The sequence below is a fragment of the Kitasatospora sp. NPDC056731 genome, assembly GCF_040687675.1.
In the GTDB taxonomy this organism is placed as follows: Bacteria; Actinomycetota; Actinomycetes; order Streptomycetales; family Streptomycetaceae; genus Kitasatospora.
This window is the reverse complement of sequence record NZ_JBFBNR010000022.1, coordinates 1-57,671: the sequence shown is the minus strand read 5'-3', so window position 1 is coordinate 57,671 and position 57,671 is coordinate 1. Positions and strand designations below refer to the sequence as shown.

Below are 57,671 nucleotides of genomic sequence, written 5' to 3'. Positions count from 1 at the left end.
GAAGCACTCAGAACCAGACGGCGAAGACACGCTCAAGACGACACACCGCTCGGAAGATCACGATCCGTAGTCGGTGGGTAGGGGACCATGATCTGCTCGCTGGAGCCGGACCTGGGAGCCGGCTAGCGCCGTCGACGCAACGGCTGTCGGGATCGCACGGCGGTATTTGCTGAAGGTCCGACAGATCTCGATCACCGGCAGCAGCCGCGGCGGGGTGGTCAGCCCGGCTGAACGGAAAGGGTCTGCCGGTGTAGGCCGGTAGCAACTGGATGATGTTGCACAGTGATGAGGGTTTTGGCCCCTCGGAGTCGCCCCCGCGGAGGGAAACTCCAAACCGCCTCCTGCTGCGTTGGCTGAAGACCGTCGCGGTGAGGGTCGGAGGAAGAGGTGCTCTTGAAAGGGCGTAGCTGGCCTGGCTCCCGCCTCGGATACCGTGTTCCTCTACGGGGTGCCATAACGGATGTGACGCCCCCCACCGGAGGTAAGTCAGCGTATGAGTTCAAAGCGCAGCAAGAATCCAGCCCTGCCCGTACTCGACGACGCATTCCGACTCGCGTCGGTCAAGGACGCCGAGGAGTCCACCCGTGACTTGGCCGCGCGGCTGGCCACCACAGAGCTGCGCCGCGCTTCCCACCCGGGCCGGGTCACCTGGGAGCCCACCGATCAGGCCGAGCCCGTACCGGCCCCGCCGACTGTGGTCGACGGTGACGGGGACCTGTGGCTGCGGGACCGGAGCACTGGCACCTGGACCATGCCCGAGTTCGACCCGAAGGAGTTCCCGGCCCGCTGTGGCGAGGTTCTGACGTGGAACGAGCTTGCCTGCGAGTACGGTCCGCTCACCGCACTGGCCGACGACCGCCGCATCGGCGGCGGCCGGCGCTGACCGCGCAGCCCTCTGGGACGACCGTGCCCCTGAAGCGCCCGTTGCGGGTAGCCGGGAGCTCCAGCTCACCGCCGAGCCCGACGATGGCGGCGAGCAGGTGAGCGTGGTGGTGGCGTGCGACGGCCTCGAGCAACGCGGGGCGGCCCTGGCGCCACCCGACGTCCTCGGTCCGGCCGGCGTCGGTGGCCCAGCCGGGTAGCGGTCGGCCTTCGGTTGCCGTGGTGAGCGCGCGGCCCGGCTCGCCGAGCGACTGCTGCCAGTCGGCCAACTGCCCGAGCAGGCCGCGCAGCAGCTCGTTGACGGCGGCCGCCGGGCCGAGAGGTCGGCGATCAGTCCGCCGTGGCGATCAGCGGCTGGAGCAGGATGTCGGGTTGGGCGCGCTGGAAGGCGTTCAGCTGCCACTTGTCGGCGAACAAGGCCAGCAGCACGTCATCCGAGCGGCGGGTGAGCACCTCGCCGTTGATCAGGCGGGCTTTGGCCAGGGCAGCGGCGCCGTCGGCGTCAGTGATCCGGGCCAAGCGGTAGGAGAGCTGGTCGAGGGCGATTGGGGAAGAGAACTCGTGCTCCATCCGGTGCAGGATCACATCGAACTGCATCGGGCCGACCGCAGCCATGACCGGCGCCTGGTCGCCACGCCGGTCGGAGACCAGCACCTGGATCACGCCTTCCTCGTCGAGTTGGGCGACGCCCTTGCGGAACTGCTTGGACCGGCTGATGTCCTTGGGCCGTGCCACCGCGAAGTACTCGGGGGCGAAGGCGGGCAGCGGGGGAAACTCGGTCTTCTTGCCGGTGAAGAGGGTGTCGCCGACCCGCAGCGCGCTCGCGTTGATCAGGCCGACCACATCGCCGGGGTACGCGGTGTCGACCACGGTGCGCTCGGCTCCGAAGACGGTGTGCGCGTACTTGGTTGCGAACGAGCGGCCGCTGGCCGCCCGGGTGACGTGCATGCCGCGCTCGAAGACGCCGGAGCAGACTCGGACGAAGGCGATCCGGTCGCGATGGGCCGGGTCCATGTTCGCCTGGATCTTGAACACCAGGCCGGAGAACTCCTCGCCGACCTCGCGGCTGCCGCCCTTGGCCAGCTGGCGGGGCCCGGGAGCCGGAGCGAGGTCGACCACGGCGTCCAGCAGGAGCTTCACACCGATGTTGGTCAGCGCGGCGCCGAAGAAGACCGGGCTGATCTTGCCGGCCTCGAAGGCCTCCTGGTCGTAGCCGGGGCCGGACGAGAGCACCAGCTCCAGCTCCTCCAGCGCGGTCGTCCAGGCTTCGCCCTCCTGCTCGGCGGCCTTCTCGGAGGTGAGCTGCTCCTCGAGGGCGGCGTGCGTGCCGGCCGGCACCTTGGTGTAGCGCAGCATCTGCTCGGTGTTCCCCGCTTCGACCAGGCCGCGCAGGTTGCCCGCGCTGCCCACCGGCCAGACGACCGGGACGGGGGTGATCCCGAGGTGCGTCTCGATGTCCTCAAGCAGGGTGAGTGCATCCTGGCCGCGCCGGTCCCACTTGTTGATGAAGGTGATCACGGGGACGCCGCGATGGCGGCAGACCGCGAAAAGCTTGCGGGTCTGCTCCTCCAGGCCCTTGGCCGCGTCGACCAGCATGATCGCGCAGTCGACGGCGGCCAGCACCCGGTAGGTGTCCTCGGAGAAATCGGCGTGGCCGGGGGTGTCGACCAGGTTCATCACGTGGCCGCGATAGCCGAACTGCAATGCGGCCGAGGTCACCGAGATACCGCGCTCGCGTTCCAATTCCATCCAGTCGCTGGTCACGCCGCGTCGGTCACCCTTGGCGTGCACCGCACCGGCAGAAGTGATCGCCCGAGCGTGCAGCGCCAGCGCCTCGGTGAGCGTGGACTTGCCCGCGTCCGGATGGCTGATCACAGCGAAGGTCCGTCGGCGGCCGGCCTCATGAAGGACCTGCGGGACGGGGATCGACTGTACGGTGCTCACGTGTTTCCTCGGGTACGCATCGGCAGCAGGCCGGGTGACGCCTCTCCGTACCTGGTGAGCCGGGGATCAGGTCCGCAGGCCCAGGAAGCGATAATAGGCTGTCGGGCGGCGTGGCCCCGAAATTCCCGTTCTCTGGGGGAGAAGCTGATCCAGGCTCGGCTGGCCTCGGTCTTGGGCCGGCCGAAGGCCAGGCCGTTGTTGTTGACGGCGGCGAGCGTCCAGCGGACGAAGAGCGGGCGGTCCATGAGGTGGACGTCCAACCAGTGCAGGGCGAGGACCTCGCCGCGGCGCAAGCCAGTATCAAGGATGACCCCGAACAGGTCGGTGAGCTGGTCGGCGTACTGCTCGGCGTTGTGCCGCAGGAAGCTCGCGACCTCTTCCGGAGTCCAGCAGGTACGCACGGCGGCGCGGGGCTTTGGCGAGACGGAGTGCTTGGCCGGGTTGTAGCGCAGCCGCCAGGAGGAGACGGCGTCGTTCAGCGCGTTGCGCAGCGTGGACGCGGCCGCGCCCGGCCTCCAGCTGGGCGGCGATCCACTCGTCAACGTGATGGGGACGAAGGTCGAGCAGCCGGATGTGGCCGAACGCCGGGATCAGGTCGCGCTCGACCCACGCCACGTAGCCGGCGTAGGTGCTCGGCGACAGGTGCGCCCGCCTCGTGACCAGCCACTCGCGCGGGTAACTCGCCACCTTGGTTCGGCGGTTCTCGTACACCCCGCGCAGCTCACCGTCCAACACCGCCCGCATCTCCCGCAACGCCTCCGCATGGCTGGCGAAACCGCCCCGGCGGCGGACCCGACGCCGGCCCTCCTCCTTCGCCAGATCCATCGCATACGTCCACGTCCTGTGCCTCAAATCCCCGGCCAGCAGCGGGCACCACGGACCCAGCTGCTTCCGGTTACCGTCCGAACAACCACACCGCCGGTACGCCCGGCCACGCTGCGCACGCTGTCCCATGAGCTTCTCCTCCGACAGGTCTCGATCACGGGCAGTAGCCGTGGCGGGGCGGTCGGCCTGGGGACCACTTTGGGACCACACCTGATGAGCGCCTATGGGCGCCGATGGTCCGAAACGGACACTTCTGCACGAAGTAAACACTGAGCAACTGTCAGCTCTCTGCGCCGGCGCTTCCGTCGAGAAGTCCCAACTCACGCGTTCCCCAGGATGATTGAGCAGCAAAAAAGCCGAGGCCGCGAGGCCTCTGCTGCCGACGATAGTTGAACCCCTTGGCTGTGGGGGTCAAGGGGTCGCAGGTTCAAATCCTGTCGTCCCGACTGTGAAGTCGGTTGTGAGGGCCGGTACTTGGGAAACCGAGTGCCGGCTCTTTCTGTTTTTGCGTCAGCTGGTGGTCGCACGGTGGTCGCCGGGCCACATCGGCTAGGGCGCGGACGGTTCTTCTGTTCGCGCCTGCTGGTATGCGGGCAGTTGCCGCGCGGGCGCGGGCGCCAGGGGCCGCTGGGCGCGGCAGACGGGGTGTCCGAGGACGGTGTGGTCGGCGTAGATGTTCGCGGTCGTCGACAGAGTGCGGTGGCGCAGGGTCTTGGAGATCACGGGCAGGGGCACACCCGCGGCCAGGGCGAAACTGGCGGCGAGGTGGTGCAGGTCGTGCAGGTCGTGCAGGGCGAGTGCCTCGCCTTTGCGGATGCCGGTGCCGATCATGAGGTCGGCGAGGTCGGCGAGGTCGGCGTAGAGAGGGTCGGCGCCCCCGCTCCGACCGGCCTCGACCGGCCCCAGCGTCGACACCAGCAGTTCCACCGTGCGACGCTGCGGCCGCTCCCGGCGGCCCCGCTCCGGATGCCTGATGGACCTGGCGGCTAACCTGGCTGCCTCGGCCAGCTCAGTGCAGCGGCCTGGCGAAACCCAGTAGAAGCTCACCGAATGCCCTCACTCGACCACCCCCGCAGCGCACTACCCCCCCGCTATTTCTACTTGCGGGTAACCTGTCAGGGCCCTGCCGGAGAGATTCGGCCGGGTCCTGAGGACGGGGGCGGGCGTGCAGGTTCTGTCCGTACAGGATCGGTACCACCCGCAGATGGGAAGCTTGGGCATGACATGGTGTGCGTGAAGTCATCAACCGCCACCATCCCTTAAGGAAGAGGTTCTGCATGAGCAGCGACGTGGAGTCATCTGAGAACCCCAAGAACCCCAAGAGCGCCGAGAGCCCGGAGGCCACGGAGGCTGCCGAGGCTCCCGCGCCCGCCGCCCAGGACGACGTCAAGGCCCAGTTCCTCGCCGCTCTGGAGCGCAAGCGCGGCGCCAAGTCCGATAGCGCGGCCGGCGGCCCGAATGGCGACTCGAAGATCCACGGCGCCCACGGCGCGGTGGGCGGCAAGCGCAACTTCCGCCGCAAGAGTGGTGGTTGATCAGCCCGGTTGACGCCGGGGGCCGCCAGGCCTGGTCCTGACCGGGCGGCCGTAGCTGTACGCGACAGGCAAGGTCTTCGTTCGAGTGTGCCGGGTGCGGGGCCTTGCCTGCCGGGGATCGGCAGGGTGCCTGGAGAAGGCGGCGCCGGGTGCCGGCCCCGGAGCCCGTCCCGCCGAGCACTGCCGCCCGTGACAGTGGGGCCGACTGAGCGTGACTCTGTCGGGGATCTTGGTCGCCGCCGTGTCGGCTCTGTGCACATGATGCAACCAGTCGACGAGCAGACGCAGTCAAACGACCTGTCCGTTCACTCCGAGGGTTCGGTCACTGCTACACCACATCGCTGCGCTGCCGACCACCACGGCGCCCGTGAACCTCACCTCCCCACCTGGAGGGCGTCATGACTCCGGGGAAGAGACTGATCCAGGTGCGGCTGGCCTCGGTCTTGGGACCGCCGGGAGGGAGCCGCCCGTTGTTGACGGCGGCGAGGGTCCAGCGGACGTAGAGCCTGCGGTCCACTCCCCTTCTCTCGGACCGGGTGATCCGGGACCAGGGTTCGCCGTCCAGTCGGGCGTGGTGGCAGAGCGCACGGGACGGTGCGCGAGGCACGTCAGAACCAGCCGGAGAGGACACGCACAAGACGACACACCGCGCGGAAGATCACGATCCGCAGCCGGTGGTAAGCGACCGTGATCCGCCTGCAGGCGCCGATCCCGTGAGCCGGCCAGCGCCGTCTGCGCAGCGGCTGTCGGGCTTGCTCGACGACGCTTGCTGAAGGGGTGGCAGATCTTGGTTGCCGACGGTAGCTGCGGTGGGGCGGTCGGCCTGGGGACCGCTTTGGGACCACACGCGATGAGCGCTCATGGGCGCCGATGGGCCAAAACGGGCGCTTGTGTGCGAAGTGAACGCTGGCGGACCGTCCGCATGCCGACGCGTCGTCGGAGAAGCGGCGCGGCTACTCGGGTGGGAGCCGTTCGGCGCGCGGAGCCGCCGGTGTGGCGGGGCGGGTGTCGTTGCGGGCTCCGGGCAGCAGGCCGAGCCGTACGAGCTCGCCGTAGGGGTCGATGCTGAGGACGTCGGGGACGGGGCGGTCCTCGTCCGTGCGGCGGAGGGTTGCGGCGGTTCGTTCCTTCACGCTGATCGTTCCTTCACACTGATCGGCTCCTGGGCCGTCGGCGGGACTGGCGAACTGTGTTGTGCCGGGCGGCTGAGCGGATCTCGAACACGATCTGGTCGATGACGGTCCGGACGTCGCCGCGGAAGTAGAAGTGGCCCCCGGTCCGCACTCTGAGGCCGAGGAAGTGGTCGGTGTGCTCGGCCCAGCTGGCGGCCTGGGCCGGACGGGCGAGGCGGTCCGCGGAGCCGCAGAAGGCGGTCAGGGGGATGGGTAGCGGGGCGCCGAGCCGGTCCCGCGACCAGGAGGCCACCAGATCCAGGTCCTGGCGCAGGGGAGGCTCGACGAAGGACCAGAGGGTGTCATCGGCGAGGAGGCGGGGCTCCAGCCCGCCCCACTCGCTGACCAGCGCCCGCAGTTCCTCGCTGGGCAGGGCGGTCGGGTCGGCCCGGCCGCCGACGTGGTGGGCGGGGCCGGGGTGTGCGGAGACGCCGAGCCACAGTGGCGCAGGCAGGCCGTGGGCGATCAGGGTGCGGGCCAGGTCGTAGCAGACCAGCGCGCCCATGCTGTGGCCGAACAGGGCGAGTGGCCGGTCGGGCAGCGAGGAGAGTTCGGTGACGAGCCGGTCGCTCAGCTCCGCGATGGTGCGCACGACCGGTGCTCCGCGGGAGCCGCCCCGGCCGGGCAGCCCGACGGCCAAGACGTCCCAGTCGGGCGGGAAGTACCGGGCCCACCGCCGGTACTCCACGTCAGACCCGCCGGCGTGGTGTACCAGCACGACCCGGTGCGTCGCACCCCGCGGGCCCGGAGGGCGGGTGGGGCCGGGGTGGAGGAGGGTCATACCGGGGTCGGCCGACAGTTGTGGCGTGCGTCGGGCGGGGGCCAGCTCCCGGATCCGGCGGGCGATCCGGGGATCGTCGAACGGGCAGGCCAGCGCGATGATCCCGTCCGGACGGACCAGGATCACGCTCGGTTCGCGGGCTCCCAGCGCGGAGTGCGCCGCGCCGGTGGAGTCCGCGGGGTCGGTGGCGCCCGCCCGCCGGGACAGGACGACCTGACGGATCCCGACCGGGCTGGAGGCGGCATGGTCCCGTACCCGCGAGACCAGTCGCCGGGCCGACGCGAGCCGGCCGGGGTCGCGCCGGTCGGCGGGGAGGATCAGCAGCAGCAGGTCGTCCGGCGACAGCAGGTCCCGCAGCCACCCGCCTTCGAAGCGGACGTCGGGCAGGCGCATGCCGGCCCGCAGCGAGCCGATGCCGGGCCCGTCGCTCGGGTAGGAGTTGCTCAACTGGGCGAACCTGGCGGGCATGTAGCGGTTGAGAAGCCCGGTGCGCTGGGCCGCCGCGAGGGCGAGGTCGCGGACGGTGGCTCGCCGGCCGGTCAGCATCCACATCCGGGTCTGCCGGTCGGTGTCGGCGACCACGATACCGGCCATGTGGCGCCGCTCGGCGGCCCATTCCTCCAGCACCTCCTCGGAGTGAATGCCTCGTTGCACCTGGGTGAGCCGCCAGCCGAGCCCGTGGGCGTCCTCGATACCAGTGTTGAGCCCCTGGGCGCCGACCGGGCTGTTGACGTGGGCCGCGTCGCCAAGGATCAGGACCCTGCCGACCTTGAAGGCGCCGGCCAGTCGCCGCTGGACCCGGAAGTCCCCGGTCCGCTGCTTCCCGAGCAACTGGAGCGGCACCGGGCAGCGTTCGGCGGCGGCCGTCTGGACGAAGGCGACCGGGTCGTCGATCTTCATGTCCGCGGCGACACTGGCGACGACCCGGTAGCCGCCTCCGGGTAGGCCCAGGACGGTCAGGACGCCCGTGTCGGTCATGAAGTGGTGGGCTTCGTCGTGGGCCAGCGAGGTGGCGCAGGCTCCGTCGGCGAGTACGAACTTCTGTTCGTACGGCGCGCCCTCGAAGCTGACCTCGATGAGTTCACGGACCTTGCTGTGCGCCCCGTCGCAGCCCACCAGCCAATCAGTCTGGACGGTTTCGGCCCGGTCTGATCCCGCGGATACCAGCGTCGCCTCGACCTTCTCGCCGGTATCTTTCAGGTCGGCCAATTCGACGCCGAACTCGATTTGCCCGCCCATTTCCGCAAATCGTTCCCGCAGAGCCTTTTCGGTTTCCAGTTGTGGGATTGATACCGGAGAGGTGAAACGGGACCCGGCCAGCCGTTCGAAGTCGACCCTGGCCTTGCGGCTGCCGCCGGAGTAGTAGACCTGGCCGTGGATGGGCATCGACTGCCCGGCCAGAGCCGCTCCGGCCCCGAGCCGGTCGAGCACCTCGAGGGCGCGGGGCCAGAGTACGAGCGCGCGGGAGTGCGGGTGCGGGCGTTCGGCGCGGTCGACCACACGTACCGAGGTACCTCGGGAGAGCAGTTCGACGGCGAGGGTCAGACCGGTCGGGCCGGCGCCGACGACGAGAACGCCGGATGAATCAGACATCATGAATCCTTTCGGAAATCTTCCATGAATGCAGGGCGCATAGGATTTCAAACGCAGAGTTCTCGTGAACTTTCTTACACGGGGCCGTTCCGTGCCGGATGGCTAGTTTTCGACCGGCTGAGACGCGCCAGTCGAATGAGAGGCTGGAGGGTTGATCGGCGGGTTATGATGTGGGAAAGGCAGGCTTTGGGATTGGAAACATTCCCTACGGGAGGATTGTCTGTGATTTCAACGATGGAAAGCCCTATCCGCATCCTTGTCGCCGACGATCACACGCTGTTACGCGAGGTGCTGTGTGAGGTGCTCTCCGCGCAGTCCGACTTCGATGTGATCGCGCAGGCAGGGGACGGGTCCGATGCGGTCGCACTGAGCGCCAGGATCAAGCCGGACATCGCGCTGTTGGACATCGAGATGCCCGGCAGCAAACCGCTGCTCACCGTGCGCCGGCTGCGTGAGGCCTCGCCCCGGACGCAGGTGATCATCCTCAGCATGTACGCGGACCCGAGACTCATCCAGGAACTGCTCGAACTGGGCATCCGCGGCTACCTGCACAAGACCATCAGCCAGCACGATCTCGCCGCCGCCATCAGGGGCGTCTGGCAGGACCGCGACCGGGTGATCCTCTCCGTGACAAGGAACAGCATCCAGCTGGCCCCGGCCGTCGGCGACGCCGAACTGCTGTCGACCCGCGAGCAGGAGGTCCTGGCGCTGGTCGCGGGCGCCATGAGCAACCGTCAGATCGCGGCGCGGCTGTCGATCGCGGAGGGCACCGTAAAGCTCCACCTGCGCAACGTCTTCCGCAAGCTCGACGCGGTTTCCCGGATCGACGCGGTGAACAAGGCTGTCGAGGCCTCGCTGATCAGCCGACCGGAGCCGGTGCGCGCACCACGACACATCCAGCATTCCCGTCCGATCCGACCGCGGTGACGAGCCCGACCCGGCCGGCCGAGTCCGGCCTTTCCTGCCATTCGCCCAGCAGGGCGGCCAGTTGCAGGGCGCCGGCCGCGCTGTAGCACTCGCCGATCGCTTCCCCGGCGCGCAGGACCCGTTCGGGCACCCGCTCCAGCGCCGCGGTCACGGCGCGCTCCTCGATGCGCCGCAGTCCGCGGTGGCCGCAGGCGCCCATGGAGACGAGGTCGACCTCCTCGGGGCGAACGCCGCTCCGCCGCATCGCCCGCGCGATCACCCCGGCCAGGCCCTCGGCTAGGCGGCCCCGATGGACTTCGCCTCCCAGATAGGCGACCTCGCAGGCGAGCAGCCAGGCGAGTGGCGGGGCGGCCGGTCGACCGTCTCCGGCAGGGTCCGCGGTTCCGCCGTCCGGAGCCGCCTCCGGGGCGCCGGAAACGGAGAACACCGCGCACCCCTCGCCCAGCCCCGCCTCGGGCGCCAGACCGCCCGCGAGGTGCCAAGCCCAGGCCGATTGCGGTCCGAGCTCCTCCACGCCGCCGACCAGCAGGCGTGGGGACTGCCGCCCGACCAGGGCGTTGCGCGCGTACCGGAGGGCGAGCACGCTGGACAGCTGGCCGCCCGCGAGGGTCGCGTTCACGCCGTGCAGGCCGTAGCGGATAGCGATCTGGCCGGCGCAGCAGTTCATGACCGTGTTCGGGAACGAGCCGGCGTCCACCAGGTACGGACGGTCGTGGACCAGGGTGTCCCGGCAGAACTCCGCAGTGCTGCGGATGCTCCCGGTGCTGGTGCCCATGACCACGCCAGTGGCCGGATCCGAGGCCTGGTCGTCGGTGCTGTCCAAGGCCAACTTGCAGGCCAGTAGGCCGAGTTTGGTGGTCCGGTCCAGGTGGCGCAGCCCTTTTCTGCCGAGGTGCTCGGCGAAGTCCACCGGCGGCACGGGCCTCATCGGGCCAGCCGGGTAGTCGCCCGGCTGCGGGTCGGCCGGCGGCGAGTCGGCGAGCGGCTTCCCGGCGATCGCGTCACCGAGCGCCGCCAGGCCGAGCCCGGCTGCCGACACCACGCCGGCGCCGGTGATCGCGAGGGGCTCGACCGTCCCCCGAGGAAGGGTCTTCGGCATTACGTCAACCTCCCCAGAACAGTGATGGCGTTGTTCCCGCCGAAGGCGAAGCCGTGGTTCTGCACCACGTCGAGCCGGGCGGGCCGGGCCTGCCCGGGGACGCAGTCGAGCCCCGGTCCCAGCGCGGGGTCGACGGTCCGCACGTTGGCCGTCGGGGGGAGGAAGTCGCCCTCCAAGGCCTTGCAGCAGACCAGCGCACCGAAACCGCTGGCGGCCCCCATGGTGTGGCCGATCATCGACTTGATCGAACTGATCGGTGGCAGCCGGTCCCCGAACACCTCGTGGACCGCCCGTACCTCGGTGGCGTCGTTGGTGGGGGTGCCGGTGCCGTGCGCGCAGATGTAGTCGACCTGGTCGGGCTCGATCCCCGCGTTCCGGTGCGCCTGCCGGATGCAGTTCGCGATGCTGGTCGGGTCGGGGTGCACCATGTGCGCGGCGTCGCAGTTCACGGCGTATCCGAGGACCGACTTCGGGGGCGTGCTGACCCCGCCGATCGAGGTGACCATGGCGGCGTTCTGCCGTCCGATGGGACTGGAGCCGGAGCTGCTCCGGCGGGCCATGTACGAGGTGGCGGCGCGGTACGGCACCGATGTGATGGCCCCGCTGGACACGCCCCTGGTCTCGGAGTCGGAGTGGTCCCGGCAGGTGGAGGAGGTGCTGCGGACCGAACACGGCGCGGTGGTCGACCTCTCCGACTTCGCCGCCAAGTGGTTCACCGACCGCCAGGTCAACGAACCGTGGCTGGCGCGGCTTGCAGAGCTCCGCGACGCCGGGTACCGGATTGGCGTGCTGTCCAACATGGTGCCCGGCTGGGACGAGCACTGGCGGCGGATGGTCCCGGTCGAGCTGTTCGACGAGATCGTGCTCTCTTTCCAGGTCGGGCACCGCAAGCCGGAGCCCGGGATCTTCCGACTGGCCGCCGAGCGCCTCGGGTTGAGGCCCGAGGAGTGCCTCCTGGTCGACGACCTGGGCGCCAACTGCACGGGCGCCCGGGCAGCGGGCTGGCACGCCGTGCACTTCACCGGCACGGCCGAGGCCCTGGCCCGGCTGGCCGGTCTCACCGACGCCGGGGGCGAGGCTCCGGCGGACCTGTCGGTATCCGCCCAGGAGGGGAAGCGATGAGTCGTTCCGTACTGGTCACCGGTGGCAACCGCGGAATCGGGCTTGAGGTCGCCCGTACCTTCGCGGAGGCCGGTGAGAAGGTCGCGGTCACCTACCGGTCCGGGGAGCCGCCGGCCGGCCTGTTCGGCGTACGGTGTGACGTCACCGACCCGCAGTCGGTCGAGCGGGCCTTCGCCGAGGTGGAAGCCCAGCAGGGACCGGTGGAGGTGCTGGTGGCCAACGCCGGCGCGACCCGGGACATGCTGATGCTCGGGATGTCCGAGGAGGACTTCGCGGCCGTCATCGAGACCAACCTGATGGGGGCGTTCCGGGTGGCCCGTAGGGCGGCCGTCCGGATGGCCACGGCACGGTGGGGCAGGGTGCTCCTGGTGTCCTCCACGGTCGGGATGGCGGGCTCGCCCGGCCAGACCAACTACGCCGCCTCCAAGTCCGCCCTGATCGGCTTGGCCCGGTCGATGTGCTGGGAGCTCGGCCGGCGCAACATCACGGTCAACGTGGTGGCACCCGGGCTGATCGAGACCGACATGATCGCCCACCTCACACCGGAACGCCGCGCCGAGCTGGTCGCCAGGACGGCACTGCGCCGCCCGGGCACCGCGGCCGAGGTGGCCGCTGTGGTCCGCTTCCTGGCCAGCGAGGAGGCGAGCTTCGTCACCGGCGCGGTCGTCCCGGTCGGCGGCGGCCACGGGATGGGGCACTGATCCACTCTCCACGACCCGCGGCGAGGGGCACCCGTCGGGCCATCGGCCCGGCGGGTGCCCCTCGCGTTCCCCGGCCGGGGCGGCTACCGGCCTGCGGGCTCCGCGGCTGGCGCCTTCGCCGGCGCCTTCGCCGGCTCGTTCGGCTCGTTCGGCTCGTCCGCGCGGCGTTCGGCGAGCAGGAACCACACCGCGACCGTGGCGACGGCGCAGAGGCCGACCACCACCCAGAGGATGGTGTGCATCGCACCGGTGTAACCGTTGGCCAGCAGGTCCGTGAACGCGCCCCGGTCGGCGGCGGGCACCTGGGCGGCCGGCCCGGTGAGGTCGCCGCTTGCGACGCTGTCGGCCAGGCTGCCGACGCTGCTCGGGGTCTTCCCCGCGAAGGCATCGATGCCGTCCGCGAGCCGGCCCTTGATCAGCGAGACCAGCACCCCACCCATGGCGGCGATCGCCACCGCCTCGCCCGCCAGCCGCATGGTATTGAACATGCCCGCGGCCATGCCCGCCCGGGCCGGTTCCACGGCGGAGACGGCGGCGCCGTCCATCAGCCCGGAGGACAGGCCCTGGCCCACCCCGATGGTCAGCAGCGGCCCGGCCAGGGCGAGCGGCCCGATGCCAGGGTGGATGACCGACAGCCAGGCCACCCCCAGGGTGGTGACCAGCAGGCTGACTGTCAGCAGCACCCGGCTGGAGAGGCCGCGTTGGAGCATCCGGGAGGCCAGCAGCGGGACGATCAGGACGGGCCCGGTGAGCAGCAGCATGGTCAGGCCGGCGTCGCCGCTCGACAGGCCGTCGGCGCCGATCAGATACGAGGGCACCAGCACCACCAGGCCGACGAAGCCGAAGGAGAAGATCACCGGCAGCAGGCACAGGGCCACGAAGCGCGGCCTGGCGAGGAGGCCGAGGTCGAACATCGGCTGGGCCCGCCGGCGCTCGGCCAGCACGAAGGCCGTCATCAGGACCACGAAGAGGACCGCGAGCGCGATCGTCTCCGGCCCGGTCCAGCCGAGTTGCGATCCCTCGGCGGCCGCGATGGTCAGCACCGACAGGGCCGAGGTGAACAGCACCGTGCCGATCCAGTCGACCTTGCTGCCTTGCGGGTTGCGGGACTCCGGGATGATCCGGGCGAGCAGCAGCACCACGGCCGCGATGGCGAGCTGGGTCAGGAAGATGCCGCGCCAGCCCATGAGGGAGATCAGCCAGCCGGAGGTGGTCGGTCCGAGGGCGAGGCCGGCCCCGATGACCACACCGGTCACGGCGAACGCCTGGTTGCGCGCCGGGCCGTCGAAGGTGCTCGCCAGGACGGCGGTGCCGGCGGTGAGGATCGCGGCCGAACCGATGCCGGCCACCGCGCGCGCGACGTCGAGCAGGTAGATGTCGCCGGCTAGTGAGCAGGCGAGCGAACCGGCGGCGAACAGGGTGGTGCCGATCACGAACATCCTGCGCCGGCCGATGATGTCGGCCAGTGACCCGGCCGCCAGCATGAAGCTGGCCGCCGTCACGTTGTAGGCGTTGACCGCCCACTGCAGCGGGACGATGTCGGCGTCCAGCGACCGGCTGATCGCCGGGAGGGCCAGCGAGGTGCCGCTCAGCGACACTGGGACCATCAGGACGGCGAGACAGATCGTGAGCAGGACCAGTCGTTGCCGGGGCTGTGTGGTGCCGCCCGGCGGTGAAGAGCTCATGGTGGGTCGACTCCCTGGCGTGAGGGGCGTGTGGACGGAGCGGTCTGAGGAGGGGGCCTTCCGGGCCCGCCCCGGGGCGGGCCCGGAAGGTGTCACCGGGCGCAGGGGTCGCCCGGAGCTCGGTGGGCCGGTCAGCGACGCGGGAGCGTCCGCAGGAACTCGACCAGGGTGCGCAGGAGGCGGTTCTGCTCGGGGACGGCGTACAGCAGGTCCTGGTGCGTCAGCTCCAGGTCGGTGTATGTGGTGACCGCGGGGATCGCGGTGCTCGCCCCCAGCTGCTCCGCGGCGGCGGCCACCGTACCGTTGGTCAGGCTGCTCCCGAAGGCGTACAGCGGGATGTCGATGGCCTCAACGTGGTGCAGGCGCAGGCCGAGTTCCCGGGTGACGTCGTTGTCCGTGAAGGCGTTGCCGGCTACGTAGTCGAGCATCACGCGGTTCAGGGTGTACCAGATGAAGGCCCCGGACGGACCCTCCGCGTGGGCTTCGGCGACCCGGGCGAGCGGCGTCGGGCCGTCGTCGATCCAGTTCCCGTCCTGGCCGAGCCGTCCCGAGTGCACGGCGTACCCGGGGTGGCCGACGGCGGCGTCGACGAGCTTGCCGAAGAGGCCGGCGTTGGTCAGCGGACCGTCCGTCGCGTAGGCCGCCGGGAGCCCGCGGGTGAGCAGGGCGGGGCCGTGCGGGTCGGCGAGGGCGCAGCGGGCGGCCAGATGGTAGAGGATGGCGGCGTCCTGCGGACGGTCGCCCGCCCGGACGGCCAAGCTCGTCGCGTTCTCGAACACGGAGCCGTCGGCGATGACGCTCCGCCAGCCGATGGCGTCCTGGGCGGTCAGCGAGAACTCCATTCCCGCGCCCTTGAAGGCATCCCGGACGCCGCCGTCGATCTGCACCAGTCCGGACAGGTCGAGGTAGCCCGGGGTCCCGTCGAAGTCCCACGCGGCATAGTGGGCGACGGCGGCGCCGCCGACCGAGTGGCCACCGAGGACGACGTCGCGTCGCCCACCGTCGGCTGCCGCCTTGACCACCTGCCGGACGTCCCGAAGCAGTACGTCGAGCCCCCAGGAGCCGGCGAACGGTGCGCCGGAACCCTCCAGGCTGGTGTACTTCCCGCCGAGGTAGTAGTCGATGGCGGTGTTCAGGTCGGCCTGGTAGTCCCGGAGGTCGGCGAGGTTCTGCTCCCGCCGGTCCACCGCCCAGACCTGAAGCCCAGGTACGGTGCGGGCGAGTTCACGGGCCAGGACGCGGAATCCGCCGGCCGCGCCCTCCCGGCCGCCGAGCAGGACCAGCACCCTGGTCGCCTCGGCCGGGCCGACCTTCAGCACCTTGACGTGCTGCAGCTCGTCGGGCCCGGCCGCCGGTGCGCCGGCGATCGTCTCGACCGTCTCCAGCCAGCCGCCTTCGCCCGCCGGGCGGCCTGCCGAGTGTTGCGGTGCGTTGTGGGATGTGGACATGGAACTCCGAATCTCGCGCTGTCGGTCCCGGCCTGGCTGCTCCGGCCGGGCATCCACCAGCGTTCCGTCGGGCGCTCGCCACAACCAGTGCTCAACTCTGCCTAGGCATCGTGTTACCAGGCTGGTCCTCGTGGTCGCACTCGCACGGCGGCAGCGGGATCGAGAGGTCGATCACCGTTCCCACGTCAGGGACGCTGGCGAGCCGCATTCGGCCGCAGAGCAGCTCGGTCCGTTCGTGCATCGACGCCAGCCCGTGCGAACGGCCCTGCGCGAGGACGGTGGCGACGTCGAACCCCACGCCCTCGTCCTCGATCACCACCCGGGCACAGTGGGGCGTGACGTCCAGCCGGACGGTCGCCCTGGTGGCGTGGGAGTGGGCGAAGATGTTCCGCAGCGCCTCACGGATGATCACGAAGATCTGCTCGCGGTGCTCGACGGGCAGCCAGCACTCGTTCCCGGTGACCCGGATGTCGACCATGCCGCCGTTCTGGACCGAGGCCAGGAAGGTCTGGAGACCGCTCGCCACCGTGCCCGGAGGATTGAACATCCGCAGTTCGGCGATGGTGCTGTGCATGGCGGAGAGCGCTTCCAACAGCACCGCCCGGGCCTGGTCGAACCGATCGGCGGCGACCGTCGGCGCGTTGTCACGGTAGATCTCGTACAGTTCGAGGCCCCGCAGGGCGGCGCTCACGCTGTTGCTGATGTGGTCGTGGATCTCGCGGGCGAGCCGGCGCCGCTCGGCGAGGTGGCCGTCCTTGAACCGGCGGTAGAGGAAGGCGTCGTAGCCCGTCATCATGGCCTCGGCGCGCTGATTGACGCTCCGGTTCAGCACGTGGGCCATAGTTCCGAGCAGGTCCTCGGAGTTCGGGTGCCTGTCCAACGCCTTGGTGATCTCCGCCATGATCACGTCGAAGAGCAGCGAATTCGCCCGCAGGGCCTCGATGGGGTGCAGGTGGCGCACCGCCCGCCCCGCGTTGATCAGCTCCAGGGGGTCGGACGCCATCCGGTCCGGGACGGGCACTCCCCGGGCGAGCGTTGCCACGCAGACGCTGATCACCTGGCCGGCCTGACGCTCCAGCTCCTGCCAGGTATCCTCCTGGCTGTCCAGTACGCTGCCGATCTCCCGCAGACCGGCCCGGTACGTCCGCAGGATGTCGGCCCTACGGCTGTCCAGGTAATCGGCCGCCGACGTGACGGCGGCGCCAGTGCTCCTCGGCATCTCCATAACCCCCATGTGTCACATGCCGCTTCATGCCATGTGCGTGACGATCAGTCATCTGCTGGCAGGCGCAGTCCAGATCAGCATGCCCCAGGGCCCGGTTCCGCAGCCTGGTCAAAACTGGGCCAGGCTGGGAGCGGGGAGCCGGGCGATACTCGACCATATGAACCCGAGCGCCGAACTCAGCGAGTTCCTTCGGACCCGACGCGCGCGCCTGCGGCCCGAGGAGGTCGGCGTGGTGCCGGTCCCCGGAGTCCGCCGGGTCGCAGGACTGCGCCGGGAGGAGCTGGCCCAACTGGCCGGAATCAGCGTCGACTACTACACCCGGGTCGAGCAGGGCCGGATCCGCCGGGTCTCGGACAGCGTGATCGAGTCGCTGGCCGGCGCGCTGCGGTTGGACCAGCACGAGCAGGAGCACTTCCGGAATCTCGCTCAGCCCTCTCGTCAGGCGTCGCGGGAACCGGCGCAGCAGCGCGTCCGGCCGGGGCTGCGGATCATGCTCGACGCGCTGACCGACGTCCCCGCCTACATCGTCGGACGCCGGCTGGACGTCCTCGCGTGGAACGAGATGGCTCGGGCGCTGGTCGCGGACTTCCCGGCGCTGACCCCGAAGGAGCGCAACCTGGCCCGGCTGGTGTTCCTGGACGAGCGCGCCCGGGAGATCTATCCGGAGTGGGAGCACATCGCCAGGAACGTGGTGGGCAACCTCCGGCTGGAGGTCGGGCGCCACTTCGACGACCCCCGGCTGGCCGGACTGGTCGGCGACCTGTCGCTCCGGAGCCCGGAGTTCCGCAACTGGTGGGCGGGGCACGACGTCAAGTCCAGGACGTTCGGCACCAAGACCTTCCGGCACTCCGAAGTCGGGCCGGTCAAGCTCCACTTCAGCACGTTCCAGCTGGCGGAGGACCCGGAGCAGAAGCTCATCGCGTACGCCGCCGAGGCGGGCTCCGACGCGGCCACCGCGCTGCGGCTGCTGGCCAGTTGGAACGCCACCCTGGCACCCGGGCCGATCTCCGCCGCGGACCCTGCCGACGCCATCGACCGCTCGTGACACCCCCAAGGACGTAAATCGTGATCATCACTGTGTTCGGCGCGACCGGCCGGACCGGCTCCCGGGTCGTCTCCCTGCTGCTCGCCGCGGGTCACCAGGTCCGTGCGGTCTCGCGCGACCGCAAGCGCACCGGGACCGGCGGGCAACAGGGGTCGGCCCCGGTCCTCGGCGACCTGACCGCGGGGACCACCGCCCTGGCCGAGCTCCTGACCGGCAGCGATGCCGTGGTGAACTGTGCCGGGGTGTCCAGCCCCCGCTCGCGCGACCTCCTCAGGGTGGACCGCGACGGAGCGATCGCCGCTGTGGAGGCCGCCCAGGTTACCGGCGTCCGCCGTTACGTCCAGGTCTCCGCCATGCCGGCGGACCGCGCCGACCAGGCACCGCTGGGCTTCCGCTCCTACCTGCGCGCCAAGTACGAGGCCGACCTCGTGCTCGCTCGCTCCGGCCTGGAGTGGACAGTCCTGCGCCCGGGCGGCCTCACCGACCGCAGTGGCGGCGGGCGCATCGCCCTCGCCCCCGCGCTGCCCGACGGAAGCATCCCCCGCGACGACCTCGCTGCCGTCGTGGTGGCCGCCCTCTCCCACGAGGCCGCCCGGAACCGCGCCCTCGACGTCACCTCCGGTACCTTGCCGATCGAGCAGGCCCTGGCGGGCCTGGCCGCGGGCTGACAGCACGCGAACGGCCCCGGTGAGCCGTCGGACTGTGCTCATATTGCCAGGGGCCAACCGGGGGTCGCAGCCGTCGGTCGAAGGGCCGCCGCAACCTGCTGCTGCGGCCCCGCCTTCGCACCTACACGAGGTCGCCGGTCTGTCAGCCCGGGGGCCTTGGGCAGGCCGGTCAGGGCGTTGATGGTCAGGTGCTCGGCAGGCAGGGCTTGGAGGCGGTGGCGCCGAGCCGGCGGTGCGGGGGCTCCGGGGCGAACGTGAGTGGTGGGGCGTTCTGCGGGGCGATCGGTTCGGCGGGGGAGGTGCGGCGGGGGGAGGGAACGGAAGCGGATCCGGCTGTGGGCAAGCGGGCTGGTGCGCGCCCGTGGTGGGGTTCGGCAGGCTACCGTGGGGCCGGACGCGAGGGTGCGGCGGTGCTGGTCGGGTGCCGCGATGGACCAGGGGGTGTGGGGTGTTGGAGCCGGTGTCGCTGTCGGCGGTGGCCGCTGTTTTCGGCGCCGTGGGTGCGAGCGTGGCGAACGAGGCCGGTAAGTGGGCCTGGGAGTCGGCGGGTGCGTTCGTTCGTCGGGTGACGGGACGGGATGTGCCGGCGCCGACCGATGCCGCCGAACGGGCCACTGTGGCGCAGCTGTTGCTGGAGGTGGCCGAGTCGGATCCGGCGCAGGCCAGGGCGCTTCGCGTCTGGCTGAGCGGCCAGGGCGGGGGCTGGTCCGGGCCGTTGGCGACGCCCTCCCTGCTGCCGCCCTCCGACCGCTTCTTCACCGACCGGCGCAAGGTGTTGGCGCTGTTGGACAAGGAGGCCGGACGGAAGGCGGACGGCACGCCCCGCGTCAGCGTCCTGTACGGCCCCCAGGGGATGGGCGTGAGCACTGCGGCCGTCCACTGGGGTGCGCAGCAGCGGAAGCGGTTTCCGCACGGGCAGCTCTACGCGGACCTCTCCGGCGGGTCGCTGGCCACCGCACCCGATGCGGCCGCCGTGCTCCGGCAGTTCCTGATCCACCTCGGCATGCCGGCGGACCGGGTTCCGCCGGCCGCGCAGGACCGGGTCGAGCGGTTCCGGTCGCTGGTCGCCGAGCGGCAGCTGCTCGTCGTGCTGGACCACACCCGGTCGGCGGCCCAGGTCCGGCCGTTGATCACCGCGGCCCCGGGCGTCGTCACGGTCGTCGTGGCCCGGCGTCCGCTCACCGGTCTCGACGCCGTCCCGATCCCGGTGGGGCCGCTGTCCGACAAGGACGCCAGGCGGCTGCTCACGGACCTCGTGGGGAAGGAGACCGTCTCCGCCGCAGGCCCCGCCCTGTCGGGCGTTCTCGAGCGGTGCGAAGGATCGCCCTTCGCCCTGCGTGCTGCGGCTCCCCGGCTGGCGTTCATCCCCCAGCAGCGCCGGGGCCGGGGCGGTGGTGGTGACGGCGGCGGCGATGCCCATGTGGGTGATCCGGTGCGCGCCGCCGTGCAGGAGTCGTACGAGGCGCTGGAGCCGGAGGAGGCCCGGCTGTTCCGGCTCTGCGCCTTGCGGCCGTGGCCGGCCGTCGGTCCCGAGCTGGCCGTGGCGGTCGCGGGACCCCATGGAACTGGCGGGCTCACCGTCGAGCGCGCTGGTGTCCTGCTGGCCGGGCTCGCCGAGGCCGGCCTGGTGGAGGCCACGCCCGAGGGCCGCTACCGCTACCGGCCCGCCGTGCGCCGGTTCGCCGAGGAGCAGGCGGCGCGGGAGGACGGTCTGGCCGCGTGCGCGGGTGCGGTGACGCGTGCCGTGGAGCATCTGCTGCGCTTCGCCGTCCGGGCCGACTACGCGGCGTTGCGGGAGCGTTGGCATGTCGGGCCGCTCTACCGGGAGCTCGGGCCCGGCGACTACCCGGACGCCGGTGCGGCGTTGGCCGCGCTGGCCGCGGAGGTGGGCAACCTGGTCGAGGCGGTGCTCGCCGCCGAGGAGTTGGCCGCGCCGGCCACGGTGTGCGAGCTGGCGGAGGCGTCGTGGGCGGTGCAGCTCAAGGCCGGTCGGCACGAGACCTTGTTGCCGGCGCTGCGCACCGCCGTGCGGGTGGCGGTCGCGCACGACCCGGACTCGGCGATGGCCGGCCGGATGCACACCCAGCTGGCGTTCGCCCTGATGGAACTGGACCTGCTGGCCGAGGCCGAGAGCTGTCTGGTCGACGCCTCCTCGGCGTTCGAGCGGGCCGGCCACCTGCTGGGCCGGGCCACGGCCGTCGAGTCGCTCGGGCTGCTGAGGCTTCGGCAGTGGCGGTGGCAGCCCGCGTACGACTGCTTCGAGCAGGCCGACGGACTGCTCGGGTCGATCGGTCCGGACCACGAGGGGGCGGGGGACGTTCCGCGGGCCCGGGCGCTGCTGAAGCGGCACCGGGGGCGGGCGCTGCGGGGCCTGGCCGAGTACGAGCGGGCCCGGACCTGGCTGACGGAGGCGTTGTCCGAATTCCGGCGTCTGCGCGACAACTACAACGTGGCCCGCACCCTCACCAATCTCGCGGAGACCTGGGCGGACACCTCGGCGACGGAACAGGCGCTGGCCGCGATCGACGAGGCCGCCGCGATCCTGGACCGCGAGCAGGCGGAGCCCCATCTGCGCTACCTGGCGGGCCTGCGGCAGCAGTGCCTCACGGAACGGGACTGACCAGGACCGTGTGGGACGCGCCGCCGGTGCGCACCGTCAGCTCCATCCGCGGCAGCGGACGGGGGACGGCGGTGCCGTCCACCTGGGCGAACAGTGCCGAGGCGGCCGCCGCCGGGTCGAGCGAGGGGCTGGTGAGGCGGACGAATCCCCGGTCACGCAGCAGTACTTCACAGGTGTCCGGACCGGAGACGAAGGCCGCGAGGGAGCAGTTCGGGTAGCGGGCGAGCGTCGCCGCGGCCCACTCCCGGGGCGGGCCGATCCGGGGGTCGTCGGCCTCCCCGTACCGGAGGATCGCGTCGGCCAGATCGAGGAGGCCCTGGTCGAGGGTGTCCTCGTGCACCGCGAGGTGATCGGAGCCGGGCCCGGCAGGCCCGTACCGGCCTTCGGCGACCCGCTCGATGGTGACCTCGTGCGGGCGGGGCCCCGGGCGGGTACGGACCCGCAGCGGCACGGTTCGGGTCGGCGGCCGGTAGGCGGGGAGTGGGAGCAGGTCCAGGAGAGCCGGCTCTGTCGGCTCGGGCAGTCCCATGACCTCGTAGAAGAGCGAACGCAGCAGGCCGGCTGCCTCGCCGGGTGCTGAGGTCGTCAACTTGCCGGGACTGGTGATTGGTTGATGATGCGTCAGGAGAAAGTCCAGCTGTGGACGAAGGGGGGAGTTCAGGGTGAGCCGGGGGGCTTCGCGGACGAAGGCTGCCACCGGTGAGGTGGCGCCCAGAACTTCGTCGGAGGCCGTGCCGAGCAGAACGGGGGTGCCCAGTGCCGCGGCGTAGTAGCTGACCGAGCCGAAGTCCCCGATCACCGCGTCGGCGGCGACCAGCGCCTGCCGCCAGCTGTCCAGGGGGTCGATCAGGGTGAGGCCGGCCCGCTCGGCGCGGTCCAGCCAGAGGCGGACCTGGCCGGGGCCGTGGCCGTGCCAGATGTTCGGGTGGAGGACGGCCGCCACCCGGTAGTCGTCGACCGGGAGTTCGGCGGCGAGGCGGTCGAGCAGCCACGGCAGCGGGTCGTTCGCGCCGGCGTCACCGAAGAGCGACTGTGGGTTCCAGGTGGAGTTGAGCACGATGAACCGCTGCCCGGGTCGGACGCCGAACGCGCGGCGATGGCGTTCGCGGCGCGGAAGGGCGGCCAGGATGCGGTCGAAGCAGGGGTCGCCGCCGAGCACCGCCGTCGGAGCGGCCTCGGGGCAGGCTTCGCGCAGCCGGCCGAGCTGCTCGGGGTGGGAGAGCACCATCGCCCGGGCGAGCGGAACCCCGTCGGACAGCAGCCACTCGGGCGCCAGGCCGAAGACAGGGGCATGCGGCGCGTTCGGTGTTCGGTGTTCGGTGTTCGGTGTTCGGTGTTCGGTGTTCGGTGTTCGGTGTTCGGTGTTGCGAGCCTTTTATTGTATCCGGCTCCGTGTGAGAGGACGACCAACTTCCCTTGAAACTCGGAGAGTTCACCACCGAAGCTGGCCGACAGGGCGAGGTCGACGGGGGTCTGCTTGGCCTGCTCCCACGGAAGTACCGGAACCCCGAGGGAGCTCAGCAGCTCGGCGACTCCTGCGCTGAAGGGGGACGATCCCGTGCAGGAGGCCAGTAACTGGATCCTGAGGTCGTCGCGGAACAGCGGAACGACGTCCAGGAGCCGGGTCGCGGAGGTCACGTTGTGGACGACGAGGAGAACGCGGCGGCAGCCACCGCGGGTGGTCCACCTCGAAGCGTCCTCGCCCACCGGAACCCGGATCCAGTCGGTCACCAGCCCTGCCAACCCGCCGCTCCTTCGATGCTCGCCGCCTCCCCCCGCGCGAGGCCCGTCCATTGTTCCACGGCGTGGATGTTGGGGCTCGGTCTCGGTCGGGGTCCGGTCGGTTCGGCCGGACCCGACGCGCGGTCAGGGGCGCCGCTCGGCGGCGGGTTGGTGGGGTGGGGGGTGGGGGGTGGTTACGGCTGGTCGAGCCGGATGGCTGCGGCCGGGCAGACCGCGGCGGCGTCCTGGACGGCCTGGTGGAGGTCGGCGGGGGGTGCGGCGTCGAGGAGGACGACGATGCCGTCCTCCTCGCGCTGGTCGAAGACCTCGGGGGCGGCGAGTACGCAGTTGCCGGCGCCGCAGCACTTTTCCTGGTCGATGTGGATGAGCATGGCTTTCCCTTCGGAGGATCGGTTCGGACTCGGGGGGCCGTTACCAGGCGAGGGGGAGCTCGTGGACGCCGTAGATGAGCATGTCGCCCCGGAAGCGGATCTCCTCGAACGGTACGGCCAGGCGCAGTTCGGGCAGTCGCTGCAGGATGGTGTTCAGCGCGATCTGCAGTTCCAGCCGGGCCAGGGGCTGTCCGAGGCACTGGTGGACGCCGAAGCCGAAGGCCAGGTGGAGGCGCGCGTCGCGGGAGAGGTCGAGTTCGTCGCCGTCGGGGAACTTCTGCTCGTCCCGGTTCGCGGTGCTGATCATGCAGATCACGCCCTCGCCCGCCCGGATCCGGACGCCGCCGATGGTGACGTCCTCGGTGGCGACCCGGGTCAGGCCGGAGTGCACGATGGTGAGGTAGCGCAGCAGTTCCTCGACGGCGCCGGCGACCGACTCCGGGTGCTCGCGCAGGTGGGCGAGCTGGGTGGGGTTCTGCAGCAGGGCCAGGATGGAGAGCGCGGTCATGTTCGCCGTGGTCTCGTGTCCGGCGACCAGCAGCAGCCGGCCCATGGCGCCGATCTCCTCGGTGCTCAGCTCGCCGCGGGCGACCAGGCGGCTGAGGATGCCGTCGTCGGGCTCGGTGCGCTTGGAGTCGGTGAGCTTGACCAGGTAGTCGGCCAGGTTCTTCTGGGCGATCTGCACCTCTTCGACCGAGGAGTCGCGGCGCAGCAGGACCCGGCTGCACTCCTGGAAGAAGTCGTGGTCCTGGTAGGGGACGCCGAGCAGCAGGCAGATGACCAGGGACGGCAGCGGCAGCGCGAACTCGTGGACCAGGTCGCCGGAGTTGCGGCCGGCGGTCAGCTCGTCGAGCAGGTCGTCGGCGATGCGCTGGACCTCGGGGCGCAGTGCCTCGACCTTCTTGATCATGAATTCGCTGGTGAGCATCCGGCGCAGCTGGGCGTGCTCCGGGTCGTCCATCCGGATGAAGGTCCGCTGGCCGGTGCTCAGTTGCCGGGCCCCGGCGCTGATGAACGGGAAGCCGGGTCGGGCGGCGTCCGAGCTGAAGCGGGCGTCGCTGAGCACGGCCTTGATGTCGTCGTGGCGGGTGACCAGCCAGCTGGGGGCGCCGTCCCAGAGGGCGATCCGGCTGATCGGTTCGTCCTGTTGGGCCTGCTGGTAGGCCGGCGGCGGGTCGAACGGGCAGCCGCCACGGGCGGCGGGGTGGGTGAACTGGGGGTGGTGAGCGGCGGTGGCCATCATGGGCTCCCTTCACGGAGCGGATTTGCCGGTGGCGCCGAGCGGATGGGCCTGCGGTGCCGTGGGGTAGCGCCCGGGACCATTGCATGCCCTAAGCAACTAACTCACCGTCACGCTAACTCGCGGTCAGTGGTGGCGAAAGGGTCCATCCGGTGGCGAACGAATCTGTCCGGAAACCGGTCAGTGGTCGAGAGGGGAGCCACTCCCCGAACGGGGTCGCTACAGTTCCCCCATGCCGGACGCAACAGACAATCCGACCGCCACCTCCGAACTGGAGGAGGTGCTGGCCTCGCTGGCCTACCTGCTGACCCGCTCGCAGGAACACGAGCGCCAGACGGCGCGGGCCGGCATCACGGCGGCGCGCTCGGACGTCTACCTGCTGCGCGCGCTCGCCGAGGCCGAGGAGGTCAGCCGGGTGGGCGACCTGGCCGCCCGGCTGATGGTCAAGCCCTCCCACGTCACCCGGCAGATCGACCGGCTGCAGACCCAGCAACTGGTGGAACGCACCCCGGACGCGCTGGACCGCCGGGCCCGCCAGGTGGCGCTCACGGCCGAGGGACGGGCGATGCTCAACCGTCTGAAACAGGCCAACATCGCCGGTCTGGCCAATGCGCTGGACGGCATTCCGGCACCGGACGTCGCCGCCACGGTCAGCGTGCTGCGGCACTTGGTGGACCGGTACGTGCGGCAGGTCCGGATCAAGATGCTGTCCGAGGACGCCGCGCCCGCGGACCGGGCGGTCGGGGGCGTCGGGGGCGTTGGGGGCGCCGACTCGGGCCCGTCCCACTGCACCTGACGCGAGGGCCCGGCAAGGGAGGGGGCGCCGGAGCGGGCGCCCCCTCCGAGGTCAGGACCGTACGGAGGTCAGGACCGTGCGGCGATCAGGGCGGCCAGCCCGTCCAGCCCGCGGTCGACGGTGTCCGGGTCGACCTGGCTGACGGAGAGCCGCAGTTGCCGCTCCCCGCCCGCGCCCGGGTAGAAGTGCGACATCGGGGTCCAGATCACCCCGTACTCCGAGGCCGAGAGTTCGAGCAGCGCGTCGTCCACCGCGAACGGCACCGTGACCACCAGGAAGAACCCGCCGCGCGGCTCGTTCCAGCTCACCCCGCTGCCGGGCGGGAAGCGCCGGGCCAGGCCCGCCAGGACGAGCGCGAGGTTGCGCCGGTAGAGCGCGGCGACCTCGGTGTTGGCGGCCCGCAGGCTGTAGCCGTGTTCGAGCAGTGCCCCGCCGATCACGGCCTGGGCGATCGGTGAGGTGTTCACCGTGGTCATGCTCTTGATCATGCCGAGCAGGTCGGCCAGCAGGTCGGTGCCGCCCGCGCCGTCCGCCACCGGCTGGTCCGCCACCACGTACCCGACCCGGGCGCCCGGGAGGGCCGTCTTGGCGAAGGATCCGAGGTGGACGACCCGCCGTTCGGTGTCCAGGGCCTTGAGCGAGGGCAGCCGCTCCTCGCCGGCGAAGACGCAGTACGGGTTGTCCTCCAGCAGGAGGAAGTCCTCCTCGGCGGCCAGGGCGAGCAGCTCCCGCCGCAGCTCCAGCGGCAGGCTGGCCCCGCTCGGGTTGGCGACGTCCGGTACCAGGTAGAGGGCGCGCGGGCGCAGCCCCTCGGCCCGGGCGGCGGCCAGTTGGCGGCGCAGGTCGGCGAGGTCCACGCCGTCCGGGCCGTCGGCCACCGGCCGCACCGGGAGGTCGGCGAGCAGCGCCGCGCCGGTCAGCCCCACGTACGTGGGCGAGACGGCGAGCACCACGTCCTCGGGGCCGCGGCGCAGTGCCCGTAGCACCAGGAACATCGCCTCCTGGCAGCCCACCGTCACCACGATCGACTCGGCGGGCACCTCGATGCCCTCGTCCACCGCGAGGTGGGTGGCGATCAGCTCGTGGATGATCCCCTTGGTCCGCCCGTACTGGAGCACCTGCCGCCGGGCCGCCTCCTCGGAGAGCCCGCGCTCGGCGCGCAGGTGGGCGACGTAGCGGTCCAGGTGGCGGTGGACGGCGTCGAGTTCGAAGAACTGCTCCGCCGGGCGGCCCGCGGCGAAGGAGACCGCCTCCGGGTAGCGGATGGAGATCTCGTTGAGCAGGTTCATCGAGGTCATCGCCGGGTCGGCGAGGGAGGGGTGCAGGTCGGCCCGCAGCAGGCCGCGGGGTGGGGCGGTGGTGGTCACGGGGCACTCCAGGTGGGGCAGGGCATGGGGGTGGTGCGCAGCGCGGCGGCCGCGCTCAGGTCGGCGCAGCCCGCGAGACCGAGCGCGTGCCGCAGCTCCGCGGCCAGCAGGTCGAGCACGTGGGCGCAGCCGGCCTCGCCCCGGGCCGCCAGGCCCCAGATCATCGGGCGTCCGAGCAGCACCCCGGACGCCCCGAGGGCCAGGGCGGTGAGCACGTCCGAGCCGCCGCGCACCCCGCTGTCCAGCAGCACCTGGCAGTCGCGGCCGGCCAGCGCCTCGGCGACGGCGGGCAGCGCGCTGATCGAGGGGACGGCCCGGTCGAGCTGGCGGCCGCCGTGGTTGGACACCACCACGGCCTCGGCGCCGAGTTCGGCGGCCCGCACCGCGTCCGCTGGGTCGAGCACCCCCTTGACCACCAGCGGCAGGCTGGTGTGCTCGCGCAGCCAGGCGAGATCCGCCCAGGTGACGGCGGGGGAGAGCAGCTCGGCGGTGTGCGCGGCCACCGCCGAGACGGCGGTGGTGGCCTGGTGGGCCCGCCCGGCGGCGCCGTCTTCGAGCAGGACCGCGCGGACGTCCGCGGGCAGCGCGAAGGCGTTCTTGGCGTCGCGCAGGCGGCGGCCCATGAACGGCACGTCGGCGGTGACGACCAGGCACTCGCTGCCCGCCGCCTCGGCCGCCGCGACCAGGTCGAGCAGCCGCCCCCGGTCGCGCAGCCAGTACAGCTGGAACCAGAGCGTGGCTCCCGTCGCGGCCAGGTCCTCGAAGCCGACGCTGCTGAGCGTGCCGACGGTGAACGGCACCCCCGCCGCGGCCGCCGCCCGGGCCGAGGCCAGCTCGCCCTCGGGGTGGAACAGCCGGTGGTACGCGACGGGCGCCACCGCCACCGGCAGGCTCGCGCGGCTGCGCACCAGGGTGGCGGCGGTGTCGCAGGCGGAGACGTCGGCCAGCACCCGGGGCACCAGGGCCAGTTGGTCGAAGGCCGCCCGGTTGCCGGCGAGGGTGCGCTCGCGCTCCGCGCCGCCCTCCAGCCAGTCCCAGACCTCGGGCGCGAGCGCGGCCCGGGCCGGCTCCGCGTACTCGGCGACGGAGAGCGGCGGGGCGGACAGTGACGGGGTGGAGAGCGGCTGGTGACCAGATGTCGGGTCGGACGGGTGCCCGGTCAGGGCCGGCGCGTTCATCCGGCCACTTCGCTGGCGCTGCGCTGGAGTTCGACGGCCTCGTAGAGGGCGCGGACGTTGTTGCTGCCGAAGGTGCGGGCCCGGATGCGCTCGATCACCTCGAAGAAGAAGGTGCCGCGCGGGTGCTGGGAGCGGGTGAAGATCTGGAACAGCTGGCCGTCGTGGTCCTGGTCGACCAGCAGGTGCAGGGCGCGCAGCTGGTCGAGGGAGTGCCGCAGCGGCGTCAGACGGGCGGGCAGCGCGTCGAAGTACGCGCCCGGGGTGCGCAGGAACGGCACGCCGCGCTCCGCCATCGCGGAGACGGAGTGCACGGCGTCGGCGGAGGAGAAGGCCACGTGCTGCACCCCGGCGCCGCCGTGGTCGGCGAGGAAGGAGGCGATCTGGCCGCCCGCGTCGGGGCTGAGCGGCTCGATCAGGGTGAGCGTGACGCTGTGGTCGGTGCTCTGCACGACCGCCGAGTCCATGCCGAGCGCGCCGACCTCGATCCGCTCCTCGAAGATCATCCGGAAGCCGAAGACCTCGCAGTACCGGCGGACGGTCTCGCGCAGCTCGCCGGAGGGGACGCAGACCGCGAAGTGGTCGACGGAGCGCAGCCCCGTCGTACCGGCACCGGTCACGGGGGCGGCGTCCGGCAGGCCGGGGATCCGGTCGGCGGGGGCCTCGGGGCCGCGTTCGATCAGGGTGTGCACCACGTCGCCGAAGGCGCCGACCACCGCCGTGACGCAGCCGTGCGCGGCCTGCGGCGGGCGCAGCCCGTCGGCGCCCCGGCCGGTCAGCGTCCGGTAGGCGTCGGCGGCGTCCGGCACCCGCAGGGCCAGTGCGCCCACGCCGTCGCCGTGCCGGGCCAGGTAGTCGGTGGCCGGGTGGCCGCCGGCCAGCGGCTGGGTGAGCAGCAGCCGGACGGTGCCCTGCCCGACCAGCGCCGAGAGGCAGCGCTCGGCGGCCTCGCCGCGCTCGGTGGGCGGGACGAGCAGCTCGAAGCCGTACTCGGTGGTCAGCCGGGCGGTCTCGGCGGTGAGGTCGGACAGGTAGAACTCGACGTGGTCCAGTTCGACGGGGAGCGGGGCGGCGGTGGGTGAGGAGCGGTCGGTCATCTGAGGAGCTTTCTGGTGAGGAGGAGAGGAGGTGTCGGGGGTGATCGGGCGATCAGGTGCGCTGGAGGTCCGGGGCGCTCCCGGGCTCGGTGGGGCTCTCGGGCTCTTCGGGGGCCTCGGTCCCGGCGGAGGCCTCGGTCCCGGCGGGGGCCTCGGGCTCGGTCGGGGCCTCGGGCTTGCCGAGCAGGTGGACGGCCGCGAGCAGGGCGCCGAGCACCATCACGGCCAGCACGACCCGGAAGTCCAGGGCGGCCACCAGCCCGGAGCCGACGCCGACCGCGAGGGCCTGCGGGGCGGTGAGCGAGAGGTTGACGGCCGCCTGGGCGCGGCCCATCAGCTGGGGCGGCGTGGCCGCCTGGGCAGCGGTGGCGAGGCCGACCATGGCGGCCGGGATGCCCGCCCCGGCGATCACCAGGCCGGCAGCCACCACGGGGAGGGACGGCGCGAGCAGCAGGACCGTGCCGAGGCCGAACACCACCGACCCCGCCATGACCGTCCGGCGCGGCCCGAGCCGGCCGATCAGCAGACCGCCGACCACCGAGCCGCCCAGCGCCCCGACCGCCTCGATCGTCTCCAGCACGCCGAGGAACTGCGGCGGGCGGTGCAGCCCGTGCTGGGTCAGTGCGAACAGCACCGGCTGGAGCAGGCTCAGCACGAAGCCCGTGACGGCGGTGGCCGCCACCAGCGGGCGCAGCCCGGTCGCGCCGCGCAGGTGGGCGAAGCCCGCCAGCACCTCGGTGCGCCACCGGCGGCCCGAGGGCTCCGGCCTGGGCTCGTCCGCCCGCAGGCCGAGGAAGGCCAGGGCCGCCAGCAGCAGCACGCCGAGGTCGGCCAGCGCCACGGCGCGCCCGCCCAGCCAGCTGTAGAGGCCCGAGCCGAGCAGCGGCGCGACGAGCGTGGTGCCGGCCCGGGCGCTCTGGGTGAACCCGGCTGCTGCGCCGAAGTCCTGACGATCCGTCAGAATCGTACGCAGCAGGGCGCTCTGCGCCGGGGCCAGCACGGCCCCGGCGAGACCGCAGAGCGAGGCGGTGCAGTAGATGATCCAGACCCGGTCCGGACCGTCGACGAGCAGCAGGGGCGTCAACCCCACCGCCACCACCAGGTTGACCCCGACCAGCAGCGGTCTGCGCCGGACCCGGTCGGCGAGCAGGCCGCCCAGCGGCAGGAGCAGCAGCGGCGCGGCGAAGCAGAACAGCACCAGCCCGGCGGCGGAGTTGCTGCCGGTCAGCACCTTGGCCCAGATGCCGAGGGCGATGGAGAGGGCGCTGTCGCCGAGGACGGACAGGGTCTGCCCGGCGAGGTAGCGCCGGAACTCCGGGCGGGCCAACAGCGGGTGCATCGCGGTTCCTTCGCTGCGCCGACGGCGCTTCGGGGTGCTGGACGTGCTGGACGTGCTGTGTGTGCCGTGTGTGCTGAGTTGCTGGGCTGCTCGGCGCGTGGGGCGCGGACGGTGCGCCCTCACGCGCCGTGCGCGGGGACGTGCGGGACATGCGGGACATGCGGGACGTGCAGGGACGTGCAGGGAGGTGCAGGGATGCGCGGGGATCCGCGGACGCGGGGTGCGGTCAGGGAGCGGCGGGCGCGGTGGCGCCGAAGCCCTCGATCACCGCGTCGTTGGCGTCCTTCTCGCCGACGGCGATCCGGATGCCCTGCCCGGCGTAGTAGCGGACGGCCACCCCCCGGCGCTCCAGCTCCGTCCGCAGGGGGAGCTGGTCACCCGGCGCGACGACCCAGAGGAAGTTGGTCAGGCTGGGCGCCACCGTCCAGCCCAGCCCCAGCAGTGCGGCCCGCAGGCGCTCCCGCTCGGCGGCGATCTCGGTGATCCGCCGGTCCACCTCGTCCTGGGCCGAGACGGCGGCCAGCAGGCCCGCCTCCTGGAGCCGGTTCACCGCGTACGGGACCTGGTGGTCCCGCACCCGCTGGGCCACGGACTCCTCCGCGAGCGCGTAGCCGATCCGCAGGGCGGCGATGCCGTGCGACTTGGAGAGGGTGCGCAGCACCACCAGGTTCGGCCACTCGGCGATCCGGTCCGGCACGGCCGGGGCCGCCCAGTCCCGGGCGAAGTCGACGTACGCCTCGTCCAGCAGGATCAGTGCCGTGGCCGGGACCAGGCGGAAGAAGTCCGTCAGCTCCGCCCAGGAGTAGACCGTGCCGGTCGGGTTGTGCGGGTTGCACAGCACGACGATCCGGGTGCGCTCGTCCAGCCGCTCGGCCATCGCGGCCAGGTCGTGCCGGGCGTCGGGGCCGAGCGGGACGGCCCGGGCCTCGGCCCGGGCGATCTCGCAGAACAGCGGGTACGCGTCGAAGCAGGGCGCCGAGTGCACCACGTTGTCGCCGGGCTCGACGACGGCGTGGAAGAGGTCCAGTGCCACGCCCGCCGAGCCGTGGCCGACCGCGACCTGGCCGGCCGGGACGCCCTGCCAGTCGGCGATGATCCCCTCGATCCGCTGCGGGCGGAAGTCCGGGTACCGGTGCAGGTCGCCGGCGGCCGCGGCCAGGGCGGCCACGACGGACGGCAGCGGCGGGCCCGGGTGCTCGTTCTGCGCCAGCAGGTGTCTGGCGGCGGGGGCGGCGGCCATCAGTCGGCCTGGAGGACGTAGAGCCAGGAGTGCGGGGTGGCCAGCGCCTCGACGCGGTCGATCCGCAGCCCGGCGTCGGTGAACAGCTCCTCGTACGTCTCCTTGGTGTGCAGCGGCACGCCCATCATCGCGTGCGCCAGCTCGAAGCCGACCGAGAAGACCGGCAGGGCGCTCTGGGACTCGCCCGGGCCGCGCAGCATGGTGTCGCCGAGCACGAAGGTGCGGGCCTTCGGGAAGGCCTCCCGCATCCGGGTGAAGATCGAGGAGCGGGTGGCCGGGTCGGCCAGCAGGTCGTGCAGCAGGAAGAAGCTCATCACGGTGTCGACCTCGGCCACCTCGGCGGCCTCGGCGTCGTTGTCGATCTGGGTGCCGAGCAGGCCCAGGACGTCGGCCCGGACGGCGGTGACGCGGTCCTGCATCCCGGCCGTGACGATGTCGCGGCGGGCGATGTCGGTGGCCGGGCGGCTGATGTCGATGCCCAGGCCCCGGGTGCCCTCGCGCTGCCCGACCACCCGGCGCACCCGGGCGGAGGTGCCGCTGCCCAGGTCGGCGATGGTGCGGAAGTCGATGCCGGAGAGCACGTCGGTCAGCTGCGCGGCGAACAGCGACTGGTCGCACTGGGCGGAGCCGAGGGCGACCATCGCCTCGTCGCGCAGGACGTCCTCGCTGTAGCGGTGCGTCCCCGCGCTCAGGTGGCCGGCGCGGCCGAACACGTCGTGGTACCCGCCGACGGCCCAGGTGAAGTAGCCGCGTGCGGCGGCGACTTCGAGACCGACCTCGGTGGGCACGTAGGCGGCGCCGTCGGCCTTGACGTAGCCGCAGTCGGCGGCGGCGCGCAGGACGGCCTCCGTCCGGGCGGTGTCGCCGCCTTGGGCGGTGGCCTCGACGGCCGAGAGCGGCTCGCCGCGCCCGAGCTTCTCCAGCACACCGATCCGGTCCAGCGCGAAGATCACGTTGGCGGCGATGAAGCCGTTGTAGGCGTCGGTCGACGTGATCGGCGACGGGGTGACGCCGCGCCAGGTGTCGGGGATGGCGGCAGTGGTCATGGTGGTGTCCGTTTCTCGGTGGGCGGGCCGGGTGCGGCCCGCGCGGTGGGTGCAGGTCGGTGGCCTGCGGTCGGAAGGGATGCGAAAGTCGGTGGGTCGGGAGGCCGGTCAGAGGCCGGTCGCTCAGGAGGCCGGTCGGGCGGTCAGGCGGGCGGCGAGCACCGGACCGATGACGGCGAGCGCCTCGGGGCCCGTCATGGCGCCGTGGGTGCTCGGCACCTCGTGGACGTCGATCCGGCCGCCCACGTGGGGGCGCCAGCCGTCCGGGTCGGGGGCGTCGGCCGGGCGGTCCTTGGCGGCGGTGAAGACCACCGCGTCGCCGTCGTAGCCGGGCAGCGGGAGCGTGTGCGCCAGCTCGGCGTTGGCCTGGAAGACCGCGACCACCCGGGCCACCGCGGCGCCGCTGAGGCCCGCGAGCGGGCCCTCGCCGTGCCGGACCAGTTCGGCGTAGCCGTCCTCGTCCTCGGGCCAGGCGCCGATCTCCCCGGCCGGGTGGCCGAGCGAGTCGAGGATCACCGCCAGCTGCGCCGGGTCGTCCCGCCACTGCTCGGGCCCGGCCTCGCCGCCGCCCGGGTAGGCGTCCAGCAGGGCCAGCAGCCGGACCTCCTCGCCCTGGTCGCGCAGCAGCGCGGCGATCGCGTGGGCGACGGCCCCGCCGAAGGACCAGCCGAGCAGCGCGTACGGGCCCTCGGGGCGGACGGCGCGGATCTGCGCGAGGTAGTCGCGCGCCAACTCCGCGACGGAGGAGGGGCGGTGGCTCGGATCGGCCAGGCCCGGGGCCTGGAGGCCGTAGATCGGCTGCTCGGCGTCGAGGTGGCGCAGCAGCCCCGTGTACACCCAGCTGATGCCCGCGGCCGGGTGGACGCAGAACAGCGGCGGGCGCGAGCCCCGGGTGCGGATCGGCAGCAGGACGGGGAAGCTCTCGGCGCCCGGCCCCCGGGCGAGCCGCTCGGCGAGCCCGGCGACGGTCGGCGCCTCGAACACGGTGCGGACCCCGATCCCCTCGCCCGCGCCGACCAGCTCCCGCAGCCCCGCGACCAGCCGGGCGGCCAGCAGCGAGTGCCCGCCCAGTTCGAAGAAGTTGTCGTCCACGCCGACCCGTTCGAGCCCGAGCACGTCGGCGAACAGCCCGCAGAGCACCTCCTCCTGCGGCGTGCCGGGTGCCCGCCCGGCGCCGGGCCAGGCGGCGGTGTCGGGGGCGGGGAGGGCGCGGCGGTCGACCTTGCCGTTGGCGGTGAGGGGGAGGGCGTCCAGGGCCACGACGGCGGAGGGCACCATGTAGTCGGGCAGGGTCGCGCCGACGTGGGCCCGCAGGAGGGCCTGGTCGACCGTCTGACCGGGCCGGGCCACGGCGTAGCCGACCAGGCGCCGGTCGCCGGGGCGGTCCTCGCGGACCAGGACGAAGGCCTGGGCGAGGGAGGGGTGCCGGACGAGGGCGGCCTCGATCTCGCCGGGTTCGATGCGGAACCCGCGGACCTTGACCTGGTGGTCGGTGCGGCCGAGGTACTCCAGGGAGCCGTCGGCCCGGCGGCGGACCAGGTCACCGGTGCGGTACATCCGGCTGCCGGGGGCGTCGTACGGGTTGGCGACGAAGCGCTCGGCGGTCAGGCCGGGCCGGTTGAGGTAGCCCCTGGCCAGGCCGGCGCCCGCGAGGTAGAGCTCGCCGACGACCCCGGCGGGGACGGGCCGCAGGGCGGCGTCGAGGACGTGCAGCCGGGTGTTCAGGATGGGCCGGCCCAGCGGTGGTGCGATCCGGCCGGACAGCGGGGTGGTCATGCTGGCGCAGACGGTGGACTCCGTCGGTCCGTAGGCGTTGACCATCCGCAGGCGGGCGGACCAGTGCTCGACGAGGTCGGGCGGGCAGGCCTCCCCGGCGACGGCCAGGGTCTCGACGTGCGCGAGCGCGTCGGGGGGCAGGACGGCCAGGGCGGTCGGCGGCAGGGTGACGTGGGTGACGCCCTGCTCGGCGATCAGTTCGGCCAGGGCCGGGCCGGGCAGCAGCTGGTCGGCGGTGCCGAGGACGGCGCGGGCACCGGTGAGCAGAGCCATGCTGAGCTCGGCGACGGCGGCGTCGAAGGAGGGGGAGGCGAACAGCAGGACGCGGCTGTCGGGGGTGGGCGCGAGACTCTCGCGCTGGCTCTCGACCAGGGAGGCGAGGCCGGTGTGGGGGACGACGACGCCCTTGGGGCGGCCGGTGGAGCCGGAGGTGTAGATGACGTACGCGGCGGCGTCGGGGGCGGAGGCGGGCTCGGTGGCGGTTTCGGCGTCGGCTTCGGCGTCCGTGAGGTCGTGCGCCGGGTGGCCGGAGGTGTCGAGGTCCTCGACCAGCAGGCAGGGGACGGTGCTGTCGGCCGGCAGGCCGGCGGCCACCGTGCTGGTGGTGAGGACCAGGACGGGGGCGGCGTCGGCGAGCATGTAGGCGATGCGGTCGGCCGGGTAGCGCGGGTCGAGCGGGAGGAAGGCCGCGCCGGCCTTGAGGACGGCGAGCTGGGCGACGATGAGCTCGGTCGAGCGGTCCAGGGCGATCGCGACGAACCGCTCGGGGCCCGCGCCGTGTGCGGTGAGCAGCCGGGCGAGGCGGTTGGCGCGTCCGTTCAGCTCGGCGTAGGTGAGCTGCTCGGCGCCGAAGGCGAGGGCGACGGCGTCGGGGCGGGCGGCGGCCTGGGCCTGGAAGAGCGCCGGGAAGGTGGCGGGGGCGACGGGGTGGTCGGTGTCGTTCCAGGCCGTGATCAGCTGCCGGCGCTCCTCCGGCGCCAGGATCTCCACCTGGCCCACCCGCTGGTCCGGGTCGGCCAGCACCGCGCGCAGGGCGCGCTCGAACCGCGCGGCCGTCGCCGCCGCCGTGGCCCGGTCGAACAGGTCGACGGCGTACTCGACCGACAGCTCCAGCCCGGCGGGGGCGCCGTCGCGGTCGAAGGTCTCGCCGAAGGCGAAGGTCAGGTCGAACTTGGCGAGGTCCGAATCCAGCGCCTCGACCCGGCCCGGCAGGCCGCCGAGGCGGATCTGTCCGGCGTCGCCGCCCGAGGTCAGCATCACCTGGCAGAGCGGGTGCCGGGCCGTCGAGCGCGCCGGGTTGAGCAGCTCGACCAGGCGCTCGAAAGGCACGTCCTGGTGCCCGAAGGCGTCCAGGGTGCCGATCCGGACGCGCTCCAGCAGCTCCCGGAAGCTCGGGTCGCCGGAGGTGTCGGTGCGCAGCACCAGGGTGTTGACGAAGAAGCCGACCAGGTCGTCGAGGGCTTCGTCGGTGCGCCCGGCGACGACGGTGCCGATCGGCAGGTCGGTGCCCGCGCCCAGGCGGCCCAGCGTGGTGGCGAGTGCCGCCTGCATCACCATGAACACGCTGGCCCGGCTCTGCTGCGCCAACTCGACCAGGGCGCCGTGGAGTTCACCGTCCAGGTGCAGTTCCACCGCCGCGCCCCGGCGGGTCGGCGTGGTCGGGCGGGGGCGGTCGTAGGGGAGCGCCAGTTCCTCGGGGAGGCCGGACAACGTCTGCTGCCAGTGGGCGAGTTGTTCGGTGAGCAGGGTGGTGGGTTGCTGTGGGGTGCCGAGGAGTTCGTGTTGCCAGAGGGCGTAGTCGGCGTACTGCACGGGGAGGGGCTGCCACTGCGGTGCGGTGCCCGTCAGTCGGGCCTGGTACGCGGTGGCGAGGTCGTGTAGGAGGGGGGCGACGGACCAGCCGTCGGTGGCGATGTGGTGCATGAGGACGAGCAGGACGTGTTCGTCGTGCGGGAGGGAGAGCAGCGTCGCGCGGACGGGCAGGTCGTGGGCGAGGTCGAAGACCTCCCCGCCGGCCTCGGCCAGGGTGGCCTGGAGCTCGGCCTCGGTGGCCACCGGCACGGTGTGCAGCGGGAGTTCGGGACGCTCGACGATCAGCTGGTGCGGCTGGCCGTCGGTGGTCGGGTAGACGGTGCGCAGCACCTCGTGGCGGTCGAGGACGTCCGTCAGCGCGGCCTGGAGGGCGGGGGCGTCGACCCGGCCGGTCAGGCGCACCGCGCACGGGGTGTTGTAGAGCGCGCTCGGGCCCTCGAACTGCTCGATGAACCACAGGCGTTGCTGCGCCGGGGAGAGCGGGATGCGCGCGGGTCGGTCGACGGGCCGCAGGGCCGGGCGGGCCGTGCCGGAGGCGGGCAGGACGGCGGCCAGGGCGGCGACGGTCGGGGCGTCGAACAGGGCCCGGATGGGCAGTTCGGTGCTGAGGGCGGCGCGGATGCGGCTGACCAGCTTGGTGGCGAGGAGGGAGTGGCCGCCGAGGTCGAAGAAGCGGTCGTCGATGGTGACGGTGGTGAGTCCGAGGACGTCGGCGAAGAGTGCGCAGAGGGTTTGTTCGGTGTCGTTGCGGGGGGCGCGGCCTTCGGTGGTGCTGGTGTAGTCGGGGGCGGGGAGGGCGCGGCGGTCGACTTTGCCGTTGGCGGTGACGGGGAGGGTGTCGAGGATGACGACGGCGGCGGGGAGCATGTAGCTGGGGAGGGTGTCGGTGACGGCTGCGCGCAGTTCGCCGGCGGTGACGGTGTCCGCGCCTGTGCTGGCGAGGGTGGTGTAGACGACGAGGCGTTTGTCGCCGGGTTGGTCTTCGCGGACGTGGGCGAGGGCTTGGCCGACGGCGGGGTGGGCGGTGAAGGCGGCTTCGACTTCGCCGAGTTCGATGCGGAAGCCGCGGATCTTGACCTGGTCGTCGGCGCGGCCGAGGAATTCCAGGACGCCGTCGGTGGTCCAGCGGGCGAGGTCGCCGGTGCGGTACATCCGCTCACCGGAAATGAACGGGCAGGCGACGAAGCGTTCGGCGGTGAGGGAGGGGCGGCCGGTGTAGCCGCGGGCGAGTCCGGCGCCGGCGATGTACAGCTCGCCTGCCACGCCGGCGGGTACGGGCTGCAAGGCGGTGTCGAGCACGTACGTCCGGGTGTTGGCCAGCGGACGGCCGATCGGCACCACGTTCGGGACCGCCGAGGAGGGGGTCATGGTGAAGGTGGTCTTGATGGCCGTCGTCTCGGTGGGCGCGTAGACCGCGACGACGGAGGTGTCCGGGCACGCCTGGAACAGCCGGCGGACGGCCTCGGGCGGGACGACGTCGCCACCGGTCCACACCTGCCGGACGGCCCGGAAGGCCTCCGGCGTCTCCTCGGCCATCAGCCGCAGCAGGCCCGAGGGCGCCTGGACCAGGGTCACCCGGTGGGTGGTGATGGTCTCGGCGAGGCGCCGGATGTCCAGCTCGCCGGGCTCGGCCAGCACGATCGCCCCGCCGGTGACGAGCGGCGCCCAGATCTCGGTGGTGGAGGCGTCGAAGGCGGTGGGCGAGTGCAGCAGGACGCGCTCGTGGTGGCCCGCGCGGAAGTGCTGGTTGCCCAGCAGGTCCACCACGTTGCGGTGGGTGACGGCGACGCCCTTGGGCAGGCCGGTCGAGCCCGAGGTGTACATCACGTAGACCAGCTGGCCGGGGTGCACGGGCACGGCCGGGTCGCCCGCCTCGGGGGCCGTGGCGAGCAGCGCGTCGGTGACCTCGACGGTGGTGAAGCCGCCGGTGGCGAGGACCGGGTGCCCGTGGTGGGCCGGGTCGGTGAGCAGCAGGCCGGTGCGGGTGTCGGTGAGGATGTGCTGGAGCCGGTCCAGCGGGTAGCGGTCGTCCAGCGGGACGTACGTGCCGCCCGCTTTGGCGATCGCGAGGACGGCCGTGAGCAGCCCGGCGGAGCGCTCCATCAGCACCGCCACCGGCTGCTCGGCGGTCAGGCCGCGCGCCAGCAGCAGGGCGGCGAGGCGGTTGGCGCGGCCGTTCAGCTCGGCGTAGTTGAGCTGTTCGGCGTCGGTGATCAGTGCGGGGGCGTCGGGGGTGGCGGCGGCCTGGGCCTCGAACAGCCGGGGCAGGCTGGTGTCGGGCACCGGTGCGGTCGGTCCGTTCCAGTCGGTGAGCAGGTGCTCGCGTTCGGCGGGGTCGAGGATCTCGATGCTGCCGATCGGGGCGTCCGGGTCGGCGGCGACGGCGTGCAGGACGCGCAGCAGCCGCTCGGCGAGGGCGGTCGCGGTGGCGTGGTCGAAGAGGTCGGCCGCGTAGTCGACGGCGCCGCGGACACCGAGGCAGTCGCCGTCCGCCGTGAGGTGCTCGACGAAGTTGAAGTTCAGGTCGAACTGGGCCTGGGCCTCGCCGGCCTCGACCGGCCGGGCCGTCACCGGGCCGAAGGCGAGATCGCCGGCCCGTTCCGTGTTCAGGGTGACGAGCGACTGGAAGAGGGGGTGGCCGGCGGTGCGGGTGGGGTTGAGGTGTTCGACCAGGCGCTCGAAGGGGATGTCCTGGTGGTCGTAGGCGTCGAGGTCGGTGCGGCGGACGCGGTCCAGCAGTTCCCGGAAACTCGGGTTGCCGCTGGTGTCGGTGCGCAGCAGCAGGGTGTTGACGAAGAAGCCGACCAGGTCGTCGAGGGCTTCGTCGGTGCGTCCGGCGACGACGGTGCCGATCGGCAGGTCGGTGCCCGTACCGAGGCGGGTGTAGAGGGCGGCGACGGCGGCCTGCAGGGCCATGAAGAGGCTGGCGTTCTGCGTGCCGGCCAACTCGGCCAGCGCGGTGTGCAGTTCGACGTCGAGTTCCAGCTCCGCGGCGCCGCCCCGGCGGGTGGGCGCGGTCGGGCGGGGGCGGTCGTAGGGGAGCGCAAGCTCCTCCGGGAGGCCGGACAACGCCTGCTGCCAGTAGGCGAGTTGCAGGGAGACGACGCTCTCGGGGTCGTCCTCCTCGCCGAGCAGCTCGCGCTGCCAGAGGGTGTAGTCGGCGTACTGCACCGGCAGCGGCTCCCACTGCGGCTCGGTGCCGGCGAGCCGGGCCTCGTAGGCGGTGGCGAGGTCGCCGAAGAGCGGGGCGACGGACCAGCCGTCGCTGGCGATGTGGTGCGTCAGCAGCAGCAGGACGTGCTCGCCCGGCGCGGGGAGGGCGTACAGCCAGGCGCGGACGGGGAGGTCGGTGGCGAGGTCGAAGACCTGCCCGGCGTCCTCGCGCAGCCGCTCGGACAGCTCGGCCTCGTCGGCCACCGGCACCCGGTGCAGCGGCGGGCGCCCCTGGTCGAGGATGTGCTGGTGGGGCTGGCCGTCGGTGGTCGGGAAGACGGTGCGCAGCACCTCGTGCCGGGCCACCACGTCCCACAGCGCGCCTTCGAGGGCGGCGGCGTCGAGCTCGCCGGTCAGCCGGAGGGCGAACGGCGTGTTGTAGAGGGCGCTCGGTCCCTCGAACTGCTCGATGAACCAGAGCCGCTGCTGGGCGAACGACAACGGGATCAAGGTCTGCCTCCGACTGGCGACTTACGGGTGCTGTGACTGCTGGGGCTGGTGGGGTTCGGCGGTCGCGGGACGCGGCGGGCCGCGCCGCCGGCCGGGCCGGCGGCGGGCGCGCATCCTGCGGTGGACGGGGCCGCGAGGTGGGCGGCAGGTCAGGCCGGGCCGCCCGGGCGGCGCATCGGCCGCAGGGCCGGGCGGGCCTTCTTCGGCGCGGGTGCCTGCTCGCGCCCGGGCAGGACGGCCGCGAGGGCGGCGACCGTGGGGGAGTCGAACAGGGTGCGGATCGGCAGCTCCGTACCGAGGGCGGCGCGGATGCGGCTGACCAGCTTGGTGGCGAGGAGGGAGTGGCCGCCGAGGTCGAAGAAGCGGTCGTCGATGGTGACGGTGGTGAGTCCGAGGACGTCGGCGAAGAGCGCGCAGAGGGTCTGTTCGGTGGTGTTGCGGGGGGCGCGGCCTTCGGTGGTGCCGGTGTAGTCGGGGGCGGGGAGGGCGCGGCGGTCGACTTTGCCGTTGGCGGTGACGGGGAGGGTGTCGAGGATGACGACGGCGGCGGGGAGCATGTAGCTGGGGAGGGTGTCGGCGACGGCGGCACGCAGTTCGCCGGGAGTGATACCGCCTGTCGAGGTGGTGGTGTAGACGACGAGGCGTTTGTCGCCGGGTTGGTCTTCGCGGACGTGGGCGAGGGCTTGGCCGACGGCGGGGTGGGCGGTGAACGCGGCTTCGACTTCGCCGAGTTCGATGCGGAAGCCGCGGATCTTGACCTGGTCGTCGGCGCGGCCGAGGAATTCCAGGACGCCGTCGGTGGTCCAGCGGGCGAGGTCGCCGGTGCGGTACATCCGCTCACCGGCGATGAACGGGCAGGCGACGAAGCGTTCGGCGGTGAGGGAGGGTCGGCCGGTGTAGCCGCGGGCGAGTCCGGCACCGGCGATGTACAGCTCGCCTGCCACGCCGGCGGGTACGGGCTGCAAGGCGGTGTCGAGCACGTACGTCCGGGTGTTGGCCAGCGGACGGCCGATCGGTACCACGTTCGGGACCGCCGAGGCGGTCGGCATCGGGAACTGGGTCGCGCACAGCGTCGTCTCGGTCGGCCCGTAAAGCGCTCGCACCGCGATGCCCGGGACGGCCTCCAGCACCCGGCGGACGGCCGGGGCCGAGACGACGTCCCCACCGGTCAGCACCTCGCGCACGCCGGTGAAGATGCCCGGGTCCTCCTCCGCGATGACGCGGAACAGCCCGGCGGTGACGTGCACGTGGGTGAGCCCGTGTGCCCGGACCAGCTCGCGGATGGCGGAGGCGTCCAGGTCGCCCTGCGGCGCGACGACCACCTGGCCGCCGGAGAGCAGCGGCGCCCACAGTTCGTAGGTCGAGGCGTCGAAGGCGTGCGGCGCGTGGAAGAGCACCCGCAGCCCGTCGGGGTGGTGCCAGCACGGGTCCGTCGCGAGCTGCACCACGTCCCGGTGGGTGATGGCGATGCCCTTGGGCACCCCGGTGGATCCGGAGGTGAACATCACGTACGCGAGCTGCTCCGGGTGGAGCCCGGCGGGCTGGGCGCGCCGCCTGCGCGGGCCGTCGAACCAGCCCTCGGTGAGCGGCAGGACGGGGCAGGGGGCGTCGGTGGCCAGCGGGTGGCCCTGGTGCGCGGGATCGACCAGGACGAGCGCCGCCCGCGTCTCGGCGGTGATCTGCCGCAGCCGCTCGGCCGGGTGCCGGTCGTCCAGCGGGACGTAGGTGCCGCCGGCCTTGGCCACCGCCAGGATCGCCGTGACCAGGTCGGCGGAGCGGTCCATCAGGAGGATCACCGGGGTGTCGGCGCCGACGCCCGCCTCGGCGAGGTGGGCCGCCAAGTGTTCGGCCCGGGAGTCGAGTTCGGCGTAGCTGAGTTGTTCGGTGCCGGTGATCACGGCGGGGGCGTCGGGGGTGGCGGCGGCCTGGGCCTCGAACAGCTGCGGCAGGGTGGCCTCGGGCACCGGTGCCGTCGGCCCGTTCCAGCCGGTGAGCAGGTGCTCGCGTTCGGCCGGGTCGAGGATCTCGATGCTGCCGATCGGGGCGTCCGGGTCGGCGGCGACGGCGTGCAGGACGCGGAGCAGCCGCTCGGCGAGGGCGGTGACGGTGGCGTGGTCGAAGAGGTCGGCCGCGTACTCGACCGCCACCGACAGGCCCGCCTGGGAGCCCTGTTCGGTGAAGCGGAAGGACAGGTCGAACTTGGCCACGTCCAGCTCGAAGGGGTGGTCCGCGCAGGCCAGGTCGCCGAAGGCGGCGGGCACCGCCGGGTCGCTCTCCAGGGCGATCAGCGACTGGAAGAGGGGGTGGCGGGTGGTGCGGGTGGGGTTGAGGTGTTCGACCAGGCGCTCGAAGGGGATGTCCTGGTGGTCGTAGGCGTCGAGGTCGGTGCGGCGGACGCGGTCCAGCAGTTCCCGGAAGGTGGGGTTGCCGGTGGTGTCGGTGCGCAGCAGCAGGGTGTTGACGAAGAAGCCGACCAGGTCGTCGAGGGCTTCGTCGGTGCGTCCGGCGACGGGGGTGCCGAGCGGGAGGTCGGTGCCCGCGCCGAGGCGGGTGTAGAGGGCGGCGACGGCGGCTTGCAGGGCCATGAAGAGGCTGGCGTTCTGCGCGGCGGCCAACTCGGCCAGGGCGGTGTGCAGTTCGGCGCCGACCTCGAACTCGGCGGCGCCGCCCCGGTGGCTGGGAACGGTCGGGCGGGGGCGGTCGTAGGGGAGCGCCAGTTCCTCGGGGAGGCCGGACAGCGTCTGCTGCCAGTGGGCGAGTTGTTCGGTGAGCAGGGTGGTGGGCTGCTGTGGGGTGCCGAGGAGTTCGTGCTGCCAGAGGGCGTAGTCGGCGTACTGTACCGGCATCGGCTCCCACTGCGGCGCGGTGTCGGCCAGTCGGGCCTGGTACGCGGTGGCGAGGTCGTGTAGGAGGGGGGCGACGGACCAGCCGTCGGTGGCGATGTGGTGCATGAGGACGAGCAGGACGTGTTCGTCGTGCGGGAGGGAGAGCAGCGTCGCGCGGACGGGCAGGTCGTGGGCGAGGTTGAAGACCTCCCCGCCGGCCTCGGTCAGGGCGGCCCGGAGCGCCGCCTCGGTGGCCACGGGTATGGTCCGCAGGATCGACTCGGGGGCCTCGGCGACCAGTTGGTGGGGCTGGCCGTCGGTGGTCGGGAAGACGGTGCGCAGCACCTCGTGCCGGGCCACCACGTCCCGCAGCGCGCCTTCCAGCGCGGGGCGGTCGAGGGCGCCGGTCAGCCGGAGGGCGACGGGCGTGTTGTAGAGCGCGCTCGAGCCCTCGAACTGCTCGATGAACCACAGGCGTTGCTGCGCGGAGGACAGCGGGACGCGCTCCGGTCGGGCGGCGGGTCGCAGGGCCGGGCGGGCCGCGCCGGAGGCGGGCAGGGCGGCGGCCAGGGCGGCCACCGTCGGGTGGTCGAAGAGCGCGCGGATCGGCAGCTCCGTGCCGAGGGCGGTGCGGACGCGGCTGACCAGCTTGGTGGCGAGCAGCGAGTGGCCGCCCAGGTCGAAGAAGCTGTCGTCGATGCCGACCGAGGCCAACCCGAGGACCTCGGCGAAGAGTTCGCAGAGCGCCTGCTCGGTTTCGGTGCGCGGGGCCCGGCCGGCGGCGGCGCCGGTGTAGTCGGGGGCGGGGAGGGCGCGGCGGTCGACCTTGCCGTTGGGGGTGACGGGCAGCGCGTCGAGGGTGACGATCGCGGCGGGCACCATGTAGCCGGGCAGACGGTCGGCGACGAAGGCGCGCAGCTCGTCGGGCCGGACGGGGCCCGTGACGTAGGCGACCAGGCGCTTGTCGCCCGGCTGGTCCTGGCGGACCATGGCGACGGCCTGGCCGACGGCCGGGTGGGCGGTGAACGCGGCCTCCACCTCGCCGAGTTCGATCCGGAAGCCGCGCAGCTTGATCTGGTCGTCGGCGCGGCCGACGAACTCCAGTTCGCCCGTGGTGGTCCAGCGCACCACGTCGCCGGTGCGGTACATCCGGCCGCCGGGCTCGCCGAAGGGGCAGGCCACGAAGCGCTCGGCGGTCAGGCCGGCGCGGCCGACGTAGCCCCGGGCCAGCCCGGCGCCCGCGACGTACAGCTCACCGGCGACGCCGACGGGGACCGGGCGCAGCCCGGCGTCCAGCGCGTACACCCGGGTGTTGGGCAGCGGCCGCCCGATCGGTACGGCGGCCGGGACCTCGGCGGCGGTGGCCATCGGGTGGCGGGTCGCGAAGGTCGTGGTCTCCGTCGGTCCGTAGCCGTTCACCACCCGCAGGCCGGGGCAGTGCTCCAGCACCCGCCGGATGGCGGCCGGCGAGACGATGTCGCCGCCCGTCCACACCTCGCGCAGCCCGGCGAAGGTCTCCGGGGCCTCGGCGGCCAGCACGTTGAAGAGCCCGACCGTCATCCAGGCGGCGCCGACCCGCCCCCGGCCGATCGCGGTCGCCAGCTCGGCGACGCCGAGCCGCCCGGCGGGGGCGACCACCACGCGGCCGCCTGAGAGCAGCGGCACCCAGAGCTCGTAGGTGGAGGCGTCGAAGGCGACGGGGGAGTGCAGCAGGACGCGCTCGTGGCCGCCGCCCGTGAACGCCCCGCCGAGCGCGAGGTCGACCACGGACCGGTGGGTGACGCCGATGCCCTTGGGCACGCCGGTCGAGCCGGAGGTGTGCATCACGTACGCCAACTGGTCGGCACTCAGGGGGAGTCCGAGGTTCCCGGCGGTGTCGGCAGCCTCGGGGTCTCGTGCGCTCTCGGGGTCTCGTGCGCCCTCGGGGTCGAGCACGTCCAGTCCGGTCAGCGCGGGGTGCGCCCGGTGGGCGGTGTCGGCCAGCACCAGCCGGGCCCCGGAGTCCGCGAGGACGGCCCGCAGGCGCTCGGCCGGCTGCGCGCCGTCCAGCGGCACGAAGGCGCCGCCGGCCTTGAGCACGGCCAGGATCGCCACCACCAGGGCGGCCGAGCGCTCCATCAGCAGCGCGACGGGGGTCTCCGGGCGGACCCCGGCCTCGACCAGCCGCACGGCCAACCCGTTGGCCCGCGCGTTGAGTTCGGCGTAGGTCAGCTCGACGTCGTCGGCGGTGAGCGCGACCGCGTCGGGCGTCTCGGCGGCCCGTGCCTCGAACAGCTCGGGCAGTGCGGCCTCCGGCAGCGGCGCGGTGGCGCCGGTCCCGCCGGTCAGCAGCCGCTCGCGCTCCTCCTCGGTCAACACCTGGACGGTGCCGACGAGTTCGGCCGGGTCGGCGACGATCCGGTCGAGCAGGGCGAGGAAGCGGTCCAGCAGGGTGCGCGCCTCGGCGGGGGTGAAGGCGTCGGGCCGGTGGTCCAGGCGCAGTTGGAGGCCGTCGCCCGGGGTGAGGGCCAGCAGCAGCGGGTAGTGCGCGCTGTCGACGTCCTCGACCAGGGTGACGTGGGTGGCGCCGCTCGGGTCGGCCTCGTCCAGGGCGGACGGGTCCGGGTAGTTGCCGTACACCGTGACGGTGTCGAACAGGCTGCCCACGCCGGCGAGTTGCTGGATCTCGGTGAGGCTGAGGTGCTGGTGGTCCAGCAGTGCGGACTGCTCGTGCTGGAGGCGCAGCAGCAGCTGCCCCCAGCTCTCGGCCGGGTCGAGGGTGACGCGCACCGGCACGGTGTTGATGAGCAGGCCCACCATCCGCTCCACGCCCGGCAGGTCGTGCGGCCGGCCGGAGACGGTGGTGCCGAAGAGCACGTCCTCGCGCCCGGTGAGCCGGGCCAGCAGCACGCCCCAGGCGGCCTGGACGAGGGTGTTGAGGGTGACGCCGTAGCGGCGGGCGGTGCGGGCCAGCGCCTCGGTGGCCGCCGGGGTGAGGCCGGTGTGCAGGCGCAGCGGCAGCTGCGGGGCGGCGGCCGAGCGGCCGGGGGCCAGCAGGGTGGGCTCGTCGGCGCCCGCCAGGGCCTGGGCCCAGGCGTCGCGGGCGGCGGCGCCGTCGCGCCGGGTGAGCCAGCGCAGGTACTCGCGGTAGGGGGCGGCCGGGGGCATCGGCTGCTGGAAGTACAGACCCCACAGCTCCTCGGCGAACAGCGGGGTGGACCAGCCGTCCAGCAGGATGTGGTGCGCGGCGGCGATCAGCTGGTGGCGCCCGGGGGCGAGGGTGAGCAGGGTGTAGCGCAGCAGCGGCGGCCGGGCGAGGTCGAAGCGGCGGCCGTACTCGGCGGCGGCGATCCGCGCGGCCTCGGCCTGCGGGTCGGCGTGCGCCGTCAGGTCGAGGACGGTGAAGGGCAGCTCGACGCCGTCCGGTACGGCCTGCACGGGCGGGCCGTCGGGGCGCTGGTGGAAGCCCGCCTTGAGGTTGGGGTGGCGCAGCAGCAGTGCCTCGGCGGCGGCGCGCAGCCGGTCGGCGTCCACCGGGCCGGTGAGGTCGAAGGTGCAGACGGAGGTGTAGACGTCGGCGCCGTCGGTGTCGTACGCCGCGTGGAAGGCCATGCCCTGCTGGAGCGGCGAGGTGGGCCAGACGTCCACCAGGCGGGCGGGGGCGTGGTGTCCGGCGAGCTGGTCCAGTTCGGACTGGCCGAGCGTGACGAGCGGGAAGTCGGAGGGGGTGTGTCCGCCCGCGTCCGGCCGGTCGGCGTGCTCGGCGAGCGCGCGCAGCGCGGTGAACCACGCCTCGGCGAGCGCGGCCACGCGCTCCTCGGCGAGCAGCCCGGTGGCGTAGGACCACTGGGCGACCAGCAGCGGGCCCTGCGGGGTGTCGACGGTGGTGGCGTCCAGGCCGAGCACCCGGCCGAGCGCGAGGCCGGTCGCGGCGCCCTCGCTCATCGCCTCGGTGCCGGCGAGCACGTCCTCGGCGGTGACGCCCTCCGGCGCGAAGCGGCCCAGGTAGTTGAACTCGACCTGCGGATCGGCGTACCCCTCCAGCACGGCGGCGGTGGCCGGGTTGAGGTGGCGCAGCAGGCCGTAGCCGATGCCGTTGTCCGGGACGGCGCGCAGCTGCTCCTTGACCCGGCCGAGGGCCCGGCCGAGCCCGGGGCCGGCCGCGGTGACCTCGGACCAGGGCAGCGCCCCGGGGGCGAGCCGGACGGGGTAGAGGGAGGTGAACCAGCCGGCGGTGCGGTGCAGGTCGACGCCGTCGACGACCTCCTCGCGGCCGTGGCCCTCCGCGGTCACCAGTACGGCGCCGTCCGGACCGGTGGTCGCCGCGCCGCGCCAGTGGCCGAGGGCGAGCGCCAGCGCGGTCAGCAGCACGTCGTTGACCTGCGCGTGGTAGGCGGCCGTGACCCGGGTCAGCAGCGCCTGGGTGGTCTCGGCGGGCAGCACGAGCCGCAGGACGCCCTCGGTGGCGTAGGTGTCCCGGGCCGGGTCGAGCGGGCGCGCGCCGAGCAGCGGGTCCGGGGTGGCCAGGGCAGCCTCCCAGAGCGGGAGTTCGGCGGCCCGGCGGTCGGTCCCGGCCTCGGCGGTGAGCCGCTGGGCCCAGCGGCGGAAGGAGGTGGGCACCGGCGCCAGCGCCACGGCCCGGCCCTCGCGGGCGGCGGCGAGCGCGGTGAGCAGGTCCTCCTCGACGATGCGCCAGGTGACGCCGTCCACCGCCAGGTGGTGGATCACGAGCAGGAGCTGCGAGGGCAGGCCCGGCCCGGCGTCGAACCGGACGGCCTGGAGCATCCGGCCGTCCTCGGGCGAGAGGCGCTCGCGGGCGGCCTCGGTCTCGGCGCGCAGCGCCTCCTCGGTGGCCGGGCCCGCGACGTGCCGCAGCGCGGCCCCGGCGGGGACGGCGCCGGGGGCGGGGACGTGCAGCGTCCAGGGGCGCTCGGCGAGCGGGGAGGTGCGGGCGCGGAAGACGTCGTGGTGGTCGAGCAGCGCTTGGAGGGCCGTGGCCACGTGCTCGGGCCCGCTCCCGGCGGGGAGGGTGAGCAGGGTGGACTGGTAGAAGCTCTCGACGGCGCCGTGCTGCGCGGCCAGCCAGTGCACGATGGGCGTCGGCGGCACCTCGCCGAGGCCGGCCCCGGCGGGTTCGGCGACGACCGGCCCCTCCAGCGGTCGGGCGATCCGGGCCAGCGCCTCGACGGTCGGCGAGAGGAACACCTCGCGGGGGGTGAGCTGCAGCCCGGCGTGCCGGGCCCGGGAGACGAGCCGGATGGCCACGATGGAGTCGCCGCCGAGCTCGAAGAAGGAGTCCGTGACGCCCACCGCGGGCAGGCCCAGCACCTCGGCGAAGAGCCGGGCGAGGGTGTGCTCCAGCTCCCCGGCGGGGGCCCGGCCGCCCTCCTCGGCGGCGGCGAAGACCGGCGCCGGCAGGGCGCGCTTGTCCACCTTGCCGTTGGGCGTGAGCGGCAGCCGGTCGAGCACCACGACGGTGGGCACCATGTGGTCGGGCAGCCGCTCGGCGCAGTACGCGCGCAGCTCGGCCGGGTCGGCGGCGCCGACGGTGTAGCCGACCAGGCGGCGCTCGCCCGGGCGGTCCTCGCGGACCAGCACCACGGCCTGGCGCACCTCGGGGTGGGCGGAGAGGGCCTGCTCGACCTCGCCGAGCTCCACCCGGAAACCGCGGATCTTCACCTGGTCGTCGGCCCGGCCGACGAAGTCCAGCTGCCCGTCCGGCCGTTGGCTGCCGAGGTCGCCGGTGCGATACATCCGGTCGCCGGGCTCGCCGAAGGGGCAGGCGACGAAGCGCTCGGCGGTCAGGCCGGGGCGCCCGAGGTAGCCCCGGGCCAGGTGCGGGCCGGAGACGTACAGCTCGCCCACGGTGCCCGGCTCGACCGGGCGCAGCCGCTCGTCCAGCACGTGGATGCGCACGTCCTGGCAAGGGTGGCCGATCGGGGGCTGCTCCTCGCCGGTGAGCGGCTCGCTCATGGTGACGATGACGGTGGTCTCGGTCGGCCCGTAGCTGTTGAGCATCAGGCGGTCGCGGCCGCAGCGGGCGGCCAGTTCGCGCGGGATGGCCTCGCCGCCGCCGATCAGGGTGCGCAGGGAGGGCAGCGGCACGTCCGGCAGGGTGGCCGCCATCGCGGTGGCGATGTCGGCGTGGGTGACGCCGTACTGCTCGATCAGCGCGGCCAGCGGCTCGCCGACCAGCTGGCTCTGCTCGCGGGGGAGCACCAGGGCGGCGCCGGTGGAGAGCGCCACGGCCAGGTCGGAGACGGAGACGTCGAAGCTGAGCGAGGCGGCCTGGAGCACCCGGCTGCCGGGGCCGACCCCGGTGGCGGCGACCTGCGTGTCGATCATGCTGGGCAGCCCGGTGTGGGTGACGGCCACACCCTTGGGCACACCGGTGGAGCCGGAGGTGTAGATCACGTACGCGGTGTTCCCGGCGCTCAGCGGCCGCACCCGCTCGGCGGCGGTGAAGGGGGTGCCGGCCTGGGTGGCCAGCTCGGCGAGGTGCCCGGGGTCGTCGAGCAGCAGCCGGGGGGCGTCGGTCTCGGGCAGCTGGGCGGCGGCCTCGGCGGTGGTGAGCACCAGGGCGGCGCGGGAGTCGGTCAGCATGTGGCGCAGCCGCTCGGCGGGGTAGGCCGGGTCGGCGGGCAGCCAGGCGGCGCCGGTCTTGGCCACGGCGAGGATCGCGGCGACGGCCTCGGGGGACTTCGGCAGGGCGAGCGCGACGATGTCCTCGGTGCCCAGGCCGCGGGCGGCGAGCACCCGGGCCAGCCGGTTGGCGCGGGCGTCCAGCTCGGTGTACGTGAGGGTGGTGCCCTCGGCGTACAGGGCGGGGGCCTGCGGGGTGCGGGACGTCTGGGCGTCTACCAGCGCGGTCAGGGTCGGCCGCTGGTCGGCTCTGTGCGTCTGCTGGACCCCGGACATGTGGCTCTCTCCCTCGTACGGCTGGCCCCCGCGGTGGCGGGAACGGCTTGCTCGGCGACCTTCGGGGCGGTCGGCCCGGGCGGTCGATGGAGCGGCGGTGCGGTGGCGTGGTGGCGCGGTTCTGGCTGTTCTGGCTGTTTTGGTGGTGCGGTGGTGCGGCTTCGGCGCTGGGCTGCTGCGATCAGTGGCCGGACTGCTGGGCGAGCAGGCTCTTCGGCCGCAGGTCCTGCCAGTGCTGTTCGACGTAGTCGAGGCAGTCCTGTCGGCCGGCGGCGCCGAAGGCCTGCTGCCAGCCGTCGGGCACCGGGCTGAAGGCCGGCCACAGCGAGTGCTGGCCCTCGTCGTTCACCAGGACGAGGTAGCTGGCGTCGGGGTCCTCGAACGGGTTCGCCATCGTCGGTTTCCTCTTTGTTCGGAGAAATTTCGGGGAGGGGGGAATTACGCCGGAGCGCGGCTCACGGACCCCAGCCGGAGTCGGGGTTGGGCGCCGAGACGAGGGCGGCGGCGGCCAGGGGCGAGTGCGGGTCGGCGCTGCTCTGGACGCCCAGTCCGGCGACCAGCAGAACGGCGAGAATCCCGAGCATATGGTGAATGCGAACGGCAAGATTCTTCATCGTTAATTCCTTTTTCCGAGGGGGCGGTCGGCCCTCTTCGCTCGGAAATTCATCCTGCCGAGGCTCAAACGGGGGTGGAAGCTCTGGCCATGATCGGGAACACGCATTGCGGGAACCGGAAGCCCGAACAGACCATGTCAAAAACAGACAGATCTGATCCAAAGAGTGCCTGGCACTGTCAGATCAGTGGTGGGAACCGGTCACTGGCGAGGGTTTCGGTCAAACCACGCCCCCGGCACGTCGGCGGGGGAGGCCCCGGCCCCGGCCCCCGGAAGCCGCCGAAGCTGCCGCAGGGGCGGGGGTTGCGGAGCGTCAGCGCGGGAGGTGATGGAGCGTCAGCAGTGTGAGCCCCGGCGCAGTTCCTCGCGGACGGCGGGCCAGTCGTCGGTCCACGTCCGCCCCGCCGAGGCGGGTGACTCCAGGGCGATCGTCGCCAGGTAGGCGCGCTTGAGCGCGGCCCGCTCGTCCTGCACCCGGCCCGAGGCCTGCTCGATCCGGCGCAGCCGGGCGTGCAGCCGCTCCAGCGCGCCCCCGCCCGCGAGCAGACGCCGCGCCTCGGGGCCGAAGCGGAAGCCGGCGGCGAGCAGCGGCCAGGCCGACCGCCACACCCGGAACACCTCGCGGTGGCCCGGACCCCACTCCCGCTCGGCCCGGGACAGCCGCGCCATCGCCGCCCGCTCGGTGGGCGCGGCACAGATCTCGCGCAGCGTCCGCGCGAGCGCACCCCAGTCCTCGCCGGGCGCGTGCCGCAGCGCGGCGTGCAACAGGTGGGCCATCGAGCCGTGCACCACGGTGCGCGGCCACCGCGCGGCCACCGCCTCGGCCAGGCCCCCGCCGGTGTCGCCGACCAGCACCCAGACCTCGCGCACCCCGCGCTCGGCGAGCTCGGCCAGCACCTGCGGCCAGTGCTCCCCGTCCGTGGCCGGCCACAGGCCCAGGACCTCGCGCCGGCCGTCGGTGGAGATCCCGAGCGCCAGGTGCACCAGCGGGCCGCCCGAGCGGCCGCTGCGCACCGCGTCGAGGAAGACCACCGGGTAGACGGGGTCGAGCGGGCACCGGCGCCGCTCGTCGAGCTCGTTGAGCACCTGGTCGGTGATGGCGGAGACGGTCTCCCGGCTGAGCTCCACGCCGTACACCTCGGCCAGGTGCGCCACCAGCTCGCCCGAGCTGAGGCCGCGCGCGGTGAGCGAGATGACCAGCCGGTCGAGGCCGGGCAGCCGGCGGGCCCGGGGGCGGACGGCCCGGGGGGTGAAGCTGCCCTGGCGGTCCCGGGGCACCCGCACCTCGACCGGGCCGACCTCGGTGAGCAGCCGTCTGGCCCGGGCGCCGTTGCGGACGTTGGCGCCGGGGTCGGTGCCGGGTTCGGCCCCGCGCAGGTGCTCCTGGAGTTCGAGTTCCAGTGCGTGCTCGATCAGCTGCTTGGCGAGCGTCTGGAACAGCCCGCCGTCGCCCAGCAGCCGGATCGCGCCGGAGCCGACCTGCTCGGCGGCGGCTTCCGCCAGCTGCCGCACCAGCCGCTGGTCCACCAGCTCGGCCAGGTCCACGGGCGGGACCGCCGGGCCGGGATCAGCTCGCAACAAGGGGTGCCCTCCGTCTGTCGGCCGTTCCGTCCGCCGACCGTCCGCCCCGGCCGCCCTGACGGGGCGACAGGCACGACACGGCGGCCATCCGCCTGTCACCGCGGCCGGGTGCGGTCGGGTCCGCCACTGCCGCGGTCGGCTCCCCCGCCTCCGGGCGCGCTCGGCTTCGCCGTCGGCCGCTGATTTCCGCGCCACTTGGGCGTACACTCACGGCAGTCAGAGCCCGGGGGGACGGCTTCCGACCGACAGGTGATTTCCATCCTGCCATTTCAGACGCCTGGCGGTGGCCGGTACGGGCATTCGTGAAACCGCAATGCCGAAGCCGGAAGGATGCCCAGATGTGCCTATCCCAGGACAACAGCGCGGGAATGGGGACACCGCAGCTCTGTGACCGGGGGGTCGAGTTCTACCGGGTGGCGCTGGCCGAGGGCTGCGCCGCCGGAGACGCCCCCGAGTGCCTGCTCGCGATGGGCCTGCTGCGCTCCGTACCCGGCTCCGGCGAGCGGCTGACCCCCGTCCCGCCCGACATCGCGGCCACCGGCCTGACCCGGCCGCTCGAACTCGCCGTGCTGGGCCACCAGGAGCGGCTCGCCGAGCTGCGCACCGCCTTCACCGCCGCCGACCGCGCCTACCAGGACGTCATGCGCCGGGCCCAGCTGCCGGTCCGCCTCCTGACGGGCGAGGAGATCAACCCCGCGCTGGAGAAGGCCGTCGCCGCCTGCACCGAGGAACTGCGCACCGCCCAGCCCGGCGGTGGCCGCAGCCCCGAGCACCTCGCGGACGCCCTCCCGCGCGACCTCGCCCTCGCCGGGCGCGGCGTGCGCCAGCGCACCCTCTACCAGCACACCGTGCGCGCGCACGGCCCGACGCTGGCCTACATCGAGCAGGTCACCGCCCAGGGCGCCCGGATACGCACCCTGAACGAGGTGTTCGACCGGGTGATCATCTGCGACCGCTCCACCGCCTTCGTCCCGGCCGCGGCCGACCGCGAGGCCGCCGCGATGCTCATCCAGTTCCCACCGCTGGTCGAGTACCTGCTCAAGATCTACGAGTTGATGTGGGAGCGCGCCGAACCGGTCACCTACCTGGAGGGCCGCCACCGCCCCCAACTGCTCACCGACCGCACCCGCCAGAACGTCCTGCGCCTGATGGTCAACGGCTACACCGACGAGGCCATCGCCTCCCGCCTCGGCATGAGCACCCGTACGGTCTCCAGCCACATCCAGAAGGCCAGCGAACTCCTCGGCAGCCGCAGCCGCGGCCACCTCGGCTACATCATCGCCCGCGAGGGCGTCCTGGACGAACCCCTCGACGACCTGTGACCTGTGACCGGTACCGGGGGTCGTCGCCGTCGCCTGGCGGGACGGCCCCCGGTGGCCGGTGCTACTCGTAGCGCAGTTCGCTGGGCCGCATCAGGCGCAGGAGCTGCGGCAGGCCGAGCGCGGTCGTGAGGAGGACGGCGCCGGCGGCGATCGCGGACATGGCCAGCATGGAGCCCCAGTCGAGGGCGAAGGGCAGGCCCGCCGTGTACTGCAGGACGGCTCCCATCAGCAGGCCGCCGACGGTGGCCAGCAGCATGCCCAGGGCCATCGGGACGAGGGTCTGCCACAGCACCGACAGGCCCAGGATCCGGCGGCGGGTGCCGACGGCGTTCAGCACGCCGAGGATGCGGCGCTGCTCCCGGAACCGCTCCAACTGGCCGACCAGCAGGCTGAGGGCGACCAGCAGCAGGGTGACGGCGGAGCCGGCGGTGAGCAGGCGTTTGACGGCGAGGTAGGTCGGGTCGACGACGCGGTCGAGGGGGGACCCGGCGAAGCCCTGTGGGTCGATCGCCATGACGGCGGTCGCGAGTTGCTCCTTCGGGTCCGGCAGGCCGGGGGCCATCGCGACCAGGACGGTCGCGGGCTGGCCGCGCAGTGCGGCGGCCGGGGCGGCGGCCGGGGTGAGGAGCAGCAGGCCGGAGCCGAGCCGCCCGTTGGGGTCGGCGCCTTCGACGGGCTCGACGGTGGCCGTCACCGCGGGCATTGGCCAGGACGGCGGCTCGCCGTCACCGTGGAAGTAGGCGGCGTGGACGGTCGTGCCGGGCCTGGTCTCGGCGGCGGCGTCCGTGCCGCGGTTCGTTCCGGTGTTTGTGCCGGTGTTCGCTCCGGTGCTCGTGCCGCCGCTCGGCCGGATGGTCCGGCCCTGGACGGCGAAGGCGTCACCGTCCTTGCAGTCGGGCAGGGTGGCGAAGCCGCGCAGCACGGCGCAGCCGGCGATCCGGACGCCGGGCAGCTCCCAGGACTTGGCGGTGGGGGTCTCCAAGGCGAACTCGGTGTAGGCGGCGGTGGCCTGCACCCCGGGGGAGTGCGCCAGCGAGTCGGCGAGCCGATCGGCCTGCGGTCCGCCGCCGGGGAAGGACACCGACTGCTGGTACGGCCCGACCGCGGCGCGGGGGCCGGGGCGGTCCTCGTAGCTCGCGCTGACGCCGAGGAAGAGCGTCTGCAGGGCGATCGCCCCGGCGACGGCGACGACCACGCCGCTGACCGCGGCCGAGGCGGGGCCCGAGCTCAACTGGAGCCTTCGGATGGCGAGTTGCCAGGACACGCCGCCGCCGGAGCGCCGGGTGGCGGCCTCCACCAGCCAGGGCAGCAGGGTGCAGACGCCCACCAGCATCAGCAGCACGCCGACCGCGACCAGCAGTGAACCGCGGGTGTCCTGAACGGAGTTGAAGACGGCGGTGCGCCCCATCCCGGACGGGTTGTACTGCGTGGGCAGCGCCAGCGCGAGCGCCGTCAGGGCGAGACCGGCCAGCGGCAGCGCCAGCCGCCACCCGATCCGACGCCGGCCGGGGCCGGACCGGCGGACCACGCCGAGCGGGTCGACGGTGACCCGGCGCATCGCCAGCAGGGTCACGCCGACGCCGAGGAGCGGCACGACCACGGCGATCGCGGCGGCGATGGCGGGGTGCGGCGCGATGTCCTCGGGGTAGAAGCTGAAGCCGGCGAGCCGCAGGTGGCCGGTCAGCCGCCGGCCGAGCAGGAACAGTGCCGCGCCCGCGACCAGGCCCAGCACCGCGCCGACCAGGGACTCCCCGGCGGCGAGCCGGGCGGTCATCCGGCGGTCCGCGCCGACCAGGCGCAGCGCGGCGAGCCTGCGGTCGCGCCGTTCGCCGCCGAAGCGGGCGGCGGCGGCGAGGAAGACACCGACCGGGGCGAGCATCACGGTCAGGCCGACGGCGTTGAGCAGGATCAGCCGGGGGTCCATCGGCTTGGGCGGCGAGAAGTGGCCGTACGAGGTGATGCGGTCGGCTCCGGCGTCCAGCGAGAGCCGGTCGCTGCCGAGCAGGTAGCCGGCCTGGCCGGGGCCGAGCAGACCGGCCGGGCCGATGCCGCCGACCACCGGATAGGGGAGCCGGTCGCGCAGCAGCTGGTTGGCCGGGTCCTTCAGGAGCTCGGCCAGGGCGGGCGAGACGACCATCCGCCCCGGCGGCGGGTAGGCGGCCACTCCGGGCGGGAGCGCCGCGTCCGGGCCCTCGGGCTGGACGACCCGTCCACGGATCGGGGTGCCCCGGAAGGCGGTGTCGGCGGTGGCGATGAGGACCGTCCGGTCGCCGGGCGTGGGCAGGTCCTCGTCGCGGAAGGTGTCGTTCTGCACGTACAGGCGCTCGTTGCGGTGCTGGACGATGCCGGGGAAGGAGGCGGTGAACAGCAGCAGGGCCACCCCCAGGCCGACGCCGCAGGCGGTGAGCAGCAGCCGCCCCCAGCCGTCCCGCCCGTTGGTGAGGGCCAGGCGCACGCCGAGGCCGAGCTGGTCCAGGAACGGCGAGCGGACCCGGTCGGCGTCGGGGCTGCTCACGCCGGGGCCGCTCACGCCGGGGCCGCTCGTGGTGGAACTGCTCATATCGCGCCCGCCAGGTCGCGGGTACGGCCGTCGCGGACGACGATCTCGCGGTCGGCGTAGGCGGCGACCCTGACCTCGTGGGTGACCAGGACGACGGCGGCGCCGGTCTCCCGGGCGGCCAGGGTGAGCAGCTTCATCACCCGCTCGCCGTTGAGGGAGTCGAGCGCGCCGGTCGGCTCGTCGGCGAAGACCGCCCTGGGCCCGGTGATCAGGGCCCGCGCGGCGCCGACCCGTTGGCCCTGGCCGCCGGAGACCTCGCCGGGGCGCTTGGCGGCCACGTCGTCCACCTCCAGGCGCTCCAGCCATTCACGGGCCCGGGCCTCGGCGGCCCGGCGGCGCAGTCCGTTGAGGCGCAGCGGGAGCGCGACGTTCTCCAGGCAGGAGAGTTCCGGGACGAGCTGGCCGAACTGGAACAGGAAGCCGAACTCGGTGCGCCGCAGGGCGCTCAGCTCGGCGTCGGAGCAGGCGGTGAGGTCGCGTTCCCGGTAGCGGAGGCGGCCGCTGTCGGGTCGGGTGATCCCGGCGAGGCAGTGCAGCAGGGTGGACTTGCCGGAGCCCGATGGGCCCATCACGGCGACGAGTTCGCCGGCCGCGACGGTGAGCGAGGCTCCGCCGAGCGCCGGGGTGAGCCCGAAGTTCTTGTGCAGGTCGTGGGCGGCGAGCAGGGGTTCGGGCATGGTCAACGCTGGGACTCCGTGATGCGGGCGGCGAGTTCGTCCAGGCGGGCGGCGGTGAGCTCCAGCCAGCGCAGGTCGGCTTCCAGGTGGAACAGGGCGTGGTCGCAGATCAGCTGGTCGGTGAGGTCACCGGTGAGCTTGCGGCGGGTCAGCTCCCGCATCTCCTTGAGGTGTTCGGCCCGCTGCGCGTCCAGGACGTCGGCGCCGGAGCGGCCGGTCAGGAGGGCGAGCACGACCTTCTGGTAGAGCGTGCTCTGCAGGTACGGCTGCGGGCTCTCCGGGTGCGCGAGCCAGTTGGCGAGGTCGGTGACCCCGGCGTCGGTGATCGCGTACCGCTTGCGCTCCGGGCCGTCGCCGGCCTCGACACCGTCGACCACCACCAGCCCGTTCTTCAGCAGCCGGGAGAGTGTCGCGTACACCTGCCCGTAGTGCAGGCCGCGGTCGCGCCCGAAGTGCTCGTCGTGGAGGCGTTTGATGTCGTATCCGTGGCGGGGCTGGGTCTCCAGCAAGCCGAGGAACAGCTGTCCGAGTGACATGCTCCGGGACTATACAGGCCATGTATACACACAGGTGTATAGCGGGCCCCCTGGGGGCCCGGCCGCCGCAGCCGACACGGCCGCGGCCTCCCCGAGTGTGATTCGGGGAGGCCGCAGCGGTTCGGTGCCCTGGTCGTTTCAGACTTCCGTGGGCACCCGGTGGTCAGCCCGCCTGGGCGCGCACCAGCCAACGCTGGTTGGCGCTGGCGGTGCAGGACCAGACCCCGAGTGTGGTGCCGTTCGCGTCCGCCCAGCCGGGCAGTTCGAGGCACTTGTCGGAGATCGGGTTGTAGAGCGTGCCGTCGTAGCGGCGGACCCAGGTCTGGGCGTCGTCGGCGGCGCAGGTCTGGAAGGACACCTTGGTGCCGACTCGGCCAACGCCTCCACGCTGACCTGGGACGTCGAGGGCAAGCTCGCCTCACTCGCCCAGGGTTCGGCCGTCACGACGTACGTCTACGACGCCGACGGCAACCAGCTGATCCGCCGCAACCCCGGCAAGGTCACCGTCAACCTCGGCGGCGGCGACGAACTCACCTACGACACCGGTACCAAGACCAGCACCGGTACCCGCTACTACAGCATCCCCGGCGGGATCACTCTGGTCCGCGAGAGCCCGACCAAGCTCACCTACCAGTTCGCCGACCACCACGGCACCAACACCCTGTCCATCGGCCGCGACAGCCTCGTCGAGACCCGCCGCCCCACCGACCCCTTCGGCGCCCC

38 protein-coding genes and 2 pseudogenes are annotated in these 57,671 nt (G+C 73.1%); 10 read left to right on the top strand and 30 right to left on the bottom strand.

Going from position 1 to position 57,671, the window contains the following annotated elements:
• The first annotated feature begins 493 nt into the window (after window positions 1–493).
• Window positions 494–883, top strand: coding sequence for a hypothetical protein (locus AB0R04_RS23100; RefSeq protein WP_363374114.1), 390 nt, complete (start codon window positions 494–496; stop codon window positions 881–883).
• A 329-nt stretch (window positions 884–1,212) separates the two neighbouring features.
• Here the strand turns inward: AB0R04_RS23100 and AB0R04_RS23095 are convergent, their stop codons facing one another.
• The 4 genes and pseudogenes from AB0R04_RS23095 to AB0R04_RS23080 form a co-directional block, all read right to left on the bottom strand.
• The gene (locus AB0R04_RS23095; protein WP_363374111.1) at window positions 1,213–2,826 is read right to left on the bottom strand and encodes a peptide chain release factor 3; all 1,614 of its coding nucleotides are present in this window, start codon (window positions 2,824–2,826) and stop codon (window positions 1,213–1,215) included.
• Window positions 2,823–3,368, bottom strand: coding sequence for a hypothetical protein (locus tag AB0R04_RS23090; RefSeq protein ID WP_363374240.1), 546 nt, complete (start codon window positions 3,366–3,368; stop codon window positions 2,823–2,825). Before AB0R04_RS23090 ends, AB0R04_RS23095 begins: the two co-directional genes overlap by 4 nt.
• Window positions 3,369–3,411: 43 nt before the next feature.
• Window positions 3,412–3,570, bottom strand: a pseudogene (locus tag AB0R04_RS23085) (hypothetical protein); the annotation flags it as partial.
• A 630-nt stretch (window positions 3,571–4,200) separates the two neighbouring features.
• Window positions 4,201–4,578 carry a hypothetical protein gene (locus AB0R04_RS23080; RefSeq protein WP_363374108.1) on the bottom strand — a complete coding sequence of 126 codons (378 nt, stop codon included), beginning with the start codon at window positions 4,576–4,578 and terminating at the stop codon, window positions 4,201–4,203.
• A gap of 350 nt (window positions 4,579–4,928) precedes the next feature.
• Between AB0R04_RS23080 and AB0R04_RS23075 the strand changes: the two genes are divergently transcribed.
• On the top strand, window positions 4,929–5,186 hold the full coding sequence (locus tag AB0R04_RS23075) for a DUF5302 domain-containing protein (RefSeq protein ID WP_363374105.1): 258 nt from the start codon (window positions 4,929–4,931) through the stop codon (window positions 5,184–5,186).
• 953 nt (window positions 5,187–6,139) lie between these two features.
• Here the strand turns inward: AB0R04_RS23075 and AB0R04_RS23070 are convergent.
• Window positions 6,140–6,319 carry a hypothetical protein gene (locus AB0R04_RS23070; RefSeq protein ID WP_363374102.1) on the bottom strand — a complete coding sequence of 60 codons (180 nt, stop codon included), beginning with the start codon at window positions 6,317–6,319 and terminating at the stop codon, window positions 6,140–6,142.
• A 13-nt stretch (window positions 6,320–6,332) separates the two neighbouring features.
• A complete protein-coding gene (locus AB0R04_RS23065; RefSeq protein WP_363374099.1) occupies window positions 6,333–8,732 on the bottom strand; it encodes an FAD-dependent monooxygenase in 2,400 nt (799 codons plus the stop codon).
• Window positions 8,733–8,966: 234 nt separating this feature from the next.
• Here AB0R04_RS23065 and AB0R04_RS23060 point away from each other — a divergent pair, with 234 nt between their 5' ends.
• A complete protein-coding gene (locus AB0R04_RS23060; RefSeq protein ID WP_363374097.1) occupies window positions 8,967–9,659 on the top strand; it encodes a response regulator transcription factor in 693 nt (230 codons plus the stop codon).
• Here the strand turns inward: AB0R04_RS23060 and AB0R04_RS23055 are convergent.
• Window positions 9,592–10,758: a beta-ketoacyl synthase N-terminal-like domain-containing protein gene (locus tag AB0R04_RS23055; RefSeq protein ID WP_363374094.1), complete on the bottom strand. Its 1,167-nt coding sequence runs from the start codon at window positions 10,756–10,758 to the stop codon at window positions 9,592–9,594. The genes AB0R04_RS23060 and AB0R04_RS23055 overlap by 68 nt on opposite strands.
• Window positions 10,758–11,222: pseudogene (locus AB0R04_RS23050) on the bottom strand (beta-ketoacyl-[acyl-carrier-protein] synthase family protein); the annotation flags it as partial. The pseudogene AB0R04_RS23050 and the gene AB0R04_RS23055, both read right to left, overlap by 1 nt.
• Before the next feature lie 13 nt (window positions 11,223–11,235).
• Between AB0R04_RS23050 and AB0R04_RS23045 the strand changes: the two are divergent.
• Complete coding sequence (locus AB0R04_RS23045) at window positions 11,236–11,880, top strand: HAD family phosphatase (RefSeq protein WP_363374091.1); 645 nt, start codon at window positions 11,236–11,238, stop codon at window positions 11,878–11,880.
• Window positions 11,877–12,581, top strand: coding sequence for a 3-oxoacyl-ACP reductase FabG (gene fabG / locus AB0R04_RS23040; protein ID WP_363374089.1), 705 nt, complete (start codon window positions 11,877–11,879; stop codon window positions 12,579–12,581). Before AB0R04_RS23045 ends, fabG begins: the two co-directional genes overlap by 4 nt.
• 83 nt (window positions 12,582–12,664) lie before the next feature.
• Here the strand turns inward: fabG and AB0R04_RS23035 are convergent, their stop codons facing one another.
• From AB0R04_RS23035 to AB0R04_RS23025, 3 genes are all read right to left on the bottom strand, one after another.
• Window positions 12,665–14,266: an MFS transporter gene (locus AB0R04_RS23035; RefSeq protein WP_363374086.1), complete on the bottom strand. Its 1,602-nt coding sequence runs from the start codon at window positions 14,264–14,266 to the stop codon at window positions 12,665–12,667.
• A gap of 131 nt (window positions 14,267–14,397) precedes the next feature.
• Window positions 14,398–15,714, bottom strand: a complete 1,317-nt coding sequence (locus tag AB0R04_RS23030) for an alpha/beta hydrolase (protein ID WP_363374084.1) — start codon at window positions 15,712–15,714, stop codon at window positions 14,398–14,400.
• A 91-nt stretch (window positions 15,715–15,805) separates the two neighbouring features.
• Window positions 15,806–16,933 carry a histidine kinase gene (locus AB0R04_RS23025; RefSeq protein WP_363374081.1) on the bottom strand — a complete coding sequence of 376 codons (1,128 nt, stop codon included), beginning with the start codon at window positions 16,931–16,933 and terminating at the stop codon, window positions 15,806–15,808.
• Between the two features lie 163 nt (window positions 16,934–17,096).
• On the opposite strand from AB0R04_RS23025, the gene AB0R04_RS23020 reads away from it, so the two are divergent.
• The 3 genes from AB0R04_RS23020 (at window position 17,097) to AB0R04_RS23010 (ending at window position 21,272) form a co-directional block, all read left to right on the top strand.
• Complete coding sequence (locus tag AB0R04_RS23020) at window positions 17,097–17,984, top strand: helix-turn-helix transcriptional regulator (RefSeq protein ID WP_363374078.1); 888 nt, start codon at window positions 17,097–17,099, stop codon at window positions 17,982–17,984.
• Between the two features lie 20 nt (window positions 17,985–18,004).
• Entirely contained in the window at window positions 18,005–18,652 is a 648-nt protein-coding gene (locus tag AB0R04_RS23015) for an SDR family oxidoreductase (RefSeq protein ID WP_363374075.1), read from the top strand.
• Window positions 18,653–19,217: 565 nt separating this feature from the next.
• Entirely contained in the window at window positions 19,218–21,272 is a 2,055-nt protein-coding gene (locus tag AB0R04_RS23010) for a tetratricopeptide repeat protein (RefSeq protein WP_363374073.1), read from the top strand.
• Here the strand turns inward: AB0R04_RS23010 and AB0R04_RS23005 are convergent.
• From AB0R04_RS23005 to AB0R04_RS22995, 3 genes are all read right to left on the bottom strand, one after another.
• Window positions 21,256–22,500: a hypothetical protein gene (locus AB0R04_RS23005; RefSeq protein ID WP_363374070.1), complete on the bottom strand. Its 1,245-nt coding sequence runs from the start codon at window positions 22,498–22,500 to the stop codon at window positions 21,256–21,258. The genes AB0R04_RS23010 and AB0R04_RS23005 overlap by 17 nt on opposite strands.
• Window positions 22,501–23,188: 688 nt before the next feature.
• A complete protein-coding gene (locus AB0R04_RS23000) occupies window positions 23,189–23,386 on the bottom strand; it encodes a ferredoxin (RefSeq protein ID WP_063349674.1) in 198 nt (65 codons plus the stop codon).
• Between the two features lie 40 nt (window positions 23,387–23,426).
• The gene (locus tag AB0R04_RS22995; RefSeq protein WP_363374067.1) at window positions 23,427–24,626 is read right to left on the bottom strand and encodes a cytochrome P450; all 1,200 of its coding nucleotides are present in this window, start codon (window positions 24,624–24,626) and stop codon (window positions 23,427–23,429) included.
• Window positions 24,627–24,858: 232 nt separating this feature from the next.
• On the opposite strand from AB0R04_RS22995, the gene AB0R04_RS22990 reads away from it, so the two are divergent.
• Entirely contained in the window at window positions 24,859–25,422 is a 564-nt protein-coding gene (locus AB0R04_RS22990) for a MarR family transcriptional regulator (RefSeq protein WP_363374065.1), read from the top strand.
• 68 nt (window positions 25,423–25,490) lie between these two features.
• On the opposite strand, the gene AB0R04_RS22985 is transcribed toward AB0R04_RS22990, so the two are convergent.
• The 11 genes from AB0R04_RS22985 to AB0R04_RS22935 form a co-directional block, all read right to left on the bottom strand.
• Window positions 25,491–26,720, bottom strand: coding sequence for a PLP-dependent aminotransferase family protein (locus AB0R04_RS22985; RefSeq protein ID WP_063351474.1), 1,230 nt, complete (start codon window positions 26,718–26,720; stop codon window positions 25,491–25,493).
• A gap of 65 nt (window positions 26,721–26,785) precedes the next feature.
• Window positions 26,786–27,967: an alpha-hydroxy acid oxidase gene (locus AB0R04_RS22980; RefSeq protein WP_363374062.1), complete on the bottom strand. Its 1,182-nt coding sequence runs from the start codon at window positions 27,965–27,967 to the stop codon at window positions 26,786–26,788.
• A complete protein-coding gene (hppD, locus tag AB0R04_RS22975) occupies window positions 27,964–29,061 on the bottom strand; it encodes a 4-hydroxyphenylpyruvate dioxygenase (RefSeq protein WP_363374059.1) in 1,098 nt (365 codons plus the stop codon). The genes AB0R04_RS22980 and hppD overlap by 4 nt, the downstream gene beginning before the upstream one ends.
• A gap of 52 nt (window positions 29,062–29,113) precedes the next feature.
• Window positions 29,114–30,400, bottom strand: coding sequence for an MFS transporter (locus AB0R04_RS22970; RefSeq protein WP_363374057.1), 1,287 nt, complete (start codon window positions 30,398–30,400; stop codon window positions 29,114–29,116).
• 226 nt (window positions 30,401–30,626) lie between these two features.
• The gene (locus AB0R04_RS22965; RefSeq protein ID WP_363374055.1) at window positions 30,627–31,640 is read right to left on the bottom strand and encodes an aminotransferase class I/II-fold pyridoxal phosphate-dependent enzyme; all 1,014 of its coding nucleotides are present in this window, start codon (window positions 31,638–31,640) and stop codon (window positions 30,627–30,629) included.
• The gene (locus tag AB0R04_RS22960) at window positions 31,640–32,686 is read right to left on the bottom strand and encodes a class I SAM-dependent methyltransferase (RefSeq protein WP_363374052.1); all 1,047 of its coding nucleotides are present in this window, start codon (window positions 32,684–32,686) and stop codon (window positions 31,640–31,642) included. Before AB0R04_RS22960 ends, AB0R04_RS22965 begins: the two co-directional genes overlap by 1 nt.
• 123 nt (window positions 32,687–32,809) lie before the next feature.
• Entirely contained in the window at window positions 32,810–39,937 is a 7,128-nt protein-coding gene (locus AB0R04_RS22955; protein WP_363374049.1) for an amino acid adenylation domain-containing protein, read from the bottom strand.
• 149 nt (window positions 39,938–40,086) lie between these two features.
• On the bottom strand, window positions 40,087–49,659 hold the full coding sequence (locus AB0R04_RS22950; protein ID WP_363374047.1) for an amino acid adenylation domain-containing protein: 9,573 nt from the start codon (window positions 49,657–49,659) through the stop codon (window positions 40,087–40,089).
• 181 nt (window positions 49,660–49,840) lie between these two features.
• Window positions 49,841–50,053 carry an MbtH family protein gene (locus AB0R04_RS22945; RefSeq protein WP_063349684.1) on the bottom strand — a complete coding sequence of 71 codons (213 nt, stop codon included), beginning with the start codon at window positions 50,051–50,053 and terminating at the stop codon, window positions 49,841–49,843.
• 61 nt (window positions 50,054–50,114) lie between these two features.
• The gene (locus AB0R04_RS22940; RefSeq protein ID WP_363374043.1) at window positions 50,115–50,243 is read right to left on the bottom strand and encodes a hypothetical protein; all 129 of its coding nucleotides are present in this window, start codon (window positions 50,241–50,243) and stop codon (window positions 50,115–50,117) included.
• A gap of 365 nt (window positions 50,244–50,608) precedes the next feature.
• Entirely contained in the window at window positions 50,609–51,853 is a 1,245-nt protein-coding gene (locus tag AB0R04_RS22935) for an IS256 family transposase (protein ID WP_363374040.1), read from the bottom strand.
• 338 nt (window positions 51,854–52,191) lie between these two features.
• Between AB0R04_RS22935 and AB0R04_RS22930 the strand changes: the two genes are divergently transcribed.
• Window positions 52,192–53,175, top strand: coding sequence for a helix-turn-helix transcriptional regulator (locus AB0R04_RS22930; protein WP_363374037.1), 984 nt, complete (start codon window positions 52,192–52,194; stop codon window positions 53,173–53,175).
• A 61-nt stretch (window positions 53,176–53,236) separates the two neighbouring features.
• On the opposite strand, the gene AB0R04_RS22925 is transcribed toward AB0R04_RS22930, so the two are convergent.
• The 5 genes from AB0R04_RS22925 to AB0R04_RS22905 all read right to left on the bottom strand — a co-directional run.
• On the bottom strand, window positions 53,237–55,735 hold the full coding sequence (locus AB0R04_RS22925; protein WP_363374035.1) for an ABC transporter permease: 2,499 nt from the start codon (window positions 55,733–55,735) through the stop codon (window positions 53,237–53,239).
• A complete protein-coding gene (locus tag AB0R04_RS22920) occupies window positions 55,732–56,412 on the bottom strand; it encodes an ABC transporter ATP-binding protein (RefSeq protein ID WP_063349686.1) in 681 nt (226 codons plus the stop codon). Before AB0R04_RS22920 ends, AB0R04_RS22925 begins: the two co-directional genes overlap by 4 nt.
• Before the next feature lie 2 nt (window positions 56,413–56,414).
• Entirely contained in the window at window positions 56,415–56,948 is a 534-nt protein-coding gene (locus AB0R04_RS22915; RefSeq protein ID WP_363374032.1) for a PadR family transcriptional regulator, read from the bottom strand.
• Between the two features lie 163 nt (window positions 56,949–57,111).
• Window positions 57,112–57,306 (bottom strand): RICIN domain-containing protein, encoded by a 195-nt coding sequence (locus AB0R04_RS22910; RefSeq protein WP_363374030.1) that lies wholly within the window; start codon window positions 57,304–57,306, stop codon window positions 57,112–57,114.
• Window positions 57,307–57,366: 60 nt separating this feature from the next.
• Window positions 57,367–57,671: hypothetical protein (locus tag AB0R04_RS22905; protein ID WP_363374027.1), on the bottom strand; the 305-nt coding region annotated here is incomplete at its 5' end.

Bases quoted from the DNA above. Each gene is read 5' to 3' on its own strand.
- AB0R04_RS23100 (WP_363374114.1), top strand. From the start codon at position 494: ATGAGTTCAAAGCGCAGCAAGAATCCAGCCCTGCCCGTACTCGACGAC.
- AB0R04_RS23075 (WP_363374105.1), top strand. From the start codon at position 4,929: ATGAGCAGCGACGTGGAGTCATCTGAGAACCCCAAGAACCCCAAGAGC.
- AB0R04_RS23065 (WP_363374099.1), bottom strand. From the start codon at position 8,732: ATGTCTGATTCATCCGGCGTTCTCGTCGTCGGCGCCGGCCCGACCGGT.
- AB0R04_RS23060 (WP_363374097.1), top strand. From the start codon at position 8,967: ATGGAAAGCCCTATCCGCATCCTTGTCGCCGACGATCACACGCTGTTA.
- AB0R04_RS23055 (WP_363374094.1), bottom strand. From the start codon at position 10,758: ATGCCGAAGACCCTTCCTCGGGGGACGGTCGAGCCCCTCGCGATCACC.
- fabG (WP_363374089.1), top strand. From the start codon at position 11,877: ATGAGTCGTTCCGTACTGGTCACCGGTGGCAACCGCGGAATCGGGCTT.
- AB0R04_RS23035 (WP_363374086.1), bottom strand. From the start codon at position 14,266: ATGAGCTCTTCACCGCCGGGCGGCACCACACAGCCCCGGCAACGACTG.
- AB0R04_RS23030 (WP_363374084.1), bottom strand. From the start codon at position 15,714: ATGTCCACATCCCACAACGCACCGCAACACTCGGCAGGCCGCCCGGCG.
- AB0R04_RS23025 (WP_363374081.1), bottom strand. From the start codon at position 16,933: ATGCCGAGGAGCACTGGCGCCGCCGTCACGTCGGCGGCCGATTACCTG.
- AB0R04_RS23020 (WP_363374078.1), top strand. From the start codon at position 17,097: ATGAACCCGAGCGCCGAACTCAGCGAGTTCCTTCGGACCCGACGCGCG.
- AB0R04_RS23005 (WP_363374070.1), bottom strand. From the start codon at position 22,500: ATGGTGCTCTCCCACCCCGAGCAGCTCGGCCGGCTGCGCGAAGCCTGC.
- AB0R04_RS23000 (WP_063349674.1), bottom strand. From the start codon at position 23,386: ATGCTCATCCACATCGACCAGGAAAAGTGCTGCGGCGCCGGCAACTGC.
- AB0R04_RS22995 (WP_363374067.1), bottom strand. From the start codon at position 24,626: ATGGCCACCGCCGCTCACCACCCCCAGTTCACCCACCCCGCCGCCCGT.
- AB0R04_RS22990 (WP_363374065.1), top strand. From the start codon at position 24,859: ATGCCGGACGCAACAGACAATCCGACCGCCACCTCCGAACTGGAGGAG.
- AB0R04_RS22985 (WP_063351474.1), bottom strand. From the start codon at position 26,720: ATGACCTCGATGAACCTGCTCAACGAGATCTCCATCCGCTACCCGGAG.
- AB0R04_RS22980 (WP_363374062.1), bottom strand. From the start codon at position 27,967: ATGAACGCGCCGGCCCTGACCGGGCACCCGTCCGACCCGACATCTGGT.
- hppD (WP_363374059.1), bottom strand. From the start codon at position 29,061: ATGACCGACCGCTCCTCACCCACCGCCGCCCCGCTCCCCGTCGAACTG.
- AB0R04_RS22970 (WP_363374057.1), bottom strand. From the start codon at position 30,400: ATGCACCCGCTGTTGGCCCGCCCGGAGTTCCGGCGCTACCTCGCCGGG.
- AB0R04_RS22965 (WP_363374055.1), bottom strand. From the start codon at position 31,640: ATGGCCGCCGCCCCCGCCGCCAGACACCTGCTGGCGCAGAACGAGCAC.
- AB0R04_RS22960 (WP_363374052.1), bottom strand. From the start codon at position 32,686: ATGACCACTGCCGCCATCCCCGACACCTGGCGCGGCGTCACCCCGTCG.
- AB0R04_RS22950 (WP_363374047.1), bottom strand. From the start codon at position 49,659: ATGTCCGGGGTCCAGCAGACGCACAGAGCCGACCAGCGGCCGACCCTG.
- AB0R04_RS22945 (WP_063349684.1), bottom strand. From the start codon at position 50,053: ATGGCGAACCCGTTCGAGGACCCCGACGCCAGCTACCTCGTCCTGGTG.
- AB0R04_RS22940 (WP_363374043.1), bottom strand. From the start codon at position 50,243: ATGCTCGGGATTCTCGCCGTTCTGCTGGTCGCCGGACTGGGCGTCCAG.
- AB0R04_RS22930 (WP_363374037.1), top strand. From the start codon at position 52,192: ATGTGCCTATCCCAGGACAACAGCGCGGGAATGGGGACACCGCAGCTC.
- AB0R04_RS22925 (WP_363374035.1), bottom strand. From the start codon at position 55,735: ATGAGCAGTTCCACCACGAGCGGCCCCGGCGTGAGCGGCCCCGGCGTG.
- AB0R04_RS22920 (WP_063349686.1), bottom strand. From the start codon at position 56,412: ATGCCCGAACCCCTGCTCGCCGCCCACGACCTGCACAAGAACTTCGGG.
- AB0R04_RS22915 (WP_363374032.1), bottom strand. From the start codon at position 56,948: ATGTCACTCGGACAGCTGTTCCTCGGCTTGCTGGAGACCCAGCCCCGC.